The organism is Pseudomonas frederiksbergensis, assembly GCF_000802155.2.
In the GTDB taxonomy this organism is placed as follows: Bacteria; Pseudomonadota; Gammaproteobacteria; order Pseudomonadales; family Pseudomonadaceae; genus Aquipseudomonas; species Aquipseudomonas frederiksbergensis_A.
The window spans coordinates 57672-115342 of the sequence record NZ_JQGJ02000009.1 but is presented as its reverse complement, the minus strand read 5'-3'; the positions used below and the strand labels follow the sequence as shown (position 1 = coordinate 115342).

Annotated in this window: 45 protein-coding genes, 1 other RNA gene and 1 pseudogene (1 of these 47 only partly in view); 17 read left to right on the top strand and 30 right to left on the bottom strand. The window is 58.8% G+C overall.

Going from position 1 to position 57671, the window contains the following annotated elements:
- The 4 genes from glmM to rlmE all read right to left on the bottom strand — a co-directional run.
- On the bottom strand, positions 1-1059 hold the 5' portion of the coding sequence (glmM, locus tag JZ00_RS17830) for a phosphoglucosamine mutase (protein ID WP_039592316.1). 279 nt of this gene lie to the left of the window's left edge; the window shows 1059 of its 1338 coding nt (coding positions 1-1059); its start codon is at positions 1057-1059; its stop codon lies beyond the left edge, outside the window.
- Between the two features lie 16 nt (positions 1060-1075).
- On the bottom strand, positions 1076-1927 hold the full coding sequence (folP, locus tag JZ00_RS17825) for a dihydropteroate synthase (RefSeq protein WP_039592317.1): 852 nt from the start codon (positions 1925-1927) through the stop codon (positions 1076-1078).
- A gap of 8 nt (positions 1928-1935) precedes the next feature.
- Complete coding sequence (ftsH, locus tag JZ00_RS17820) at positions 1936-3846, bottom strand: ATP-dependent zinc metalloprotease FtsH (RefSeq protein ID WP_039592318.1); 1911 nt, start codon at positions 3844-3846, stop codon at positions 1936-1938.
- A gap of 192 nt (positions 3847-4038) precedes the next feature.
- Positions 4039-4689, bottom strand: coding sequence for a 23S rRNA (uridine(2552)-2'-O)-methyltransferase RlmE (rlmE, locus tag JZ00_RS17815; protein WP_039592319.1), 651 nt, complete (start codon positions 4687-4689; stop codon positions 4039-4041).
- 108 nt (positions 4690-4797) lie between these two features.
- On the opposite strand from rlmE, the gene JZ00_RS17810 reads away from it, so the two are divergent.
- Entirely contained in the window at positions 4798-5106 is a 309-nt protein-coding gene (locus JZ00_RS17810; protein WP_039592320.1) for a YhbY family RNA-binding protein, read from the top strand.
- 9 nt (positions 5107-5115) lie between these two features.
- Here the strand turns inward: JZ00_RS17810 and JZ00_RS17805 are convergent, their stop codons facing one another.
- From JZ00_RS17805 to grpE, 8 genes are all read right to left on the bottom strand, one after another.
- Positions 5116-5520: a hypothetical protein gene (locus JZ00_RS17805; protein WP_039592321.1), complete on the bottom strand. Its 405-nt coding sequence runs from the start codon at positions 5518-5520 to the stop codon at positions 5116-5118.
- Positions 5521-5548: 28 nt separating this feature from the next.
- Complete coding sequence (gene greA, locus JZ00_RS17800) at positions 5549-6025, bottom strand: transcription elongation factor GreA (RefSeq protein ID WP_030139783.1); 477 nt, start codon at positions 6023-6025, stop codon at positions 5549-5551.
- 2 nt (positions 6026-6027) lie between these two features.
- Positions 6028-9249 carry a carbamoyl-phosphate synthase large subunit gene (gene carB, locus JZ00_RS17795; protein ID WP_039592322.1) on the bottom strand — a complete coding sequence of 1074 codons (3222 nt, stop codon included), beginning with the start codon at positions 9247-9249 and terminating at the stop codon, positions 6028-6030.
- Between the two features lie 105 nt (positions 9250-9354).
- Positions 9355-10491, bottom strand: a complete 1137-nt coding sequence (gene carA, locus JZ00_RS17790) for a glutamine-hydrolyzing carbamoyl-phosphate synthase small subunit (protein WP_039592323.1) — start codon at positions 10489-10491, stop codon at positions 9355-9357.
- Positions 10492-10746: 255 nt separating this feature from the next.
- Positions 10747-11553: a 4-hydroxy-tetrahydrodipicolinate reductase gene (dapB, locus tag JZ00_RS17785; RefSeq protein WP_039592324.1), complete on the bottom strand. Its 807-nt coding sequence runs from the start codon at positions 11551-11553 to the stop codon at positions 10747-10749.
- Between the two features lie 9 nt (positions 11554-11562).
- Positions 11563-12687, bottom strand: coding sequence for a molecular chaperone DnaJ (gene dnaJ / locus JZ00_RS17780; RefSeq protein WP_039592325.1), 1125 nt, complete (start codon positions 12685-12687; stop codon positions 11563-11565).
- Positions 12688-12977: 290 nt separating this feature from the next.
- Positions 12978-14894, bottom strand: coding sequence for a molecular chaperone DnaK (dnaK, locus tag JZ00_RS17775; RefSeq protein ID WP_039592326.1), 1917 nt, complete (start codon positions 14892-14894; stop codon positions 12978-12980).
- A 102-nt stretch (positions 14895-14996) separates the two neighbouring features.
- Positions 14997-15563, bottom strand: a complete 567-nt coding sequence (grpE, locus tag JZ00_RS17770; protein ID WP_039592327.1) for a nucleotide exchange factor GrpE — start codon at positions 15561-15563, stop codon at positions 14997-14999.
- Positions 15564-15804: 241 nt separating this feature from the next.
- On the opposite strand from grpE, the gene recN reads away from it, so the two are divergent.
- Positions 15805-17478: a DNA repair protein RecN gene (recN, locus tag JZ00_RS17765; protein WP_039592328.1), complete on the top strand. Its 1674-nt coding sequence runs from the start codon at positions 15805-15807 to the stop codon at positions 17476-17478.
- 75 nt (positions 17479-17553) lie between these two features.
- On the opposite strand, the gene fur is transcribed toward recN, so the two are convergent.
- Positions 17554-17958: a ferric iron uptake transcriptional regulator gene (gene fur / locus JZ00_RS17760; protein ID WP_039592329.1), complete on the bottom strand. Its 405-nt coding sequence runs from the start codon at positions 17956-17958 to the stop codon at positions 17554-17556.
- Positions 17959-18055: 97 nt separating this feature from the next.
- On the opposite strand from fur, the gene bamE reads away from it, so the two are divergent.
- The gene (gene bamE / locus JZ00_RS17755; RefSeq protein WP_039592330.1) at positions 18056-18583 is read left to right on the top strand and encodes an outer membrane protein assembly factor BamE; all 528 of its coding nucleotides are present in this window, start codon (positions 18056-18058) and stop codon (positions 18581-18583) included.
- A 62-nt stretch (positions 18584-18645) separates the two neighbouring features.
- On the opposite strand, the gene JZ00_RS17750 is transcribed toward bamE, so the two are convergent.
- The 3 genes from JZ00_RS17750 to JZ00_RS17740 are packed head-to-tail and all read right to left on the bottom strand — an operon-like array spanning position 18646 to position 20796.
- Positions 18646-18945, bottom strand: coding sequence for an RnfH family protein (locus JZ00_RS17750; protein ID WP_039592331.1), 300 nt, complete (start codon positions 18943-18945; stop codon positions 18646-18648).
- Entirely contained in the window at positions 18942-19385 is a 444-nt protein-coding gene (locus JZ00_RS17745) for a type II toxin-antitoxin system RatA family toxin (protein ID WP_039592332.1), read from the bottom strand. Before JZ00_RS17745 ends, JZ00_RS17750 begins: the two co-directional genes overlap by 4 nt.
- Positions 19386-19392: 7 nt before the next feature.
- On the bottom strand, positions 19393-20796 hold the full coding sequence (locus JZ00_RS17740) for a sodium-dependent transporter (protein WP_039592398.1): 1404 nt from the start codon (positions 20794-20796) through the stop codon (positions 19393-19395).
- A gap of 118 nt (positions 20797-20914) precedes the next feature.
- On the opposite strand from JZ00_RS17740, the gene smpB reads away from it, so the two are divergent.
- The gene (gene smpB, locus JZ00_RS17735) at positions 20915-21397 is read left to right on the top strand and encodes an SsrA-binding protein SmpB (protein ID WP_030139770.1); all 483 of its coding nucleotides are present in this window, start codon (positions 20915-20917) and stop codon (positions 21395-21397) included.
- Positions 21398-21454: 57 nt separating this feature from the next.
- Here the strand turns inward: smpB and JZ00_RS17730 are convergent, their stop codons facing one another.
- Positions 21455-22222, bottom strand: coding sequence for an FCD domain-containing protein (locus tag JZ00_RS17730; protein WP_039592333.1), 768 nt, complete (start codon positions 22220-22222; stop codon positions 21455-21457).
- 263 nt (positions 22223-22485) lie between these two features.
- Between JZ00_RS17730 and JZ00_RS17725 the strand changes: the two genes are divergently transcribed.
- From JZ00_RS17725 to JZ00_RS17695, 8 genes are all read left to right on the top strand, one after another.
- Positions 22486-24180: a lactate permease LctP family transporter gene (locus tag JZ00_RS17725; protein WP_039592334.1), complete on the top strand. Its 1695-nt coding sequence runs from the start codon at positions 22486-22488 to the stop codon at positions 24178-24180.
- A 149-nt stretch (positions 24181-24329) separates the two neighbouring features.
- Entirely contained in the window at positions 24330-25154 is an 825-nt protein-coding gene (locus tag JZ00_RS17720) for a (Fe-S)-binding protein (RefSeq protein ID WP_039592335.1), read from the top strand.
- A complete protein-coding gene (locus tag JZ00_RS17715; RefSeq protein ID WP_039592336.1) occupies positions 25151-26608 on the top strand; it encodes a LutB/LldF family L-lactate oxidation iron-sulfur protein in 1458 nt (485 codons plus the stop codon). The genes JZ00_RS17720 and JZ00_RS17715 overlap by 4 nt, the downstream gene beginning before the upstream one ends.
- A complete protein-coding gene (locus tag JZ00_RS17710; RefSeq protein WP_039592337.1) occupies positions 26605-27276 on the top strand; it encodes a LutC/YkgG family protein in 672 nt (223 codons plus the stop codon). The genes JZ00_RS17715 and JZ00_RS17710 overlap by 4 nt, the downstream gene beginning before the upstream one ends.
- Entirely contained in the window at positions 27273-30107 is a 2835-nt protein-coding gene (locus JZ00_RS17705; protein WP_039592338.1) for an FAD-binding and (Fe-S)-binding domain-containing protein, read from the top strand. Before JZ00_RS17710 ends, JZ00_RS17705 begins: the two co-directional genes overlap by 4 nt.
- 130 nt (positions 30108-30237) lie before the next feature.
- Positions 30238-30525, top strand: coding sequence for a hypothetical protein (locus JZ00_RS17700; RefSeq protein WP_039592339.1), 288 nt, complete (start codon positions 30238-30240; stop codon positions 30523-30525).
- Between the two features lie 96 nt (positions 30526-30621).
- Positions 30622-31015: a transfer-messenger RNA gene (gene ssrA, locus JZ00_RS30275) on the top strand.
- A 187-nt stretch (positions 31016-31202) separates the two neighbouring features.
- Positions 31203-32468, top strand: coding sequence for an integrase domain-containing protein (locus tag JZ00_RS17695; protein WP_039592340.1), 1266 nt, complete (start codon positions 31203-31205; stop codon positions 32466-32468).
- A 164-nt stretch (positions 32469-32632) separates the two neighbouring features.
- On the opposite strand, the gene JZ00_RS31540 is transcribed toward JZ00_RS17695, so the two are convergent.
- From JZ00_RS31540 to JZ00_RS17655, 8 genes are all read right to left on the bottom strand, one after another.
- A complete protein-coding gene (locus JZ00_RS31540) occupies positions 32633-32902 on the bottom strand; it encodes a hypothetical protein (protein WP_039592341.1) in 270 nt (89 codons plus the stop codon).
- Positions 32899-33879 carry an integrase domain-containing protein gene (locus JZ00_RS17685; RefSeq protein WP_039592342.1) on the bottom strand — a complete coding sequence of 327 codons (981 nt, stop codon included), beginning with the start codon at positions 33877-33879 and terminating at the stop codon, positions 32899-32901. The genes JZ00_RS31540 and JZ00_RS17685 overlap by 4 nt, the downstream gene beginning before the upstream one ends.
- Positions 33863-34216, bottom strand: a complete 354-nt coding sequence (locus JZ00_RS17680; RefSeq protein WP_039592343.1) for a hypothetical protein — start codon at positions 34214-34216, stop codon at positions 33863-33865. The genes JZ00_RS17685 and JZ00_RS17680 overlap by 17 nt, the downstream gene beginning before the upstream one ends.
- Complete coding sequence (locus tag JZ00_RS17675; protein ID WP_039592344.1) at positions 34209-35609, bottom strand: YfjI family protein; 1401 nt, start codon at positions 35607-35609, stop codon at positions 34209-34211. The genes JZ00_RS17680 and JZ00_RS17675 overlap by 8 nt, the downstream gene beginning before the upstream one ends.
- A gap of 1069 nt (positions 35610-36678) precedes the next feature.
- The gene (locus tag JZ00_RS17670; RefSeq protein WP_039592345.1) at positions 36679-37215 is read right to left on the bottom strand and encodes a LasR-specific antiactivator QslA; all 537 of its coding nucleotides are present in this window, start codon (positions 37213-37215) and stop codon (positions 36679-36681) included.
- Positions 37216-37291: 76 nt separating this feature from the next.
- Entirely contained in the window at positions 37292-38176 is an 885-nt protein-coding gene (locus JZ00_RS17665) for a hypothetical protein (protein WP_152668447.1), read from the bottom strand.
- Entirely contained in the window at positions 38131-38646 is a 516-nt protein-coding gene (locus JZ00_RS17660) for a hypothetical protein (protein ID WP_039592347.1), read from the bottom strand. Before JZ00_RS17660 ends, JZ00_RS17665 begins: the two co-directional genes overlap by 46 nt.
- Positions 38643-39311, bottom strand: coding sequence for a GTPase domain-containing protein (locus JZ00_RS17655; protein WP_039592348.1), 669 nt, complete (start codon positions 39309-39311; stop codon positions 38643-38645). The genes JZ00_RS17660 and JZ00_RS17655 overlap by 4 nt, the downstream gene beginning before the upstream one ends.
- A gap of 461 nt (positions 39312-39772) precedes the next feature.
- Here JZ00_RS17655 and JZ00_RS17650 point away from each other — a divergent pair, with 461 nt between their 5' ends.
- The 4 genes from JZ00_RS17650 to JZ00_RS17635 all read left to right on the top strand — a co-directional run bounded on the left by JZ00_RS17650 (position 39773) and on the right by JZ00_RS17635 (position 49461).
- Complete coding sequence (locus JZ00_RS17650) at positions 39773-43477, top strand: patatin-like phospholipase family protein (RefSeq protein ID WP_039592349.1); 3705 nt, start codon at positions 39773-39775, stop codon at positions 43475-43477.
- A 130-nt stretch (positions 43478-43607) separates the two neighbouring features.
- Positions 43608-45551, top strand: a complete 1944-nt coding sequence (locus tag JZ00_RS29755) for a dynamin family protein (protein ID WP_235433100.1) — start codon at positions 43608-43610, stop codon at positions 45549-45551.
- Between the two features lie 71 nt (positions 45552-45622).
- The gene (locus tag JZ00_RS17640; RefSeq protein WP_235433099.1) at positions 45623-47791 is read left to right on the top strand and encodes a dynamin family protein; all 2169 of its coding nucleotides are present in this window, start codon (positions 45623-45625) and stop codon (positions 47789-47791) included.
- Between the two features lie 80 nt (positions 47792-47871).
- Positions 47872-49461 (top strand): dynamin family protein, encoded by a 1590-nt coding sequence (locus JZ00_RS17635; RefSeq protein WP_052742341.1) that lies wholly within the window; start codon positions 47872-47874, stop codon positions 49459-49461.
- Positions 49462-49795: 334 nt separating this feature from the next.
- Here JZ00_RS17635 and JZ00_RS17630 read toward each other — a convergent pair whose 3' ends face one another.
- Together JZ00_RS17630 and JZ00_RS17625 are read right to left on the bottom strand one after the other, a co-directional pair.
- Positions 49796-50848 (bottom strand): ADP-ribosylglycohydrolase family protein, encoded by a 1053-nt coding sequence (locus tag JZ00_RS17630; protein WP_039592351.1) that lies wholly within the window; start codon positions 50846-50848, stop codon positions 49796-49798.
- A 9-nt stretch (positions 50849-50857) separates the two neighbouring features.
- Positions 50858-51115: a hypothetical protein gene (locus JZ00_RS17625; RefSeq protein ID WP_039592352.1), complete on the bottom strand. Its 258-nt coding sequence runs from the start codon at positions 51113-51115 to the stop codon at positions 50858-50860.
- 120 nt (positions 51116-51235) lie between these two features.
- Between JZ00_RS17625 and JZ00_RS17620 the strand changes: the two are divergent.
- Positions 51236-52110: pseudogene (locus tag JZ00_RS17620) on the top strand (WYL domain-containing protein).
- On the opposite strand, the gene JZ00_RS17615 reads toward JZ00_RS17620, so the two are convergent.
- The 3 genes from JZ00_RS17615 to JZ00_RS17605 all read right to left on the bottom strand — a co-directional run bounded on the left by JZ00_RS17615 (position 52076) and on the right by JZ00_RS17605 (position 57566).
- The gene (locus JZ00_RS17615) at positions 52076-52681 is read right to left on the bottom strand and encodes an ankyrin repeat domain-containing protein (protein WP_039592353.1); all 606 of its coding nucleotides are present in this window, start codon (positions 52679-52681) and stop codon (positions 52076-52078) included. The pseudogene JZ00_RS17620 and the gene JZ00_RS17615 overlap by 35 nt on opposite strands.
- A complete protein-coding gene (locus tag JZ00_RS17610) occupies positions 52674-56042 on the bottom strand; it encodes a TM0106 family RecB-like putative nuclease (RefSeq protein WP_039592354.1) in 3369 nt (1122 codons plus the stop codon). Before JZ00_RS17610 ends, JZ00_RS17615 begins: the two co-directional genes overlap by 8 nt.
- 63 nt (positions 56043-56105) lie before the next feature.
- The gene (locus JZ00_RS17605) at positions 56106-57566 is read right to left on the bottom strand and encodes a hypothetical protein (protein ID WP_039592355.1); all 1461 of its coding nucleotides are present in this window, start codon (positions 57564-57566) and stop codon (positions 56106-56108) included.
- Positions 57567-57671: the final 105 nt, after the last annotated feature.

The following is a 57671-nucleotide window of genomic DNA, read 5'->3' as shown; positions in this document are numbered from 1 at the left end:
CGCCTTGAGCGCCATCAACACTTGCAAGGCGGCAATGATCGCATCGCCAGTGGTGGTGTGGTCGAAACAGACAATATGCCCCGAATTTTCGCCACCAATCACCCAGCTGCGCTCTAGCAACTCGGAAATCACGTAGCGGTCGCCCACATTGGCGCGCACAAAGGGAATATCCAGATCAGCCAGGGCCAGTTCAAGGCCGAGGTTGCTCATCAATGTTCCGACGACGCCGCCTTGCAGCTTGCCACGCCCGTGCAAATCGCGAGCGATGATGAACAGCAGCTCATCACCGTCGACAACCGTACCGGTGTGGTCGACCATCAGCACTCGATCGCCATCTCCGTCGAAGGCGATCCCGAGATCGGCATGCTCAGCCAATACGGCGGCCTGCAATGCCTCGGTATGGGTCGATCCACAGTTATGGTTGATGTTCAGCCCGTTCGGCTGGGCGGAAAGCACGACGACTTCTGCGCCCAACTCACGAAATACACTGGGTGCAACCTTGTAGGTTGCGCCATGGGCGCAATCGACCACGATCTTGAGCCCTGAGAAACTGGTACCGGTTGGAACGCTGCCTTTGCAGAACTCAATGTAGCGACCCGATGCATCATTGATCCGGGAGACCTTGCCGATCTTGCTTGACTCAACCACCGTCATCGGCGCATCCAGCAGCTCTTCAATCATCAGCTCGATTTCGTCAGGCAGCTTGGTACCCTTGCCGGAGAAGAACTTGATGCCGTTGTCGTCATGGGGATTATGCGACGCGCTGATCACGATGCCGGCCTGCGCCTGGAAAGTGCGGGTCAGGTAGGCGATAGCAGGCGTGGGCATTGGCCCGAGCAGCATGACATCGGCTCCCGCCGACGTCAGGCCGGCTTCAAGGGCCGACTCAAACATGTAACCGGATATCCGCGTGTCCTTACCGACGAGGACCCTGCAGGCACCCATTTTTCGGAACGCCATGCCGGCAGCCCAGCCAAGCTTGAGCATGAAATCAGGGGTAATGGGATATTCGCCGACCCGACCACGGATGCCGTCGGTGCCAAAATATTTTTTACTCATAAGTGCTCCATCATTCTTATTCGGCTGAATCCACGGCTGCGATCATCCGCACGACATCCATTGTTTCGACTACATCATGCACTCGCAATATACGCGCGCCTTTTGTAATGGCCAGGGCCGCCAGGGCGAGACCACCGTACAGACGGTCTCCCACCGGGCGACCCAAGGCATTGCCTATCATGCTCTTTCGCGAGACGCCGACCAATAGGGGCCGCCCCAGGGCATGCAAGGCTTCCATATGTTTGAACAGGCTCAGATTGTGCGCCAGCGTCTTCGCAAAACCGAATCCGGGATCAAGGATGATGCGCTCGGCAGGAATACCCGCAGCAGCACAAAGGCCCATGCGCTCCGCCAGGAATTCGCCCACTTCCCTGGTCACGTCGTGATAGCTCGGGTCGTCCTGCATGGTTCCTGGTTCGCCAAGCATATGCATCAGGCAAACCGGCAGGCCCGTGGCAGCGGCCGCATCCAGAGCGCCATCGCGGCGCAAGGCGCGAACATCATTGATCAGCCCCGCCCCCAGGCGCGCCGCCTCACGCATGACTGCCGGCGTGGACGTGTCGACCGAGATAACGACATCAAGCTCGCGATGGATGCGCTCGACAATCGGCGCCACTCGCTCCAGCTCTTCAGTCGGCGAAACCGCCCGAGCACCCGGACGGGTGGACTCGCCCCCCACATCGATCAGCGTCGCGCCAGCCGAGACCATGGCCTCCGCATGCCGCAACGCAGCGTCGAGCTGATTGAAGCGCCCACCATCGGAAAAGGAGTCTGGAGTGACGTTAAGGATACCCATGACATGCACATGGGCCAAATCAAGAACCCGGTTGCCGCAAGGCAACCGGGTCGAGGACTGGACAGAAGTCATTTCAAGCCTTAGACGTCGGCCGCCGGACCGCCGATAGGTGTTTCCGGACGCTCGCCCTGCACCGCCGGAGGCGTACCCGAGGTACCCGTGCCGCCCGTCCAATCACGAGGTTCGCGAGGCGTGCGGCCTGCCATGATGTCGTCGATCTGCTCGGCATCGATGGTTTCATACTTCATCAAGGCATCAGCCATCGCATCCAGCTTATCGCGATTATCCGTGAGGATCTGCTTGGCCGTTCCGTAGCAGAGGTCGATGATGCTGCGAACTTCAGTGTCGATAAGCTTGGCAGTCTCGCCCGAGAAGCTCGCATGCTGCCCACCACCACCGCGTCCAAGGAACACTTCGCCCTCTTCCTCTGCGTACATCAACGGTCCAAGCTTCTCGGACAAGCCCCACTTGGTCACCATGTTCCGAGCAATCTGGCTGGCACGCATGATGTCGTTCGACGCACCGGTCGTTACGCCATCGAAGCCCAACGTCATTTCCTCGGCGATACGACCGCCATACAGCGAACAGATCTGACTGATCAATGCACGCTTGGAAAGGCTGTAGCGGTCTTCTTCCGGAAGGAACATCGTAACGCCCAGCGCGCGACCGCGCGGGATGATCGATACCTTGTACACCGGATCATGCTCAGGCACTACGCGACCGACAATGGCGTGACCCGCCTCATGGTAAGCCGTGTTCTGCTTTTCTTTTTCCGACATGACCATCGATTTGCGCTCGGCGCCCATCATGATCTTGTCCTTGGCCAATTCGAACTCTTTCATTTCCACGACGCGCTTGCCGGAACGGGCCGCAAACAACGACGCCTCGTTTACAAGGTTTGCCAAGTCTGCGCCGGAGAAACCCGGCGTACCGCGGGCGATGACCGCTGGAGCGACATCATCACCCATCGGCACCTTGCGCATGTGGACCTTCAGGATCTGTTCGCGACCGCGAATGTCCGGCAGCCCCACGACGACCTGGCGGTCGAAACGACCTGGACGCAACAGCGCAGGGTCGAGCACATCAGGACGGTTGGTAGCGGCAATCACGATGATGCCGTCGTTCATTTCAAAACCGTCCATCTCGACCAGCAACTGGTTGAGAGTCTGTTCACGCTCGTCGTGACCACCACCCATGCCGGCGCCACGGTGACGACCGACAGCGTCGATCTCGTCGATGAAAATGATGCAAGGAGCGTGCTTCTTGGCTTGTTCGAACATGTCACGTACACGACTCGCGCCCACGCCGACGAACATCTCGACAAAATCGGAACCGGAAATCGTGAAGAACGGCACTTTCGCTTCGCCGGCGATCGCCTTGGCCAGCAACGTCTTACCAGTACCCGGTGGGCCGACCATCAGCACGCCACGTGGAATGCGGCCGCCCAGGCGTTGGAATTTGCCCGGATCGCGCAGGAATTCGACCAGCTCACCCACTTCCTCCTTGGCCTCATCGCAACCTGCGACGTCGGCAAGGGTGGTCTTGACCTGATCTTCGGACAACAGCCGGGCCTTGCTCTTGCCGAAACTCATCGGCCCGCCCTTGCCTCCGGCTCCGCCCTGCATCTGGCGCATGAAGAACATGAACACCGCAATGATCACGAGGATAGGGAAGCTTGCGACCAGGAGCTGCGTCCAGATGCTTTGCTGCTCGGGTTGCTTGCCTTCGATCACGACACGATTATCCACCAGGTCGCCGATCAGGCCGTTGTCCTGGATGGCCGGACGAATGGTCTTGAAATTGTCGCCATCGGTGCGCTTGCCGGTAATCACATAGCCATCAACCGCTACGCGCTCGACCTTGCCTTCCTTGACCTGCTGGAGGAAGTCGGAATAGTTGAGGGTCTGCGGCTCGTTAGGGCTGGAGAAGTTGTTCATCACGGTCACAAGGACTGCTGCGATGATCAACCACAGGATCAGATTCTTTGCCATATCGTTCAATTAACTACCCTCTGAAGCAAGCTCCGCTACTGGCGCGCGCTTCGCATGATATTCACCGGCCTAACTTACTACATTACCTGCGACTTGGCAGGCGCCGTCTGTAACCCTTTGTGAAACTTTGACTCGCGTAATTTTCGTTACGCGGCTTTTGCAAGGCGAGACAAAAAAAACTATCGCCCCTCATTAAAGACGCTCATCGCTGGCAGCGCCTTCAATCCCGCGGAACCCACGCGCCAGCAAGTACTGCTCGCGAGAACGGTCACGGGACGACAATGGCTTGCGCATCTGCACTTTGTCGAACAGCTTGCGGATGCCCTTGTGGTATTCGTCGAAGCCTTCGCCTTGGAAAACCTTGATCAGGAAATCACCACCCGGACGCAGAACCCGCCCCGCAAGATCTAGGGCCAGTTCGCTGAGGAACATCGCACGAGGCATGTCGACAGCCGCCAATCCACTCATATTGGGGGCCATATCGGAAATCACAAGGTCGACTTCGGTATTTCCGACGGCCTCGAGGATTTTCGCCAACACCGCGTCCTCCGTGAAATCGCCCTGGATGAAGGTGACGTCGGGGATGCCATCCATTTCCAGGATGTCGGAAGCGATCAGCCGCCCCTGCCCTCCAATCAGACGACTGGTCACTTGCGACCAGCCTCCCGGCGCTGCACCGAGGTCGATCACGGTCATGCCAGGGCGGATCAGGCGATCCTTCTCCTGGATTTCCAGCAATTTATAGCTGGCGCGCGAACGATAGCCGTCTTTCTGCGCCATTTTGACGTAGGGATCGTTGAAATGTTCTTTGAGCCAGTTCTGGCTTGTCTTGGAACGGGCCACGGGCCACCTCTAAAAAAATAAATCGCGTCGTGATTAACTGGGCGGTGCCGGACTTGCTCGGGTAAACTGGCCGCCGCTTTTTACAAGATCAGACGCAGGGGTCAGATTATGCCGCTCACTCAAGAGCAGAAGAAACAATACAAATCCATTGGCCACCATCTGAAACCGGTTTTGACTGTGGCTGACAACGGTTTGACTGAAGGTGTACTCGCCGAACTCGAGCGCGCCCTGGGTGACCATGAGCTGATCAAGATCAAGCTCAACATACTCGATCGCGAAGCCCGCCTGGCTGCCATCGCCGAGCTATGCAAAGCCGGAAAGGCAGACCTGGTACAGGTCATCGGCAAGATGGCGCTGATTTATCGCAAGAATTTCAGCGTCAACAAGCAACTGTCGAATGTGCACCGTTTCAAGTGATGCCAAGGGTCAAGGGTGCGCTTCGCGCACCCTGCCACTCCAGCCGGGCACCGGCTGCAACACCAGTATCAATCCGGAAAAGCCCAACACCAGGTAACTGAATACCTGCCATTGAATTGCTCCCGGCCAGCCGAGACGCACCGCCAGGAACATTGCGCACGCATACAACGCCATGAGCAGCAATTGCCCACGGATGTCGCGCCAAAGACTAGCAACACCTTCGATCTGGACCAGTACCAAAACCTGGAACATGACGCATGCGGCGGAAAATCCGACCAGCAGCGCCGTCAGCACGCTTGCGATTTCATCGATGAGCAGCGGCGCCAGGCCGATTTGCCCCAGCACCGGCAGTAGACCGACGTGCAGCAACCAGACGCCGCCCACCCACAACATCTGGGCGAGCTGCCAGATCATGGCGCCCGCGCGCAGCGGACGCCTTCGCTCAGATATGACGGACTTCGACAATCTCATACTCGATGACACCGCCAGGCGTCTTCACGGCAACCACATCACCCTCTTCCTTGGCGATCAAGGCGCGAGCGATAGGTGAACCCACTGAAATCTTGCCGAGCTTGATGTCTGCCTCGTCCTCGCCAACGATCTGGTAAGTAACGCTTTCATCCGTCTCGACGTTGGCGATTTCCACGGTGGTGCCGAAAATCACTTTGCCAGTGTGCGGGATCGTGGTGACGTCGATGATCACTGCATTCTGCATGCGGCCTTCGATGTCACGGACACGCGCCTCGACCATACCCTGCTCCTCTCGGGCAGCGTGGTATTCGGCGTTTTCCTTCAGGTCGCCCAGCTCACGCGCTTCGCCAATAGCCTGGCTCAAGCGCGGGCGCTCGACCTTGGTGAGGAAAGCGTGTTCTTCTTCCAGGGCCTTCGCGCCCTGAACTGTCATGGGGTACTTGGTTATGCTCATGCCTTCAATCCTGCATGTAGATCCTGCAAGCGACGCACGGTCTTCTCGGGACCGAACTTGAGTGCTTCGCAGATCGCTTCGCCTGCCGCAATGGTCGTGGTGCAGTAGATCTTGTGCTGCAGCGCGTTGCGACGAATGGAATAGGAATCGGCGATCGACTGGCGACCTTCGGTGGTGTTGATGATCAGCGTGACTTCGTCATTCTTGATCATGTCGACCACGTGCGGACGGCCCTCGGTCACCTTGTTCACGCGGCGAACTTTCAGGCCTGCTGCTTCGATCAGCTTGGCAGTACCGGCAGTTGCGACCACTTCGAAGCCCAAGTTGATCAGATCACGGGCCACGCCTGCAACCAGTGGCTTGTCGTCATCACGCACGCTGATGAACGCCGTGCCACCCGTCGGCAACACTTCACTGGCGCCCATCTGGGCCTTGGCGAAGGCTTCACCGAAGGTGTCGCCCACGCCCATCACTTCGCCAGTGGATTTCATTTCCGGGCCGAGGATCGGGTCGACACCTGGGAACTTGGCGAACGGGAACACCGCTTCCTTGACACTGTAGAAGTTCGGGATGATTTCCTTGGTAAAGCCGAGCTCTTGCAAGGTTTTGCCAGCCATTACGCGGGCCGCGATCATCGCCAGGGAAACACCGATGCACTTGGAAACGAACGGTACGGTCCGAGAAGCGCGCGGATTGACTTCAATGACGTAGATGTCTTCGCCCTGCAGGGCTAGCTGTACGTTCATCAGGCCGATGACACCCAGTTCCAGGGCCATTTTCTTGACCTGCTCGCGCATTTCGTCCTGGATGTGTGCAGGCAGCGAGTATGGCGGCAGCGAGCAAGCGGAGTCACCGGAGTGAACGCCGGCTTGCTCGATGTGCTGCATGATCGCGCCAATCACCACATCCTTGCCGTCGCTGACCGCATCCACGTCCATTTCGATGGCGCAGTTGAGGAAGTGGTCCAGCAGCACCGGGCTGTCGTTGGACACCTGGACCGCTTCGCGCAGGTAGCGCTTGAGTTCGTCTTCCTGGTAGACGATTTCCATCGCACGACCGCCCAGGACGTAGGACGGACGCACCACCAGCGGGTAACCGATCTTGGCGGCGGCACGAATCGCTTCGTCCTCGCTGCGCACGGTGGCGTTTGGCGGCTGACGCAGGTTCAGGCGCTCGACCATCTGCTGGAAGCGCTCGCGGTCTTCGGCACGGTCGATCGCATCCGGGCTGGTGCCGATGATCGGCACGCCAGCAGCTTCAAGGGCGCGAGCCAGTTTCAAAGGAGTCTGGCCGCCGTACTGGACGATCACGCCTTTTGGCTTCTCGACGCGGACGATTTCCAGCACGTCTTCCAGGGTCACTGGTTCGAAGTACAGGCGATCGGAGGTGTCGTAGTCGGTGGAGACGGTTTCGGGGTTGCAGTTGACCATGATGGTCTCGTAACCGTCGTCGCGCAGGGCCAGTGCCGCGTGTACGCAGCAGTAGTCGAACTCGATACCCTGGCCGATCCGGTTAGGACCGCCACCCAGGATCATGATCTTGTCGCGGGTCGAAGGCGCAGCTTCGCACTCTTCTTCGTATGTGGAGTACAGGTAAGCGGTGTCGGTGGCGAACTCGGCCGCGCAGGTGTCGACGCGCTTGTAGACCGGAAACACTTCCAGCTTGTGGCGATGGGCACGCAGGCTCTTCTCGGTCACACCCAGCAGCTTGGCCAGGCGCATGTCGGAGAAACCCTTGCGCTTGAGACGGAACATCGTGTTGCGGTCGATGCTGGACATGCCCAGGGTCTTGACCTTCTCTTCTTCCTTGATCAAATCTTCGATCTGTACCAGGAACCAAGGGTCGATCATGTTCATGCCGAAGATCTGCTCGACGGTCATGCCGGCGCGGAAGGCATCGGCCACGTACCAGATACGCTCGGCACCCGGCACGGTCAGCTCGCGCTTGAGCTCGCTCATGCTTTCCGGGTTGCTCAGGTCCAGCTTTGGATCGAGGCCGCAAACGCCCACTTCCAGGCCGCGAAGGGCTTTCTGCAGGGATTCCTGGAAGGTCCGGCCGATGGCCATGACTTCACCGACCGACTTCATTTGAGTGGTCAGGCGGGCGTCGGCCTTGGCGAACTTCTCGAAGGCGAAGCGTGGCAGCTTGGTCACGACGTAGTCGATGGACGGCTCGAAGGACGCCGGGGTCTTGCCGCCGGTGATGTCGTTCGACAGCTCATCCAGGGTATAGCCCACGGCCAGCTTGGCAGCGACCTTGGCGATCGGGAAGCCGGTGGCTTTCGACGCCAGCGCCGACGAACGGGATACCCGCGGGTTCATCTCGATGACCACCATGCGACCGGTGTTCGGGCAGATGCCGAACTGGACGTTGGAGCCGCCGGTTTCCACGCCGATCTCGCGCAGCACCGCCAGGGAGGCGTTACGCAGGATCTGGTATTCCTTGTCGGTCAGGGTCTGGGCCGGTGCGACGGTGATCGAGTCGCCGGTGTGCACGCCCATCGGGTCGAAGTTCTCGATGGAGCAGACGATGATGCAGTTGTCCTTTTTGTCGCGGACAACTTCCATCTCATATTCTTTCCAGCCGATCAGCGATTCGTCGATCAGCAGTTCCTTGGTCGGCGACAAGTCGAGACCACGGGCGCAGATTTCTTCGAACTCTTCACGGTTGTAGGCGATGCCACCACCGGTGCCGCCCATGGTGAAGGACGGACGGATGATGCACGGGAAGCCAAGGCGCTCCAGGACGGCGTTGGCCTCTTCCATGCTGTGGGCGATGCCCGAGCGTGGGCAGTCCAGGCCGATGGATTTCATCGCCTTGTCGAAGCGCGAGCGGTCTTCGGCCTTGTCGATGGTGTCGGCGTTGGCACCGATCATTTCCACACCGAATTTTTCCAGGACGCCTTCGCGCTCCAGGTCCAGGGCGCAGTTCAGCGCGGTCTGGCCGCCCATGGTCGGCAGCAGTGCGTCCGGGCGCTCCTTCTCAATGATTTTGGCGACAGTCTGCCACTTGATCGGCTCGATGTAGGTGGCATCGGCCATGGCCGGGTCGGTCATGATGGTGGCCGGGTTGGAGTTCACCAGGATGACGCGATAGCCCTCTTCGCGCAGGGCTTTACAGGCCTGGGCGCCGGAGTAGTCGAATTCGCAGGCCTGGCCGATCACGATCGGGCCGGCGCCGAGAATCAGGATGCTTTTTATGTCTGTACGTTTTGGCATGGGTTTGTCACTCAAATCCGCAGGTCAGTCGGCTAGGCCGTCGAACAATCTTTGAAGCGCCCGAGGGGGCCACCGCATTCGGGGCCGCCCTCGGGCTTCGCGCGGTCAGCGTCGCTTGGCCATCTCGTTGATGAAGCGATCGAACAGCGGCGCCACATCGTTCGGGCCCGGGCTCGCTTCAGGGTGGCCCTGGAAGCTGAACGCGCTCTTGTCGGTACGCTCGATACCTTGCAGCGTGCCGTCGAACAGCGATTTGTGGATCGCACGGACGTTGGCCGGCAGGGTCGCCTCATCCACGGCGAAACCATGGTTCTGGCTGGTGATCATCACCACGCCGGTGTCCAGGTCCTGGACCGGGTGGTTGGCACCGTGGTGGCCGTGGCCCATTTTCAGGGTCTTGGCGCCCGAAGCCAGGGCCAGCAACTGGTGGCCGAGGCAGATACCGAAGACCGGGATCTCGGTTTCCAGCACATCCTTGATCGCCTGGATTGCGTAGTCGCAAGGCTCCGGATCACCAGGACCGTTGGACAGGAATACGCCGTCGGGCTTGAGTGCCAGGACGTCGGCGGCCGGGGTTTGCGCAGGTACCACGGTGACGCGGCAACCACGCTCGACCAGCATGCGCAGGATGTTCAGTTTGACGCCGTAGTCGTAGGCAACCACGTGGTACGGCAGTTCGGAAGCCTCGATCGTCGCGTGACGGTCGGTCTTCAGGTCCCAGACCGTGGAGCGCCATTCGTACTGCTTCTGGGTGCTGACGACTTTTGCCAGGTCCATGCCCTTGAGGCCAGGGAACCCCTGGGCAGCGGCGATGGCGGCTTCTTCGGAAATATTGTCACCGGCCATGATGCAGCCGTTCTGCGCGCCTTTTTCCCGAAGGATGCGGGTCAGGCGGCGGGTGTCGATACCGGCGATCGCCACAACGTTGTTGGCTTTCAGGTAGTCGGAGAGGGACATCGTGTTACGCCAGTTGCTCGCTACCAGCGGCAAGTCACGGATGACGAGGCCAGCGGACCAGACACGATCAGACTCGGCGTCTTCCGGCGTGGTACCGGTGTTGCCAATGTGCGGGTAGGTCAAGGTAACGATTTGTTGGGCGTAGGAAGGATCGGTAAGAATTTCCTGATAGCCGGTCATTGCGGTGTTAAACACCACCTCACCAACGGTCTGACCGTCGGCTCCAATGGCTTCGCCGCGAAAAATGCTGCCATCAGCAAGGGCGAGTATGGCTGGCTTAGTCAAGAAGACCTCCCGTAAATAAAGCCTGAAAGGGCGATCGCAGGTTGTAAAAAAGCGGAGTGACGTATGGACACGTCACCCCGCTTGTTCACTGAATTATTCTGCGCGCTTTTAGTGGACACACTAAAGCTGTAGCTTACAGAAAAAGGCTTTTTTGGTCCACCGCTAATGAGCCTTAAAGGCAGGGGAATGCGACAGGCCGTCGCGAAGCGGTGTAAAACGGGGCCCAGTATAACCTGAACCCCGTCTTCAGGGACATCAACGCAGGTCGAGAACGTCTTGCATGTCGTACAAACCAGGCTCGCGGCCATCCAGCCACAGCGCGGCACGTACGGCACCCTTGGCGAAAGTCATCCGGCTCGACGCCTTGTGGGTGATCTCCAGGCGCTCGCCTTCAGTGGCGAACAGCACGGTGTGGTCGCCGACGACATCGCCACCGCGCACCGTGGCGAAACCGATGGTGTCGCGCTCACGGGCACCGGTATGCCCTTCACGCCCATACACGGCCACTTCCTGCAGATCACGCCCCAGCGCATCGGCAATCACTTCACCCATGCGCAACGCCGTTCCCGAAGGCGCGTCGATCTTGTGCCGATGATGCGCCTCGATGATCTCGATATCCGCGTCGTCACCCAGCACCCGAGCGGTCAAGTCCAGCAACTTCAGCGACAGGTTCACGCCGACACTGAAATTCGCCGCGAATACGATCGGGATGTCTTTGCCCGCGTCGGCCAGCAACTGCTTTTGCGCAGCGTCCAGCCCCGTGGTGCCGATGACCATGGCCTTGCCATGCTTGCGGCAAATCGCGAGGTTTTTCAGCATCACGTCCGGCAAGGTGAAGTCGATCAGGACATCAAACTCGTCAAGCACCTTTTCCAAGCCGCCGGACATCGGCACGCCGATACGCCCCAGCGAGGCCAGCTCGCCAGCATCGGCACCGACCAACGTACTGTCGGGCCGCACGATGGCAGCCGTCAGGCCCGAAAGCGGCGAGCGCTGCTGCACCGCCTCGACCAGCGCCTTGCCCATGCGCCCCGCAGCGCCCATCACAGCTATACGTCGCATGCGGACTCCTTACAGGTCGCCGAAGAAGCGCTTCACGCCTTCGAACCAACCAGTAGTCTTCGGGGAATGACTGTTGTCATCAGCCAGGGAGTTGCGGAACTCTTCCAACAGTTCACGCTGACGCCGCCCCAGGTTGACCGGGGTTTCCACCGCCACGCGGCACATCAGGTCGCCGGCGCCACCACCACGCACCGGCGCCACGCCCTTGCCGCGAATCCGGAACTGCTTGCCGGTCTGCGTACCCTCGGGAATTTTCAGTTTGACGCGGCCGTCGAGGGTCGGAATTTCCAGCTCGCCGCCCAAGGCTGCATCGACGAAGCTGATCGGCACTTCGCAGAACAGGTGCTTGCCGTCGCGCTGGAAAATCGCGTGCTCGCGCACGTTGATCACCACATACAGGTCGCCGGTCGGGCCACCCTGGGCACCCGCTTCACCTTCGCCGGACAAGCGAATGCGGTCGCCGGTGTCGACACCAGCCGGCACCTTGACCGACAGCGTCTTGTACTCTTCGACACGTCCTTCACCGTGGCAGGAGTCGCACGGATCGGAAATGATCTTGCCCTGGCCGTGACAGCGCGGGCAGGTCTGCTGGACCGAGAAGAAGCCCTGCTGCATGCGGACCTGGCCAATCCCGCCGCAAGTCGGGCAGGTCACGGGCGAGGAGCCCTTCTTGGCACCCGAGCCATCGCACGGTTTGCAATTGACCAACGTCGGCACGCGGATATTGACGGTAGTACCGCGCACCGCTTCTTCCAGGTTCAACTCCAGCGTATAGCGCAGGTCACTGCCACGCTGGGCACCCCCACGGGCACCGCCGCGGCCGCCACCAAAGAAATCGCTGAACACATCACCGAAAATATCGGAGAAGTTCTGTCCGCCGAAACCGGCACCGCCGCCACCCATGCTTGGGTCGACGCCGGCATGGCCGTACTGGTCGTAAGCCGCGCGCTTGCTGGAATCGGACAGGACTTCATAGGCCTCGTTGGCCTCCTTGAACATCTCTTCCGAAGCCTTGTCGCCGGGGTTACGGTCCGGGTGGTGCTTCATCGCCAGGCGACGATAGGCCTTTTTCAGCTCTGCCTCGCTGGCCCCCCGCTCAACACCCAATACTTCGTAAAAATCACGTTTTGCCATTAGTCTTTGCACTCTTATAGGACGTTCGGCCAACCTCTCCTGAGCCTCGCCAAACTCGTTGGGCCCCAATACAGGCCCGGACCCAACTCACGTCGATTCAACGATCCTGGTCTCGGCGCATATCGCCCGGAAAGCAGGAGCATTCCCGAACACACCGTCAGCACCCGAGCTTTGTCGCATGCTGTAAAAATTCGCTGCCTCCAGACACGCCAACGCGGGAGCAAGCTCCCGCGCGGCGACATCCTACCAGCCACCGCACAAACGCAGTCAACCGGCCGACCAACAAGCGATTACTTGTTGTCTTTCACTTCTTCGAACTCAGCGTCGACAACGTCGTCGGCTTTTTCAGCCGATTCGCCTTGCTGCGCAGCACCTTCGGCGGGCTGGGCCTGCTCGGCATACATCTTCTGAGCCACTGGCGCGGAGACTTTCGACAGCTCTTCGATCTTCGCTTCGATGGCCGCCTTGTCGTCGCCTTTGACGGCAGCTTCCAGGGCAACCACGGCCGCTTCGATAGCGGTTTTCTCTTCCGCAGTCACTTTCTCGCCAGCATCGGCAACCATCTTGCGAGTCGAGTGCACCAGCGCATCACCCTGGTTACGGGCGCTTGCCAGCTCCTCGAACTTGCGGTCTTCCTCGGCGTTGACTTCAGCATCGCGAACCATCTGCTGGATCTCTTCCTCGGACAGACCGGAGTTGGCCTTGATCACGATCGACTGGGTCTTGCCGGTGGCCTTGTCTTTCGCGCCGACGTGCAGGATGCCGTTGGCGTCAATGTCGAAGGTCACTTCGATTTGTGGCACGCCACGTGGCGCTGGTGGAATCTCGGCCAGGTCGAACTTGCCCAAGGACTTGTTCTGGGCAGCTTGCTTGCGCTCGCCTTGCAGCACGTGGATGGTCACGGCGCTCTGGTTGTCGTCAGCGGTCGAGAACACCTGGGATTTCTTGGTAGGAATCGTGGTGTTTTTCTCGATCAGCGCGGTCATCACGCCACCCATGGTTTCGATACCCAGGGTCAGCGGGCTGACGTCGAGCAGCAGAACGTCTTTAACGTCACCGGCCAGAACGGCGCCCTGGATGGCAGCACCCATGGCAACGGCTTCGTCAGGGTTCACATCCTTACGAGCTTCCTTGCCGAAGAAATCGGTTACCAGCTTCTGCACCAGCGGCATACGGGTCTGACCGCCGACCAGAATCACGTCGTTGATGGAGCCAACGTCGATGCCGGCGTCTTTCATCGCGATGCGGCAAGGTTCGATGGTGCGCTGAACCAGGTCTTCCACCAGCGCTTCAAGCTTGGCGCGGGAAATTTTCACGTTCAGGTGCTTAGGACCGGTGGCGTCTGCGGTAATGTACGGCAGGTTCACGTCGGTCGACTGGCTCGAAGACAGCTCGATCTTGGCTTTTTCAGCGGCTTCTTTCAGGCGCTGCATGGCCAGCGGGTCACCCTTGAGGTTCATGCCGCTTTCTTTCTTGAACTCATCGACGAGGTAGTCGATCAGGCGGATGTCGAAGTCTTCACCACCCAGGAACGTGTCGCCGTTGGTTGCCAGCACTTCGAACTGATGCTCGCCGTCGACTTCGGCGATTTCGATCACGGAAACGTCGAAGGTACCGCCACCCAGGTCATAAACGATCACGGTGTGATCGCCCTTGGCCTTGTCCATGCCGTAGGCCAGAGCAGCCGCGGTAGGTTCGTTGATGATGCGTTTTACGTCCAGGCCTGCGATGCGGCCGGCGTCTTTGGTTGCCTGGCGCTGGCTGTCGTTGAAGTAGGCCGGAACGGTGATGACCGCCTCAGTCACCGGCTCGCCGAGGTAATCTTCGGCGGTCTTCTTCATCTTCTTGAGGATTTCCGCAGAGATCTGTGGCGGCGCCATTTTTTGGCCGTTCACTTCAACCCATGCGTCGCCATTGTCAGCCTTGGCGACTTTGTAAGGCACCATCTTGATGTCTTTTTGAACGACTTCTTCGTCGAACTTGCGACCGATCAGACGCTTCACCGCGTAAAGGGTGTTATGCGGGTTGGTCACAGCCTGACGCTTGGCCGACTGGCCAACCAGAATTTCGCCATCGTTGGCGTAAGCGATGATCGACGGCGTGGTGCGCGCGCCTTCAGCGTTTTCAATAACCTTGGCCTTGCCGTTTTCCAGCACGGAGACGCACGAGTTGGTGGTCCCCAGGTCGATACCGATAATCTTGCCCATGTTAACTCTCCCGGAACTTGGATTTTGTTGCCGCAGCAGTGGTGGCTAACTGCGGTAGCACTTAAACGCTTGACTTCTTAATGGGGGCCGTTGCGCCCGATTTCAAGCCTGCTCATCAATTGAAGGCGAAACCGGCGCTGGCGCCTTGCTGACCACAACCATGGCCGGGCGCAGCAAGCGACCGTTGAGCAAGTAGCCCTTCTGGAAAACCTTCAACACACTGTTTGGCTCGACGTCGGCACTTTCCTGCATTGCCATCGCCTGGTGGTGTTCGGCATTGAACGGCTCGCCGTGCGGATCAATTGCTTCAAGCTGATAACGCTTGAGGGTGTCCTGGAACATTTTCAGCGTCAGCTCGATGCCTTCACGCATCGGGCGGATGTTTTCATCATCAGGATTGGACAACTCCAGCCCGCGCTCCAGGCTATCGATGATCGGCAGCAGGTCACCGGCAAAACGCTCCAAGGCGAATTTGTGGGCCTTTTCCACATCTTGCTCGGCGCGACGGCGGACGTTCTGCAGGTCGGCGGCTACACGCAGCGCCTGATCCTGCGCACCGGCCAGTTGCTCCTCGAGCACTTGTACACGTGCCGCCAGGTCTTCGCCCGAATCCTGGGGAGCCTGATTGGCGTCTAGATTTTGCGTATCCTGCGTCTGTTCGTCAGCCATAGTTTTCTCCTTTCAATTTCGTCCGCGAGCTCGACTCGCGCTTCTGCCCCGGTATATGGGGCCGGGTTTTCCAGCTTCAAGGGCGACCTGACGAATTAACCCTACAAAAGACAGCAGCATGATCATTCCCAGCAGCGCTAAGAATTCTATCGGACCAAGCAAAACGAGCTAAGCGCAGGCATTGTCAGCCTCAAACAAAACACTGTATAAATAACCAGACCTAACGCCTGGGAGCGGCCTTATGCTGGTGCACCTGTCCGTACATAACTACGCCATCGTCGAACACCTCGACCTCGAACTCGATCGAGGCATGAGCGTGATCACCGGGGAAACCGGCGCGGGCAAGTCGATCATGCTCGACGCTCTGGGCCTGACGCTGGGCGACCGCGCCGATAGCGGCGTGGTACGTCCCGGAGCGGACAAGGCCGACATCCTGGCGACGTTCGACCTGGTCGACATCCAGGAGGCCAGCACATGGCTGGCCGAGCGCGACCTGGACACCGACGGCCTGTGCATCCTGCGTCGGGTCATCACCGCCGAGGGCCGCTCCCGTGGCTATATCAACGGCACCCCTTGCCCCCTAGGCGACCTCAAGGCCCTCGGCGAGCTGCTGATCGATATCCACAGCCAGCATGAACACCAATCCCTGCTCAAGACCGATACCCATCGTCGCCTGCTCGACGAGTACGCTGGAGCTACCGACCTCGCCCGCCAGGTTCAATTGGCGGCCCAACGCTGGCGGCAGACCCGGCAGGAGCTGGATCGACTTTCCAACTCAGGCGATGAACAACGGGCCCGCCACCAATTGTTGAGTTATCAGCTCGAAGAGCTGGAGAACCTGGCCCTGGGTGAAAACGAACTGCAGGAACTGGAGCAGGAACATAAGAACCTGACCAATGCCGAGGCACTCCTGGGCGTATGCCGACAAGTGGTCGAGCAATGTAGCGAAAGCGATTCCGGAAACGTGCTCAGCGCACTGACCGCGAGCCTTAACCGACTTTCCAGCGTCAGCCATTCCGTAGGAGCCCTGGGCGAAGCGAGTAACCTGCTGACCAGCGCGCAGATCCAGGTCGAAGAAGCCGTCGGGGAGCTGAACCGCTTCCTCGACCATTTCGATGCCGACCCGGCACGCCTGCAATATCTGGAAGAGCGTCTGGACACTATCTATACACTGGCCCGTAAGCATCGCGTCCAGCCAACCGAAGTCGTCGAACTTCAGCAACGCCTGCTGGAAGAACTTGAAACCCTGAACGCCAATGACGAGTCCATCGAGCGGCTCGGGGATGAACTGGCATCCTATGCACGCCATTACCAGGAAAAGGCCAAGGAACTCAGCGAACTGCGCAGACAAGCCGCAACCGGCCTGGCGAGCGCGGTGGAACAGGAGATCCAGCGCCTGGGCATGCCAGGCGGCCGATTCACCATCGAACTGCACCCCAACGGTGGTGACGAGCTTCTGCCTAACGGGCTGGAGCAAGTGGAACTGCTGGTCAGCGCCAACCCCGGGCAACCGCTCAAGGCATTGGCAAAAGTGGCGTCCGGCGGCGAGCTGTCGCGCATCAGCCTGGCCATCCAGGTCATCACGGCGCAGACATCGCGAGTGCCGACGCTGGTATTCGACGAAGTGGACGTTGGCATTGGCGGCCCTACAGCAGAAATTGTCGGCCAGCTGCTGCGCCGACTGGGTGAGCGCGGACAGGTCCTGACGGTCACTCACCTGCCCCAAGTCGCCGCCCAGGGCCACCAACATTTATTCGTACACAAGGTTCGCGGTGAAGACGCTACCCGCACTGCCGTGTCCAAGCTCAACAAAAATGAGCGTGTGGAAGAGGTCGCTCGGATGTTGGGAGGAATAGACCTGACCAAGGAATCCTTGGCTCACGCAAAAAAAATGGTGGTGGCTGCAAAAATCTGAAAGATGCCGTAACGAAAGAAGGCGACCCGAGGGTCGCCTTCTTTCGTTTTGATGGCCTAGGCCCACGCTACAAGCTTATTTACGCTTACGTACGTGCAGGACGAGATGGTGATCGATCAGCTCGAAACCATGCTCCTCGGCAATCGCCTTTTGTAGCTTTTCGATTTCAGGACTGATGAATTCGATAACTTCACGGGTCTCTACATCCACCATATGGTCATGGTGCTCCCCGTCAGCCAATTCGAAGACCGCATGACCGCCATCAAAGTTATGGCGAGCAACCAACCCGGCAGCTTCGAATTGAGTCAAGACACGGTAGACCGTGGCCAGACCGACATCCTCGCCAGCTTCCATGAGCGCCTTGTAGACGTCTTCGGCACTCATGTGGCGTTGCTCAGCAGAATCGAGCATTTGCAGAATCTTGACCCGTGGCAGGGTCACTTTGAGGCCGGCTTTGCGTAGTTCGCTATTTTCAACCATGGTCAGCTTTCTCGCGATGCTGCTTCGCAGCTTCTCTTAATGCGGGTATGATCGGTGTTTACGTTGTCCCAGCCAAGATAGTGGAAGTCGCCCACCGATGCAAAACACCAAGCTCTTGCTAACCAGTTTCACCTTCGTGGGACTGCTCGCACTCGCCGGTTGTTCATTCCCCGGGGTTTACAAAATCGACATCCAGCAGGGCAATGTCGTCACGCAGGACATGATAGACCAGTTACGCCCGGGAATGACCCGCCGGCAAGTACGGTTTATCATGGGCAACCCCCTGTTGACCGACACGTTTCATGCCGATCGCTGGGATTACCTGTACAGCTTGCAGCCAGGTGGCGGCGAGCGGCAGCAGGAACGCATCAGCGTTATTTTCAACGCCAATGACCAACTCGTCAGCCTGTCGGGTGATTTCATGCCTGGCGTGAGCCGCGACGAAGCCATCATGGGCAAGGATAGCGGCACCACGGTCACCGACCCGACCCAGAACACCGAACAGCCAAAACCGGAAAAACCGGCCAAGCCAGGTTCGCTGCTGGACCAGATCCAGAAGGACGTCGACAACGTCGAGACTGTACCTGTCCCGACGCCAGAACCTCTGGATACCTCGCCGCAGTAAACCGCGACACAAAAAAACCCGGCATGCCGGGTTTTTTATTGCCTGGAATCCAAGCCGGCACCCTACTCCGCTTGACGAGCCTGAGCTGCCTTGGCGGCCCGCAGGCGACGAGTTTCCTTGGGGTCAGCCAACAACGGCCGGTAAATCTCAAGGCGATCGTCCGGCTGTACCAACTGACGATCCGGATCCGCCACCACCCGACCAAAAATCCCGACAGGACTCGTCGTTAAATCCAGCTCAGGAAACTCGGCAGCGATACCCGACGCCATTACCGCAGCACGAACAGATGTCCCATCCTCAACCGCGATTCGACGCAATACCTGGCGATTGACACCGGCATACACCACTTCGATCTCGATCAAGGTTTGAGCTCGGCATTCTGCTTGGCCCGCTGGCAAAAAGCGTCGACCAAGGTATTGGCCGCCTGATTGAACAGGGGGCCCAATGTCGCTCGCACCAGTGGCCCGGCGTAGTCGAACGACAGGTCCAGGCTGATCTTGCAGGCTTTATCACCCAGCGCCTTGAACACCCAGACGCCATGGAGCTGATTGAAAGGCCCTTCCTCAAGGTTCATCTCGATGGACTGACCCGGCACCAAGGTGTTGCGAGTGACAAAGTGCTGGCTCAACCCACCCTTGGCGACGTTGAGGCTGGCGCGCATATGGGTTTCGGAGCTTTCGAGCACCTCGGCGGATGAGCACCAGGGCAGGAATTGCGGGTAACTCGCCACGTCGTTGACCAAGTCGTACAGCGCCTGGGCCGGATAGGGCAGCAGGGCCGAGCGTTGAATATGTGTCGTCATGTAAGCGTCACTTCCACAGCTGGGCGGCAAACACTACAAGAATGCCAATGGGCGCTACATAGCGCATCAAGAACAGACTCAAGGCGAACAATACAGGGCTGCGTAGCGACAACTCATCACGCACGGCTTCACGCCCCATGACCCACCCTGCAAACACCACGAAACACAAACCGCCCAATGGCAACATGATCCGCGATGTGAAGAAATCAATCACCCCGAAGAAATCCAGCCCTCCGGTCGCTCCCCACTGGTAGAGGTGAAACTGGCCGCCTTCGTTCACGAAAAACTTCGCCTGCTTCCATATATTGAAGGAAAAAACCGTACCCAACCCCACGAACCAGCAAGTGAAGGCCAGCCAGAAAGTCACCCAGGCACGACTGAGGCGGGTTCGCTCCACCAGATAAGCCACCATCGGCTCAAGCAGGGAAATGGCCGAGCTCCAGGCGGCGATGGCCACCAGGACAAAAAACACCACGCCCATCACTTGGCCGAATGCCATGCTGCCGAAGGCAAATGGCAGGCTGACAAACATCAGCCCCGGCCCCTCGCTGGGGTTCAGGCCGGCAGCAAACACAATCGGAAACAATGCCACCCCAGCCAGCAGCGACACAAAGGTATCCAACAACGCAACGCCGACGACGGTCTTGGTGAGAGAGGCGCTCTTGGGCATGTAGGCGCCGTAGATCATGATCGAACCGACCCCCACGCTCAGGGAGAAAAATGCGTGTCCCATGGCCGGCAGCAATCCATCCATGACTTTTTCCGGCTGGAAATCGAACATGAAATGCACGCCCTCCATGAAGTGCCCGGTGGTCATGCTGTAGCCCAGCAGCACCAGGATCATCACGAACAGCAGCGGCATCATGATTCGCAGGCTGCGCTCAAGCCCCGCGACGACACCGCGGGCGATCACTACGGCGGATAGCACCATGAACAGTGTGTGCCAAAGCGTCAGCCTCCAGGGATCGGCAATCACATTGCCGAAATAGGCACCGACCTGATCGGGCGTCGCGTTCTGGAAATCCCCGCGCCCCATGTCGATGATGTAGTCCAGCGACCAGCCACCGACCACGCTGTAGAACGACAAGATCAACAGCGCCGTGATCATCCCGGCGAATGCGCCCCAGGACCACTTCGACGAGTGACCCGCCTCCACAGCCAGCACCTTCAAGGCGTTGGCCGGACTTTGCCGGGCGCGACGGCCGATCAACGTCTCAGCCAACATGACCGGCGCGCCGATAAGCGCGATGCACGCCAGGAACATCAGCACGAAGGCACCGCCGCCATAGACGCCGACCATGTACGGAAACTTCCAGATACTACCCAGCCCTACGGCCGAACCGGTCGCGGCGAATATGAAGACCCAGCGGCTAGCCCAACTGCCGTGGACAGAAACCTTGTCTGTCGACATCGTGATCACGCCCAAGCGTTCAAAAAAGAGGCCGCATTGTCCGGGATTCATGCAACCTGCTCAAGCACACAGCTTCACCGTAGCCGACACGCACGCAACTGCCTATAATGCCGCCCCTATGGCTAAACAGAAGAAACACCCCACAGGGACCATCGCGCAAAACAAAAAGGCGCGACACGATTACTTCATCGAACAACGTTTCGAGGCTGGCATGGTCCTGGCCGGCTGGGAAGTAAAGAGCTTGCGTGCCGGCAAGGCGCAACTGGTCGACAGTTATGTCTTGCTCAAGGACGGCGAAGCATGGCTGCTGGGCAGTCATATCACGCCGCTGACCACCGCCAGCACCCACGTCATCGCCGATCCTGTGCGCTCGCGCAAGCTGCTGCTCAACAAGCGCGAGCTGGAGAAGCTCTTCGCCTCCGTGCAGCAGAAGGGTTATGCCTGCGTCTGTACGTCGCTGTACTGGAGCAAGCACTTGATCAAGTGCGAGATCGCGCTGGGCAAGGGCAAGAAGGAATACGACAAGCGCGATACCGAACGCGAGCGCGATGCCGGTCGCGAGCTGCAGCGTGCGGTGCGCAACAAGGGCAAGGAAGACTAACGCCCTGGATCAAGGGTGGGAGCGAGCCTGGTCGCTCCCACAGATCCAGCAGGCATTTCAAATGCCCTTGCGCCGCTCGGCCCGCGCCACCCGTTGCACTTCCTGACGCACCTCCTCCAAGACTTCCTGCACGTACAAGATATGTCGGCTGGAGACTTCCCGCGCCAGCTCGGCGTGCCCGTCCATGATGGCTTGGTACAGCTCGCGATGCTGACTTATCAGCATGTCGCGCGTCTCGCTGCGTTGCTTGTACATGCCGCCGATGTTGGTCACCACATTGCGCTTGAGCAGGTCGAACAGTCCGCGAATCGTGTGGAGCAAGACAGCGTTGTGGCTGGCCTCGGCGATCGCCAGGTGAAAGCGGGCATCCGCGGCACCCTCCTCCGCCCGGCTCACCTCGTCGTGACGCGCGTAACAATCCTGCAATTCATCGAAGGCCGCCGTCAGCCGCTCGCGATCCACTTCCGTGGCCCGCATTGCTGCGTAATAGGCACAGGACGCTTCCAGGGTATGACGGAACTCCAATAAGTCGCGCTGTGCCTCGGGATTGCTTTCCAAGAGCTGCAGCAACGGATCACTGAAGGTCGAGCCCAGCGACTCCACCACGTAGTTGCCGCCGCCCTGGCGACTGATCAGCAAGCCTTTGGCCGTCAGCTTCTGGATCGCTTCGCGCAACGACGGACGTGACACGCCGAACTGCTCGGCCAGGGTCCGCTCGGCCGGCAATCGCTCGCCCGATTTCAACGTGCCCTCAAGGATCATGCCCTCAAGCCGCTCGACAATATCGTCAGACAAACGGCGCTGACGAATCTGATCAAACCCCATAACTCCATTCTCCACGATCCCGACGGCTCGCCGGGCTGTCTATTCTGGCCCATCCGGACCTTATCCACACCCACCAAAACCACCCATTCCGACCAGATCAGATGCCATCTGCACCGTTTATTCGACGAAAGTTTCAGGGCGGCAAATTGACACACGGCAACCAAGGCTTTTACCCTAGCCGACAGCGCTTGTAAATTGGTATTACCAATTATCCAAAACCGCTGACCAGTGCCTGACCAACAACAATTAGGGGCTCACCCACTATGCAAACCTGGCAACAGCTTTACAGTCCGCTCGGCAGCCTAGGCTTGTCCGCACTCGCGGCCGTCATTCCCATCGTTTTCTTCTTTCTTGCCCTGGCGGTGTTCCGCCTCAAGGGGCACGTGGCCGGCAGCATCACCTTGGCACTGGCGATCGCGGTTGCGATCTTCGCGTTCCAAATGCCTGCGGACATGGCGCTCGCAGCGGCGGGCTATGGCTTTGCGTATGGGCTGTGGCCTATCGCCTGGATCATCGTTGCCGCGGTATTCCTCTACAAACTGACCGTCAAGAGCGGCCAGTTCGAGGTGATTCGCAGCTCGGTGCTGTCGATTACCGACGACCAACGCCTGCAAGTGCTGCTGATCGGCTTCTGCTTCGGTGCCTTCCTGGAAGGTGCCGCCGGCTTCGGCGCGCCCGTCGCGATTACCGCCGCCTTGCTGGTGGGCCTGGGCTTCAACCCCCTCTATGCCGCCGGCCTGTGCCTGATCGCCAACACCGCCCCCGTGGCATTCGGCGCACTGGGAATCCCGATTATCGTGGCCGGCCAAGTCACCGGCATCGATGCGTTCAAGATCGGCGCCATGACCGGTCGACAGCTGCCACTGCTGTCACTGTTCGTGCCGTTCTGGCTGGTCTTTATGATGGATGGCCTGCGCGGCGTGCGAGAAACCTGGCCAGCCGCCCTGGTGGCGGGCTTGAGTTTTGCCATCACCCAATACTTCACGTCGAACTTCATTGGCCCGGAACTGCCGGACATCACCTCGGCCCTGGCCAGCCTGGTCTCCCTGACGCTGTTCCTGAAAGTCTGGCAGCCCAAGCGTACCGCCGGCGCCCAGATTGCCGGTGCAACCTCCAGCGCAGCCATCACCGCCAGCGCCGGCGGTTTCGGCCAGCCTCGCAGCACCGTGGCGTCGCCCTACAGCCTGGGAGAAATCATCAAGGCCTGGTCGCCGTTCCTGATCCTTACCGTACTGGTGACAATCTGGACGTTGAAGCCATTCAAGGCGATGTTCGCCGCGGGGGGCTCGATGTACGGCTGGGTGTTCAACTTCGCGATCCCGCACCTGGACCAACTGGTGATCAAGTCCGCGCCAATCGTGGTGAACCCGACCGCCATCCCGGCGGTGTTCAAGCTCGATCCGATTTCGGCCACCGGCACAGCGATTTTTTTCTCAGCGCTGATCTCGATGCTGGTGCTGAAGATCAACTTCAGAACTGGTCTTACCACTTTTAAAGAGACGCTTTTTGAATTGCGCTGGCCGATCCTGTCCATCGGCATGGTGCTGGCGTTCGCCTTCGTCACCAACTTCTCGGGCATGTCTTCCACCATGGCCCTGGTGTTGGCCGGAACTGGCGCAGCATTCCCATTCTTCTCGCCATTCCTCGGTTGGCTGGGCGTGTTCCTGACAGGCTCCGATACCTCATCCAACGCGCTGTTCGGTTCGCTGCAAGCGACCACCGCGCACCAGATCGGTGTCAACGACACCTTGCTGGTAGCGGCCAATACCAGCGGCGGCGTGACCGGCAAGATGATCTCGCCACAATCGATCGCCGTTGCTTGTGCGGCGACCGGGCTGGTGGGCAAAGAATCCGATCTGTTCCGTTTCACACTGAAACACAGCCTATTCTTTGCAACGATCGTTGGTCTGATCACGCTGGCCCAGGCCTACTGGTTCACCGGCATGCTGGTTCACTAAGTACTACACGAAATACTGAAAGAACCGACGCCGAACCGTGATCGGCGTCCGCTATTCACAACCGGGTCTGCAAGGCTGCTGAAAGATTTCCTCTCTATATTCAGCAGCCTCAGCAGACGGATAACCGGGACCACCCGGAGACACGCCTGATGAGCGAGCTTTTTTACAACGCCGTGCCGAACGCGACCCGTGTCGCTCCGCCATTACCCGAACCGCGACAATATCCCAGCGAGAAACCTAGCCGGGTCTATCTGTTCGGAACCTGCGTGGTCGACCTGTTCTACCCCGAAGCGGGTATGGATGCGATCCGCCTGCTCGAGCGCGAAGGGATCCAAGTGGAGTACCCACAAGGACAAACGTGCTGCGGGCAACCGGCGTATACCTCAGGCTACACCGAACAGGCGCGGACGGTAGCGCGGGCGCAGTTGGCATTGTTTGCCGGGGATTACCCGGTGGTCGTACCGTCGGGCTCCTGTGCCGGCATGCTGCGCGAGCATTATGCCGACCTGTTCAAGGACGAGCCGCAGACACTCAAACAGGTCCAGGCCCTGGCCGCCAGGACCTACGAGTTGGCCGAGTTCCTGCTGTTTGTCTGCAAGGTGCAATTGAACGACAGTGGCACGCCGGTGAAGGTCGCGCTGCATACGTCTTGCTCGGCACGACGGGAAATGAATACCCACCTGCATGGCCGTGCATTGTTGGCACAGCTAGGCAACGTGGAGCGGGTCGAACACAGCCATGAGAGTGAATGCTGTGGTTTTGGTGGGACGTTCAGCGTTCGCATGCCGGATATTTCCGGTGCGATGGTGGCCGACAAGACCCGAGCGTTGAAGGAATCCGGCGCGCACCAGGTCGTCAGCGCCGACTGCGGTTGCTTGATAAACATCAACGGCGCCTTGGAAAAACAGCGGGAAGCTTTGCGCGGCCAGCATCTGGCGAGTTTCCTCTGGCAGCGAACCGGAGGTGCCGCATGAGCGCACCGACGCTGATTCCGACCGTTGAAGTGCAGGAAGATTTTCGCGCCCGCGCCCACAAGGCACTGGACGACACGCAACTGCGAAATAACTTTCGCACTGCGATGGATTCACTGATGACAAAACGGGCAACGTCCTTCAGCGATGCCCACGAAAGAGAACATCTGCGAGTGCTCGGCAACGCTGTCCGTGCCCGCGCGTTATCCAAGCTGCCCGACCTGCTCGAGCAACTTGAAACCAACCTGACCCGCAACGGTGTGAAAGTGCACTGGGCGGAAACGGTGGACGAAGCCAACGGCATCGTCCTTTCGATCATCCGCGCTCACGAGGCGCGGCAAGTGATCAAGGGCAAATCGATGGTCAGTGAAGAGATGGAGATGAACCATTTCCTCGAGGCCCGGGACATTGAATGTCTCGAGTCCGACATGGGGGAATACATCGTCCAACTCGACCACGAGAAGCCTTCACACATCATTATGCCGGCGATCCACAAGAATGCCGGTCAGGTCGCGTCCTTGTTCCACGACAAACTTGGCGTGGAGTACACCAAGGACGTTGACCAACTCATCCAGATCGGTCGCAAGGTCTTGCGGCAGAAATTCTTCGAAGCCGACATAGGCGTTTCGGGCGTCAACTTCGCCGTCGCCGAAACCGGCACCTTGCTGCTGGTGGAAAACGAAGGCAACGGGCGTATGTCCACCACCGTGCCACCGGTGCACATTGCCGTCACCGGTATCGAAAAAGTCGTGGAGAATCTACGGGACGTCGTTCCGCTGCTCTCGCTGCTGACCCGTTCGGCCCTCGGCCAACCCATCACCACTTACGTCAATATGATCTCCGGGCCACGCAAGGCTGATGAATTGGACGGCCCCCAGGAAGTCCACCTGGTCCTGCTGGATAACGGCCGCAGCCAGGCATTTGCCGACAGCGAACTGCGTCAGACGCTGAACTGCATCCGCTGCGGCGCTTGTATGAATCATTGCCCGGTCTATACCCGAATTGGCGGCCATGCCTACGGTGAGGTTTACCCGGGGCCTATCGGAAAAATCATCACGCCGCATATGGTTGGCCTGGCGAAAGTGCCAGATCACCCGAGCGCCTCTTCGCTGTGCGGCGCCTGCGGTGAAGTGTGTCCGGTAAAAATCCCGATCCCCGCCCTGCTGCGGCGATTGCGAGAGGAAAACGTCAAGGCACCGGACAGCCCCAACCCGGTCATGCGCGGCCAGGGCAGCAAGTATTCGACCAAGGAGCGGTTCATCTGGAATACCTGGGCTCGACTCAACAGTTCGCCGCGGCTGTATCGGTTGTTTGCCTTCCTCGCCACGCGCCTGCGCGCCCTGGCGCCGCAAAATATCGGCCCATGGACGCAGAACCACAGCGCCCCGAAACCCGCCGCCCGTTCGCTGCATGACCTGGCCCGCGACCACCTGAACCCGCAGGGAGACCGCCGATGAGCGCCAAGGAAAATATCCTCGCCAAGCTGCGTAAAAGTCTCACAGGCACTACGCCGGTTGCCGACACCTATGACGTCGAACTGGTGACGCAAACCTATCGCTACGCGCCAGAGGACCGCATCTCGCAATTGCGCAAGCTGATGGAAGCGGTGCACACCGAAATCCACCTGACGTCCGACGAGGGCTGGCCGGCCCTGCTCGCGCAACTGCTGCGCGACCGTCAACTGCCAAGCTTGCTCATCGCACCGACCACCGTACACGGGGGAAGAATCACACAGTTCTGGGCGAATAATCCGGGCCTGCCAACTCTCAAGGCCTACGACCGACCGGTAGAAGAATGGAAAGCCGAGTTGTTCAACGACACCCCGGCCAGCCTGACCGGCACCCTCGGCGCCATCGCCGCGACAGGTAGCCTGATTCTCTGGCCAACCCGGGAAGAACCGCGCCTGATGAGCCTGGTCCCACCGGTGCATTTCGCCCTGCTCAAGGCCAGCGAGATCCGCGACAACTTCTATGAAGTGCAACAGGAATTCGCGTGGGCCCAGGGCATGCCCACCAATGCCCTGCTGGTGTCTGGCCCGTCGAAAACCGCCGACATCGAACAAGTCCTGGCCTACGGCGCCCACGGTCCGAAGGATCTGGTGGTTTTGATTCTGGAGGACCAATGACACTTCCGGCCCCTTTCCTGCTCGATGTACACCAACTGATCCCGCAAAAACGACGCTTCGACGATCCGTTGTCCACCCTGGCCTTCGGCACCGACGCCAGCTTCTACCGGTTGATCCCACAGCTGGTGGTGCGCGTGGAAACCGAAGATGAAGTTATCGCGCTGCTGCAACTGGCCCAGCGTGATCGAGTGCCGGTCACATTCCGCGCCGCCGGCACCAGTCTTTCCGGCCAGGCTATCAGCGACTCGGTACTGATTGTGCTGGGGGATAACTGGAACGGTCGCGAGATTCGTGGGCAAGGCACACAAATTCGTTTGCAACCCGGCGTGATCGGCGCACAGGCCAACGCCTGGCTCGCCCCCTTCGGGCGCAAGATCGGCCCGGATCCGGCCTCGATCAACGCCTGCAAGATAGGCGGTATCGTCGCCAACAACGCCAGCGGCATGTGCTGCGGTACGGCGCAGAACACCTATCACACCCTGGCTGGCATTCGCCTTGTCCTGGCTGACGGCACGCGCCTGGACACCGAAGACGCTGCCAGCGTGGCGGCATTTCGGGCAAGCCACGGTGAACTGCTGGAACGGCTGGCGACCCTCGGCCGCGAGACCCGCGACAACACCGAATTGGCCGCCCGAATCCGCCACAAATATCGTCTGAAAAATACTACCGGGTTGTCGCTCAACGCCTTGGTGGACTTCGACGAACCTGTGGATATCTTGAGCCATTTGCTGGTGGGCTCCGAAGGCACCCTCGGCTTCATTAGCGCGGTGACCTACAACACCGTCATCGATCATCCGAACAAGGCCTCGGCGCTGATCGTATTCCCAGACGTCGAAACCTGCTGCAACGCCGTCACCGTGCTGAAAAGCCAGCCGGTCTCCGCCGTCGAGCTGCTGGACCGCCGCAGCCTGCGCTCGGTACAGGACAAACCCGGCATGCCGGATTTCGTACAGCACTTGTCGAATAATGCCTGTGCCCTGCTGATTGAATCCCGCGCGGCTTCGTCATCGCTGCTGCAGGAACAGCTCGCGAGGATCATGACCTCGCTGGCGGTTTTCCCCGTGGAGAAACAGGTCGATTTCACCGAAGACCCACGGGAAAACGCGCGACTCTGGGCCATCCGCAAAGACACTTTTCCCGCCGTGGGCGCGGTTCGCAAGACCGGGACCACGGTCATCATCGAAGACGTGACCTTTCCGGTCGAACAACTGGCTATTGGCGTGAATCGCCTGATCGAGTTGTTCGACAAGCATCACTACGACGAAGCGATCCTTTTCGGACATGCGCTGGAAGGCAATCTTCACTTCGTCTTCACCCAAGGCTTCAACAGCACCGAAGAAGTCGCACGCTACCAGGCGTTCATGGATGACGTGGCGCAACTGGTGGCGGTGGAGTTTGGCGGTTCACTGAAAGCCGAACACGGCACTGGCCGCAACATGGCGCCGTTCGTCGAGCTGGAATGGGGCAGTGACGCCTATCAACTGATGTGGCAACTCAAACGCCTGCTCGACCCCAACGGCATTCTCAACCCGGATGTGGTGCTCAGTGAGGACCCGCAGATTCATCTCAAGCACCTCAAGCCCTTGCCGGCCGCCGATGAAATTGTGGATAAGTGCATCGAATGCGGTTTCTGCGAGCCGGTCTGCCCATCCAAGGACCTGACCTTGAGCCCGCGCCAGCGCATCGTGATCTGGCGGGACATCCAAGCGAAAAAGCGTGCTGGCATCGACACTTCGGAATTGGAAACGGCCTATCAATACCAAGGGATCGACACCTGCGCTGCCACCGGGCTGTGCGCCCAACGCTGCCCTGTAGGCATCAATACGGGCGAACTGGTGAAAAAGCTCCGCGGACGTAACGCGACACGTAAGAAAACCGCCGACTGGCTTGCGAGTAATTTCGCTACTGCATTGCAAGGGGCGCGCTTTACGCTGCACGTGGCCAATGGTGCCCGGATGCTCTTGGGGGCGCCGCGGCTGGCACGATTGTCAGAAGGGCTCACTCGGCTGTCCAAAGGACAGGTCCCGCAGTGGACCAACGCCATGCCACAGGCCGAAAGGGCCATTCGGTTAAGCCCGGCGGTACTGGATGAACGACCCCGGGTGGTTTATCTGGCCGCCTGTGTATCGCGGGTCATGGGTCCGGCGGCAGGGGACGCAGAACAGATGTCGCTGCATGACAAGACCCGAGGCCTGTTGGAGAAAGCCGGTTATCAGGTCGTGTTTCCAGACAACATAGACAGCCTTTGCTGCGGCCAGCCCTTCGCGTCCAAAGGGTACGCCGAGCAAGCCGAGCACAAGCGCCAGGAACTGATCGGCGCCTTGGTGCAGGCCAGTCGCGGCGGGCTCGACCCGATCTACTGCGATACCAGCCCTTGCACGCTGCGCCTGGTCCAGGATTTGGGCGAAGCGCGCCTGGATCTCTACGACCCGGTGCGTTTCATTCGCACGCACCTGATGGATCGCCTCGACTTCACACCCCAGGAGGCGCCCATTGCGGTGCACGTCACGTGCAGCACGCAACACCTCGGCGAAAGCCAGGCGTTGATTGATCTGGCGCGTAAATGCAGCAAGACCGTGGTCATCCCGGAAGGCATCCATTGCTGTGGTTTTGCCGGTGACAAGGGCTTCACCACGCCGGAGCTCAACGCCCACTCACTGCGAACCCTCAAGGACGCGGTTCAATACTGCACCGAGGGCGTTTCCACCAGCCGTACGTGTGAGATCGGCCTGACGCGTCACGGCGAAATCGACTACCACGGGTTGGTGTATCTGGTGGACCGCGTCACCCGTCCCAAACCCATCAGCGGGGGAGTCGCCATGGAGCTGTAAGATAAATCGAATTCCTGCGCTTCGCTGTAGTCAACTTGAATAGACCCGGCGCCGCTGGGTCCTCCCTTATGCTCGGCCCTGTCTGTGCCCCTACAGCCAGCACCGAGACCAGACGTTAAAGGAGATACACATGAAGCGCACCGCACTTGCTGGCTTGTTCATTTCCGCTGCGATGTTGGCCTCTCCGGTGTTTGCAGGAAGCCAGGATGACCTTTGCAAAATCAATTTACAAAAGATCAGCGACGCCAAAGTCAGCACCGAGCAAATGAGCGAAGGTCTGAAGACCGACATCGATGCCACGGTCGGACAAGCCAAGGCTGAACACGCCAAAGGCACCAAAGAAGGCACCGAAAATTGCATCTCCCTGACTAACCAGGCCATCCAGAAGCTGCAGAACAACGCGAAAGGCGATCAGTAGCATTGTCTGAGGCCAACCTTCGGGTTGGCCTCAGACACGGATTGGCGTACACTGCGCATGCCTGCCGCTCCTCAAGATTTATCGAGCGCCAGGTTCGGGGCCGTTTAGGATTCGACGCCGGTTGCGAAACTTTAGGTGCATGCCGAGTTGGTAACAGAACTCGTAAATCCACTGTTGCAACTTCCTATAGTTGCCAATGACGAAACCTACGGGGAATACGCTCTCGCTGCGTAAGCAGCCTTAGCCCTTCCCTTCTGGTACCTTCGGGTCCAGCAATCACCAGGGGATGTCCGTAAACCCAAAGTGATTGTCATATAGAACGGAATCGCCGTGCAGTACGTTGTGGACGAAGCGGCTAAAACTTACACAACTCGCCCAAAGCACCCTGCCCGTCGGGTCGCTGAGGGTTAACTCAATAGACACGGCTAAGCATGTAGTACCGACAGCGGAGTACTGGCGGACGGGGGTTCAAATCCCCCCGGCTCCACCATTTGATCATCTAAAGACGTCCACGGACGTCTTTTTTTGTGCCTTAAATCCAGTAAATACAAGGATTTAGCGGCTATTGAGGTCTTTGTAGATTCTTGGAGTTCCAGAAGTTTTAGTATTCCATACGGTATTCCAGCCCCTCCGGTGCTAACCTTTGGAATACCAAATCAGTGCCTGAGGGAAATCTCATGACTGCTCAAACCCTCCGCCTTTCCGATCGACAGCTCAAGGGAGTCAAACCCGCGTCCAAGGATTACGTCCTCACCGACGGGGACGGCTTGCAACTCCGTGTACGCAGCAACGGTTCTCTGCTGTGGAATTTCAACTACCGTGAACCGGTGACTAAAAACCGAATTAACATGGGCTTGGGTACCTACCCAGAGCTTTCATTGGCGAACGCCCGAAAGATGGCAGTGCAAGCACGGGAGCTGCTCGCTCTGGGCATCGATCCGAAAGTGCAGCGCGATACGCTAAATGAGGCCAAGCGCGCAGAAACGGAACACACTTTCGAGAACGTAGCCACTGCCTGGTTCGAGCTTAAGAAAGACTCGGTCACGCCGGCCTACGCCGAGGATATTTGGCGATCGCTCACGCTGCATGTGTTCCCCGAATTGAAGACGACTCCACTCGCGAAAATCACCGCGCCGATGGTGATCGAGCTGCTTCGTCCAATCGAAGCGAAAGGCAGCCTGGAGACGGTTAAGCGCCTTAGTCAGCGGCTTAACGAGATCATGACCTACGGCGTGAACTCCGGCCTGATCTTCGCCAACCCGCTGAGTGGCATCCGGGCGGTATTCAAGAAACCCAAGAAAGAAAACATGGCCGCGCTCCCGCCCGAAGAGCTACCCGAGCTCATGCTGGAACTCGCAAACGCCAGTATCAAACGCACGACACGCTGCCTTATCGAATGGCAGTTGCATACCATGACTCGCCCTGCTGAAGCGGCGACTACTCGCTGGGCAGACCTCGATTTCGAAAGGCGTGTCTGGACCATTCCTCCGGAGCGGATGAAAAAGCGACGCCCACACAGCATCCCGTTAAGCGATCAAGCCATGGCATTGCTGGAAATACTCAAATCCCATAGCGGTCATCGAGAGTATGTCTTCCCGGCAGACCGAAACCCACGTACTCACGCCAATAGCCAGACAGCCAACATGGCGTTGAAGCGCATGGGCTTTCAGGACCGCTTGGTCAGCCACGGCATGCGCTCAATGGCCAGCACAATCCTGAACGAGCATGGGTGGGATTCGGAACTAATCGAAGTCGCGTTGGCGCATGTCGATAAAGACGAGGTTCGAAGCGCCTACAACCGGGCGGATTATATTGAACGCCGGCGTCCGATGATGGCTTGGTGGAGTGAACATATCCAGAAGGCGGCTACCGGCAGCCTGTCGGTAGCCGCGATCAAACACAACAGAGACCTCAACGTCGTACCGATACGGGGAGTATCCTGAGGCCGGTAGCACCGGCGAAAAACCGTGTAACCGCGTAGTACAGCATGGCGCCAGACTTTACGACTATCCCCAAATTTCTCGTACGCCTGCGCTCCTTAGTCAAAGCCCCTGAGTATGGGAAGGCTCCGCATTCCCATACTCGGGGGCTCACGCTTAAAGGTCTATCAGGCAACCACGACTTTTGCCTTTCTACGGCGGATCAACCCCGCTGTTAACTCGTAGTAGTAGATGGTAGCTGGAGCTGAGCATCGCAAATAGTGCTCCAGAAACCATCTCACGTGTTTTTCCCTCCAGGACCAGGGAGTCGCGCAACCCCAGCGCTCACGAATCACCTCGTGCATCCTTTCTGCTTGCCTGATGTGCCGCTGCTGCGTGGCATGTGCACCTTTGAGCATGGGCTGTAGGAACAACGCTATGTCGAACTCGGTCGTCATCGCCGGCCTCCGATGTAGGCACTCACCACATCGATGCGGTTATGTCCCAATTCGTGGCTGATCTGCTTACGGGCTCGTTGATCGAGTGCTCGATCCTCTTGATGAACACGACCACCATTAGCGGGTGCAGGAAAGCCGACTAGTTGCTCATAGCGCTCACAGGCGTAAGCCGCCCGCAGCTCATGAAAACCTTTCAATCCATGCTCATGCAGGATGTCCCGTGCCGGTCGCACAACTGCCTGCATAAAGTCTTTGTAGCTTTCGTCGGGCGCCAACAAATTCCGGCTGCCATTGGGTGTGTTCGCGCTGGCCCAATCCAGGGCATCGCGAACTTGATCCGTTACCGTAATCCAGCGCGGTGCCGAGGCCCCTGATCGACCACCCTTAGTGCCGTCTTGGATATTGATCTTCCCCAGTCGCTGAGCCTCTCGTTGCAGCCGTGGCAGGTCCGCCAAGATCGCTTCGCGCAGGCGCATGCCGGTCTCTCGGGCAAGGAGCACAATGGCACTAACCCTGGACTGCTGTCGCTCTGACAGCGCTTGCGCAATCAGCCTGACCTTGGCACGGTCTTGGCCTTGCGGTGCCTCACTACGAACGCTTGAGCGCTGCAAGCCCAGCGCCTTGCTCGGACTGGGGATTTTGACGAACTGATCACCACGCAGCGCGGCCATCGTTCGGTTCACGCTGGACAGTCGGTTCTGCGCGGTGGCAATGCCGACGTTGCCCTGATCAACCTGCTCCCGCACGTGGACGGCGTACCGCATGAGTATCTCGCGGTCTATCTGGCGCGCGTCGTTGACTCTCGGTCCTTCATCGGATCGACACCAATGCACGAACGCCTGCCACCGATCGCTATGGGCTTTGACGGTAGCAAAATGGCCATCGCCAAATAGATCTTTCAAGGCTTGCGGTCCGGCATAGCTGAGCTGGCGACCGAAGCCGAAATTGCGCCCAGATCGCTTACCAACTCGAGCCATTTTTCTGTTCCTGATCGATTGCAGCGAGATCATGCAAAAGGGCTCGCCAGTGCGCGCTCACGATGGGGATCTGCGCCCAATCAGTCGGGCGAAAACACAGCGTGTTGCCGGTGACGTAAAGATGCGCACCCTCCTCTTTCAACCATTGAATAATGGCTGTGGTAGAGGCGATAGCTTTATGGGTGGTGGCGACACTGGCGACAGCGGCGACAACCCTTGTCCTGCCTGGTTTTGAGCATGGCGACAAAGTGGCGACAGTAGCGGCGACAAATCGCGCTTTGGGCTCCTTTTGACGCTGAGCTAGATGGTTGCGCAGCGCTTCATCAAGATTAAACATGGCGCACCTCGAAGGTGTGGCCATCGGTGATCAACCACTGATGATCAATCAACTCGACCAACAGCTTGGCGGCATGACGACTGCTCTTGCGGGCAAAGCGGGGACCGTTGCGATTCAATTCACGAATACTGAAACGCTTCCAATCTTTGACCTGCAGCCATCGCAGCAGCCGGTCTGCCTCCTCTTTTACTCGACACACTGGCTCCTGCTCAGTCAGGCGCTGGATCTCGGTGAGGTAGTAGCCGACTAAAGCGGAGGCCCGTTGGATATGGTCGACCTCCACGACGCTGCTCTCCTCCACAACTGCAAGATTGCCGGCGACGCGCAGCAGGTTATCGGCAGCCTTTGATCCGCTGGGCCGTACGCTGGCCAGCTCGCCAAACTCCCCCAGCTGAGCTTCGATAGCATCATGCAAATCAATCCAGCGACGGCGGGCTAAGGGACTTAGTGTCAGCGGTGATAGCCGCAAGGCCCCGTCAGCGAAAAGTGACCAAGGCTGATGAAACAGGGCCGAAAGACGGTGGTGATATCGCTTTAGGGCGGGGTCTTTGGACAAGTCGACAGACTGGTAACTGCGTTGTCCGGCCAGGCTGGTGGGCCAGGTGATGAGGCAGCGACCGAGAATGCCTTGCCCCTGCAGCAATGGGTCACTGAGTAACTGCATGGCTAGATACGGTTGCAGCATCAGGTGCAGGCTTAAGCGTCGATCGTAAGCTCGCAAGCTTTCACCCGCCATAGACCGCGCGCGATCTATCGGACTTCCGTCCCAGAGTGACGACAAGGTCGTAACCGCTTTCAAACGGTTGTCCCGACTCATGGTGCTGCTGCCGAGGAATTGTCCCCCTTCATCGCAGAACAACCCCATGCTCGGCAGGTCATGGCAAAGCCCTTTGATCAGCGCTTCAATAGTTGGGTCCGTGGTAATCAGCCTCGGTGCAGAGGGCTCCGCTTCGAGCGGTACACCGTTCGCGAAGTCGGGATCGGCAGGGTTGATACGCTGCATCTGGCGCTGTGCGGCGCGGTACCGGGCAAGCTGTTCGCGGTAGCGCTGCCACTGCTCACGCTCCCATTGGCGTGCTGGCAGCAATGCAGATCGGTCTGTCGCCGTTTTACGATCCCCCGAAGCTGCCACCGTGATCAGGTACAGCGAGAGGGGATAATTTCTCCCGTCGAGCTGTAAGCCGGCATGACCTTGGGTAGCCAGCGCCGAGGCAGCCAACACCGATTGTGCAGCCAATGCCTGGGGTACGCCGATGACCTCGGCCATGCGCTCCACCGCAGGTCCAAGAATCCCACCCAGCGCCTGCACCGGATAAGGCTGGGCCACGGGATTCGACTCAATCAACGGTCGAGGTGGTCGTGGTAGTTCAAGCTTCGGATCTAACTGCTGCATGGGCCCTCTCCTCGTTCATTGCTAGTTGTCCTCACGTCGTCCCGCCAAGGCTGCTGAGTGTTATCAGGGATCAAGGCCCCTGCGGCCTGTGAGGTGTTCACTGACGCGGAACGAACGGCTCCTTACGACCGGGAGCAAGGGCATGAACCCTTGAATCTGGCCTCCTTAGACGCATCCGAACATGCGGGCGGGTGGAGGCTGTGCCGACTGACGAGTTCGGCACCTGGAGATCCTGAGTAGGAGAAGGCAACGACATGGACACCTGGGGCATGCCTGACTGTCAGTCAGGTGCAGCCTTTCCATTGGCTGCGGCACCGGTGCCAGTGTCATTGCGGATGGCGACGAATCGGATTTGTCGGGTCGATTGTCACGAGGAGAGTTGCGGCAATGCCTTGTACTACGTGGCTTGCAGCACTGGTACGAGCGCCCGTCTCTTTCCAGGAGAAAGAGACGGGCGCGGTCTGGCGCAGCGATGTGTGCCGAAGGGTGAGGCAGCTGCAGTGCAGCTAGATAGGTCCATCGTCTGCCGCAGTGGACAGATTGGTAGAGAAGGCATCCGTCACTCTTGGGGAGTGACCGTGCGAGCCGCCGGACGCTAATCGCACTTAGGGAAGAACCACCACGCAAGTGGCGTAGCCTTAAAGGCTCTGGCTACCTGGGCAGGTGCTGTCAACGACAGCGATCCGTGCGCCAATTTTTATACCCACTCGAAAAGACGGTCAAGCGTCACGGGCAAAGCGCTCAGAAAGTGGCGACTGTCGCCACTTCTGTCGCCACGTTCCAGGTCACGTTCTACGCGGGCTGTCGCCGCTGTCGCCGCTGTCGCCACACTTACATCCATGCCCCCGAAAGATCCGCACACACACTGAATGGCGCTGCGCTCGATAGAAATCGCGGGGGAGTTACTGACGGGTAAAAATAATCGTGGCGTTAATTAAATGTGAAAATAGGAGGGTGGAACGCGGCGGCTTCGAGAAAAAGCGAATGAACCCTCCGATCGGCACGATCAAAGATCGCTTGATCGGAGGGTTTGGCGGGAAAAGCAAAGTCTCAAATTTCAATCGAAGACTCAGGCATCAAAGCGGGTTGATTGGGAAGTGGGGGCTTCGCGCCGCATGATCAGCGTCTGCTGCAACCGCAGCAGAAAGCCTACTTCAAATGCTTCCTGATAGTCCCCTGGACGATGACGCTTTCGGTTCTGAGACAGCGCCCACCATAACGGTAATGATGAACCCTCAAGCCAAGTCTCTGCGCAACGAACACCCTCCTTTATTACCGGAGCGAACTTATTACCCCACGGTGTTTGGATCGCGGGAGCCCCTTCAGCGGACGGGACAGAGACATGCTCATGGATCTGCTGATGAACGCTTTGAGCCGGAATGCCAGTTAAATTCCGGAATGCCTTGTCGTACAACACGGCGGCGTCATCCAACAGCTCTACTGCCAGTTCAACGTCTTGCGGAAAATGAAGCAGAATACTCTGGGCTCCGTTAAGCCGGAGAGTGGCAGCCTGCCGCAATTTAACCGCTGCATCTTCAGCGGTAAGCGATGAAGTATCGATGCTGCTGGGTTTGGGGAGGCCGATGAGAAGCGAGAATTCAAACATCGCGGAATCCAAACCCGCCCACCCGGTATCAAATATGATAGTCCAGGCTAGGCGATGGTAATCATGCGACGCACCGCTACAAACTATCGGTTTCAGGGCTGTCAAATTTTACCGTCAAGGTCAGAAGGTACTCTTCGATCGAATGAGCACTGTCCAGGTAATTTGCCGTTAGCCCTAGCCCCTTGGCTGGCAGGTTAAGCTTGGCCACTACGCCCAGGGAACGCTTCGATTCACTCGACAGGCTGATCACCACCTTCTGTTCAAGGATCTGGTTGTCTTCATCAGCGCACTGCTCGACCAGGCTACGCATTACCACATCGCCCCACAGCTGTTTGCCACGCAGGTATTTTTCAGCTGCCTCGGTGTTGGGTTTGCCTCCGCGAAACGAGGCATTGATGGAAAACTTTCTGGCCAGTGAATTGCCCACTTTGTTTTCGACTTTGACATCGAGCTTGGCAACAGGAGCTTTGCCGTGCAACTCGTACACTTGGGACGAGGAGTCCTTGCTGACTTCGACCTGCTCAACGGTTACGTCCCGAGCTCCCAGGTATTGGCAGAGCCGCGAAAAATGCCGAAGCTTCTCAATCGCGAACTGATCCGTGGCCTGGCTCAGGTCCACATAGGCGTTACGGTCATACGGGCTCTGTAAGAGCACCGCGCCCGGTCGAAGCAGGTCAGCATCGATAATATTCTGCAGCGCCTGGCTATCTGGCTCATCGACCGTAAGCGGGTACTGCAGGATGTGGGACTGGGGATCAAATAGAAACCCCTTGGCTTCGGGCTCGAGATCATAGAGACACTCATTGATCGTGTTCTCATCCAACACGAGCATCACTCTGCGTGCGCCATGGTCCAGCGGAATCTTGCCTGTTGCCACATTGCTCCCCTTTCGCGCGATGCGCGTACCCTGTTCGTTCATTTGCCGAAAGTTTTCAGCGCCGCCAGTGCGCGTCTGAGCCACGCTGCCCACTCGCGCTGTAAAAGTGTTATCGCCAGGGCTATGAAGCTCTGGCTCGGCTGCTTTTTTTCGAATTGCTCAAGCGCCTCCCGTGCAGCCAAGCGTTTAGGCTCTGAAAAGCTGCGCCCGATGGAGGTAGCGAATTGCTCGAGCGACGCCCACACCGCATCGACACCAGTCGCTCCTGGCCCCTGCCCGGTATTGTGCTCGATCCAGCAAACCACTGGCGCCAGCCGGCCCGCGCGGTCCCGCTCCTCCGCGACAACTTGCAAAACGGCTGCGTTGCCTTTGACGAACAGCTTCACGCCATCTTGTGCAAACAGAACAGTACCTCGCACGCTGATGCTGGTCAGTGCGGAATACGTTTGCTCTCGGGCCGGGCTGCTAAGTTCCGCTCCACACTCCGCCAGACGCAAATAGTCCGAGGACCTGTTGTCCAGTGCTTGAGCTTGGAAAACCTTGGCATGCATCATGCTGTTACCGTATTGATCAACGTCGCGACCAATCTCGCCGCCTGATCTCGACTCACCAGACTGCCGAGAATGATCGGCGGCCGTTGACTTAGTTTCGACAGGCCTGCATCAAGGTGGAGTTTGACGAAACGATCACGGAAATGCCCCTGACCGGACACGGGTGTGGCGACGTACGTAGGGTCGAGGTCCATATGCGTGACGATCACGACCAGCTTGGGCGATGGCGCCGGAGCCTTCTTCCAGCTTTCAATCTTTTCGAGATCGCGCTTGATACGTTGTTGATTGACCTCTTGAGCATTGACCAGATAAAGGACGATGTCCGCTTCATTGTGCAGTGTTTTCCAGTCCTCGATTGCATCAGGCGCACCGGGAACGTCGCGGGTTTCCTTGAGGTCCAGCTTCAGGTCACCCATTGCAAACCGTGTTCCTTGGACTTTCTCGGTCAGCGTGGTTTGCATGTACTCGTCGGAGACCTCACCACTGGCAAGGAACTTCAATAGAGCTGTCTTGCCGACATTGCGCTCTCCCAATATCGCCACGCGCTTACCTTTGAGGCTGATGATCATGCTGTCCCAGCCATCTTTGATTTCTTCACGTTTCCAGTAAGCGACGCCAGCCGCGACCACAGCTGCGGCTCCGGCAACGATTAGTCTCTCCCAACCCATACGAGCAGTCCCTGTCCTTCGTTTCTCGAATGGCCAGCATTGTGGCCCATTTGCTTATAACCGTGCGTCAGCATGGAGAGGCTATCGGCTACCCAGTGCCGCACTTAAGTTAGCGGCGTTTTTTTTTGCTGTGGGAGAGCCGGCTAGCCACTATGCGTCGACCTGAACTGCATAGCCCATGAAGTCAAACGACGCGTATGACCAATTGCAAAATCTTTCACACAAAGTCAGCATACTGGCCTTCAAGGGCAGAACGCCACTATGGAAATTGCTTCGGTCAAAAGGAACTTGGAAATGCCCCTGCCTCCGCGCCCGACAAAAGAGGTCGTCCGCCGTAAATTATCGGGCAGCGACGATTCCCCGAGCTTCCAAAAAATCGTACCGCCCCTCCCCCGCCACCTCTCATCTGGAGGACTCGGACGAGCCCTCTTAGAGACGCCGCCCCCCTCATGGAGCAGAGCATGAAATTCAGGAAACTCGGTCTTACCTTATCTGGCGGCGGCGGCAAGGGGGCCTATCAGATCGGCGTCTGGCAGGCTATGCGCGACCTGGGCCTGGACAGCCAACTGAGCGCCATCTCTGGCACCTCGGTAGGTGGGCTCAACGGCGCGATGTTTGCTCAAGACAAACTCGATCAGGCCAAGTCCATGTGGCTGAATATCGAAAGCCGCAACATGCTTTCCGTACAGGACGTGCCAGGGCTGGCGTCACGACTGGCGCTGCTGACAACAAGCGGCGTGATCTCGCCGATGCTCAGCCACCTGATCAGTACCAAAGGCTTTTTCAAGCAAAATGGCCTCAAGAGCATGATCGCCGAAGGCCTGGATGCAGGCAGGCTGGCTTCTTCGGCGCTGCCGCTGAGCGTGGCGCTGCACAACACTGCCGCCAACCGGGTCGACTACCTCTCGGTACGCGACACCCACACTGCAGCGGACATGCTGCTCGGTACCGCGGCCCTGCCCCTGATCTTCGATGAGGTCGCCATTGACGACGGCATTTATACCGATGGCGGCTTTTACTGGGGCTTGCCGCATAAACAGATTGATAACACCCCGATCCGGCCACTGATCGAGGCCGGCTGCGACACCATCGTGGTGGTGTATCTGTCGCCCGACGACCTGAGCATCGACCCGCGCCACTATCCAGGTGTGCGAATTTTGCCGATCGTTCCTGCCAATAGTCTGGGCGGCGTCAGTGCCACACTCGACTTTTCCAACGAAGGCGCCGCAAGGCGCATGGAACAGGGTTACGCCGACGGCCTGCAGATCTTTCGTCACCTGCAGTTGTTCCTCGACAACGAGGCACAGTATGAAGCCCTGTGGGAGCGCGCTCGCCTGGCAGCCGAAGAGGAGCGCAAGATCAGCGCCAAGCTGTACGAGGTGGACCGTCAACACAGCCGCGCCATCGGCGATATCCATGACTTCGACCGGCACATTCGCAACGACGATTTCAGCAAGAAACTCGAATTGGCCCAAGACGATATTCCCCTCGCGCTCGAGCACCTGGCTCTGGACAACACTGCGCTGCTGGCTGACATCGAGCGTCAGCAACTCGAAACGGCCGTCGACAGTTTTCTGGCTCAGAACAGCAACAACCGCCGGGCGGTCGAAACCTCGGTGCTGGACGCCCTCGCCACCCTTTCCCCCGTCAGCGGGCGGGCCACACACCTGCGTGAACAGGGAGTGCTGTCGCGTTTCATGAGCGCCATCACCGGCAAGAATCAGCACATTGCCGCCGAGAACGACCGGGATCTGGCCCAGGCGCAATTCGCCGCCCTGCGCCTGATTGCTGCGGTTCAGGAAAAAGGTGCAATCACCCTCGAGTTCGCCTGCACGTTGCAGAACCGCCTGAACGGCGCCTTCGCCGAGATCCAGCGACTGGGAGATCGTCATAATCAGGATCTGCGGCGCGTCTACCGCTCGCTCGCTGGCGTCTACTGCAAGCTACGCGACCGCCTGAGTGCGCACGAGAGCCGCCTCGATACCCTGGAACGCACCAGCCGCCTGCACGACTGGCTACTGCATCCCAACAGGCGTCATCTTGACGGCAAGGCGCTCAGCGAACTGCCTGCGGCCTTGCGTCTCAGCTGTCTGGCCAACGACTTCTTTCGCCTCACCGACGGCCAGTGGACAGTCCACGAGCTGAACAGCCTCAAAGAGATGTGCCTACTCGTTGGGCTGGATCATGCTCACCCCGTGCACATCGGCGAGTTCTGCACCCAGTTGAGCGAGCAACCGGCCTGTCTGCAGGCACTTACCCTGCAACTGGCCGCGCTGCCTCAGGCTGACCTTTTCAACCCGACCGCCCTCTGGTTGCTTGATTTGCGCGGCGGTACTGCGCCAACGGACCTCGACAGCGTATCGGCTCGCTGGGGGTATGGCGCGGCAACGGCGCTACCCGCCTGGGACTTTCTCGCCGAACTGCTCTACCACCTCCAGTGTGCCGGATTTTCGGTGGTACGCAGCAGCGACCTGAGTCGGTACAAGGAGCGCTGGCTGGGGCAACTGCAAGTGCTTGACGACCTGCTGGGTGAAAACATTCTGCCCAAGAGCTTCGCCGGGGAGATCAACGCCCTACGCCAGCAGATCACCGGCTTCCACCTCAAGGTGCCGCTGATCGGCAAGTTCAGTGTTGGCAAGTCAACCCTGCTCAACTGCTGGCTGGGCGAGCAGATCCAGAAAGACGACCTGGGTGCCTGTACCAGTCTGGCCACTGAATTTCACTATGCTGAACCGGGCACGGAAAAGCTGGTCATCCACTGGCTGGAGGACGCCGCGACCGGCCACGTAAGACGCGAAGAAAAACCGCTCACAGCCTACGCCGTACTGATCGACAACCCTGACACCAGCGCCTGGCCACCGCTGTTCGTCGAACTGCACCTGTGCCGCACTGCCCTCGCCCGCCACCCTGATCTGGTGCTGGTCGACACGCCGGGCCTGGGCTCCAATAACGGCCAACATGAACGTGCCCTGGAGCAATACATCGGTGAGGCGGTTTCGTGCATCCTCTGCGTCACCCGTATCAGCCAGGTCGGTATCGACGAGCTGGCTTTCATTGATCGCCAGCGCTCCCTGGGTCAGACGTTTTCCCTGCTGGTCTGCCAGGAGGCACTGAACAGTCGTCAGCAGCGCGAATCCTTGCGCCGCTCCCTTGCCGAACAGGCCGGCCTCGACCCAAGCCAGCCGACCCGGGGTTGCTCTGCGCGTGAGGGTGATCTGAGTGGTTTCGAGGATTTGCTTGCTGGCCTCGAAACACGCAAGGCGGATTTGTTCCAAGAGCGCTTCGCTGCGCAGGTCAAAGCGCTGTTGGTTCAGGCCGAACGCCTGATTCGTCAGCAACTGGCGATGGACACCAGTGCAGGGCAATTGCTGGAGCAGCAGAAGAACCTCGACAAGGGCATGGCCCGTCTCAAAGAAAATTACACCAATGAGCAAGACAACCTGCTACGCGACTGCCGCGGACCCATCAGCCACCAGGTGTTGGCCACCGTCAACAGCTACCTGCGCAGCCGTCGCCAGGCCTACAAACAGATGCTGCTGGCTGGCCAGGGCATTGGCCCGCTGCTCACCGCCGATGCGCGTAACGCTAGCCAGTTGGCCATTGAGCAGAACTTGACCACACGTCTCAAGGACGCCTGTCAACGCCTCGGCAGTCATATCGAGTTCAACGCCGTTGAGGGGCCTCAAATCTCCGGCGACGGCCCGGCCGGAATAGAGGCCGAGTACGGTTTGGGTGCCTCCGCAGCCGGTGCAGCTGCCGGGGCGGCCATAGGCACCATAGTGCCGGGAATTGGCACCCTGATCGGCGGCTTGGTCGGCGGTGCGGTCGGCCTGTTTGCTTCGCGCAGCAACAAGGAGAGTGAAGCCGAAGGCAAAGCCAATGACGCGATTGAATCAGTCATCAGCCAGTTGCAAGGCGTGATTCCCGATGCACTCGACAAGCATGCCCGTAAATTTATCTCCGATATGTGCGACAGGCTGGCCGCACAGTTGGCCACGCAACGGGAAAATCTCGAACGTATCGAACAACAACTGATGGCCGACCGTGAACGCAAGCAACAAATCCAGCACAAGGCCGAACAGGCGCTGAACAGCGTCGCCCGATTGCTCGACCACAGCAGCCAGCAACAACCGCGCCCAGTGGAGGCCTGCACCGATGTCGCTTGATTTCAACCTCTCCCTTGAAGACCTGGAAGCTGCGCAATCGGCCACCACCAACCCTTACCTGAGTGACCCCGGCAAAGGCTTGCAACTGATTGCCAGCCTGGTCGGCCAGCCACGCCCGGGCGTGGGCCAGGTGCAACGACAACAACTGCCCGCCACGCTGCATCGACTGATCCATGAGCGTTTCATCGACCTCACATCCAAAGGCAGCTATCCCGGCGAAGCCAAGGCGTTGCGGGAACTGCAGGCGCTGAAGTCGTCACTGGACAACCTTGCTCTGTTTCCCGACCTGGCCAACAAGACCGTGGTCGGTGTCGGTGGTGGCTTCAGTGCCGGCAAGTCGCGCCTGCTCAACACCCTGCTGGGCGTTGATCTGCTACCGGAGTCGCTGGAGCCGACCACGGCGATTCCCAGTTTCATCACCCGTGGCGAAGACGGTATCGTCGCGCTGAACACCTTCAACCAGCAGATTCGGCTGGACCGCGACGGTCTCCAGGCCATCACTCACGCCTTCACCATTCACTACCGCGACAACCTTGATGAGTCATTCGGTCTCGCCCATGTGCTCAAACTGCTAATGCTCCACTGCGCGAGCTTCGCCTGGAGCAACCTGGCCTTTCTTGATACGCCCGGTTACAGCAAGGCAGACGCCCTTGGCAGCCATGACAGCGACGAGAGCGTTGCCCTCAGACAACTGGCCGAAGCCGACCACGTGATGTGGCTGCTCAGTGCCAGGAACGGTTCGATTCGTCAGGACGATCTGGCTTTTTTACGCAGTCTCGATCATCCCAAACCGATTTTCTTCGTTGTCACTCAGGCTGATCTGGTCAGCCGCTCGTCTATCGACTCTATTCTGCAAGCCACAGCAGAGGCGATCGAGGCATCTGGCATTCCCTGCGCAGGACTGATGGCCTGGGCGGCTCCGTTGGAAGCCGAACAGGGGACGTTGACCGCTGGTGATGATATTCGCGTGTGGCTCCAAACACTGGACGAAGCGCCCAAGTTCACCCATCACAGGCGCACATGCGAACGTGTGCTGGACGGTTACATCCATCACAACCGGGAAAATCTGTCCAACAGCCGCAGAAAATTATCGCTGTTCAACACCCTGATGCCCCTTCGGGAAAAACTGCCTCAGAGTGAACAGGCAACGCTCCAGGAACTGCTCCAGGAGCAACGTGCCCAGCAGAATATCTTTGCTGAACTGGTTGACGAGTTCACCGCTTTAAAACACGAAATGCAGGAAATCATCGCGCAGATCATCGGTGACTTGGCCATTGATGCGTTTTCCATTGAAGAGCTATGCGCAGAGGGGTTGGCACTGCATGAGGAAGGTGATTACGACTCAGCGATCGCCTTCTTCCAGCAAGCTGCGGACCAGGGAAGCTCCGCGGCTCAGTTTCACCTGGGCATCTACCACGAGCTAGGCCAGGGCGTGTGTGTAAACGAACGCCTCGCAGCAGAGTGGTATCGCAAGGCCAAAAATCAGGGCCATATGGAGGCTCAGTTCTACCTGGGCGTCTGCTACGAGAACGGTGTAGGCCTGCAAGAAAATCTGCAAAGCGCTGTCGCTTGCTACCTTCAGGCTGCGGATCAAGGACACGTTGAGGCTCAATTCAACCTGGGTGTCTGCCTTGCCAATGGTGAAGGAACTGCGAAAGACAACCAGCAGGCGCAGCACTGGTTTGAAAAAGCGGCCAAACAAGGTCACCTGCAAGCCCGCTTTCACGCTGTCAGTCTCGCAGCCCAACAAGGAAGCCCCGCCGGGCATTACGCACTCGGGGTGCTCTACGAGAAAGGCCTGGGTGTTTCCCAGGACCTGGAAAAAGCCATTACGGCTTACCGTAAAGCGGCCGAGGACGGAAATGCCGATGCCCAATGTGAACTTGGCCGGCGCTATTTGAATGGGCTGGGACTGAGGAAAAACTCCGCTCACGCTATCAGTTGGCTGGAAAAGGCGGCTGCGCAAAACCATGCCAAGGCCACTTCATTGCTGAATCAACAGCGATTGAGTCGCCCCCCTCGGTCTGCAGGCTTTTTTTCTCAGACTCATATGTTAAGGAATAAAATCCAATGACATCCCCAGCGTTCTCCCTGGATTCGCTAACCCCGCATGCCGCCGCTATTGACGCAGAACAACTGAGCGGTTTGAAAGCCTTGCTCGACGGGCTGGAAGTTAACCTCAACGCTGTACGCAAAAAAGATCGCGACCTGCGCATCGCGGTTGTCGGTCAAATGAAGGCCGGCAAGTCCTCGTTCCTCAATGCTGCCTTCTTCGGCCGCGACTTGCTGCCCAAGGCCGACACGCCAATGACCGCTGCATTGACCAAGATTGTCTACGCCCCCAAGGCCAAGGCTGAAGTGGTGTTCTACAGCGCCGACGACTGGGAAGTCATCGAACAACGTGCCAACGAGTACCCCAAAGCGTATGCCGAAGCAGAGCGCAGGCTGAATGAGCCGCAGAAGTCCGACAGCCCTTTCGCCAAAGCTACCGCGACACCTCGCATGCATACTGCGCAGGAGATCGATCGCCACGTTCCCGAAGCCATCCGCTCCTCAAGGGAGCTGGTGGAAATGGCACGCAGGAGGGGCCTCGACGTCCGCGACTACCTGGGTAAAACCGAGGTACTGGACGTCGCCGGCGGCGCAGAGAGTCTCGCCCATGCACTGCACGAATATGTTGGCAGCGGCGGACGCTTCACGGCCATCACCAAGATGTCCGTGCTGCATGTCGACGACAAACGACTGCAGGGCCTGGAAATAATTGACACCCCCGGTTTCAACGACCCAGTGGTATCCCGTGGCCAAATCACCCGAAGCTTCCTTGGCCAGTGCGACGTGATCTTCCTGCTCTCCGCAGTCAGCCAGTTCCTCACCTCCTCCGACATGGCGGTGCTGCGCGAGCAGCTACCCGAAGCGGGTATCGACGAAAAGGCGGTGTTTCTGGTCGGATCGCAGCGCGATCTCGCTCTGCGCCAGGATCGTGGTATCGCCATCACAGCCAGCAAGCTCGCCGAACGGGCACCTGCCGAGAAACGTTCTGCGGTACGAACCGGTGCGATGCTGCAGTTGTTGGACAAAAAAATGTCTGATCAGGCCAGCCTGACACTGGAAGCGCAGATCAACCAGCCAGACCAGGATAACAAGACCCGGCGCATCCTCGGCGCTGTCAAAAAATCCGCACCACGCTTCATTTCCAGCTGGGCATGGCTGGTCGCCGAGCACTTCGATGCGCTGTCCGAAGAGGACCGGGAACAACTCGATCAGCTGTGCACCACCACGGGTTTTGCCTTTGAACCGATCAGCCTGCGGCAACTCTCCAACATTCCCGCACTACGCGACGAGATCCTCGCCCAGCGCGAACGCAAACAGCAGCTGATTGCCAGCAAGGAACAGCAGCTGATCGAAGGCGTGCACAACGGAGCGCGCGAACGCCTGCAACAGATTGAGCTTAGCCTGCAGGCGCGCAGCGAACGGGTTCGCAATGGCGACATCGGGAAGTTGGAGAGAGCCGAGCAGGATATGCTCAGGCGCATGCAAAGCGGCAAGGCGCGCCTGGAAGGAGTGTTTGACGAGCAGGTGGTCAAAGCCAGCCAGCAGTTCGCGCTGCTCAAGACAGATATTCGCGAGCAGGCACAGAAGCATTCGAGAGTGGATGTGGTCAAGGAAACCAGGACCGAGTCTTACTCCGTTTCGACGTCCAACTGGTACAACCCTTTCTCCTGGGGCAATCGAGAAACACGTTACCGCGACGTGGTCACCGCCTACGCCAGCGCCCAGGATGCCATCGAAAAGGTTCAGGTTTTCGCCTTAGAGACCACCAGGGCTCTGCAGACGGCAATCATCGGCTGCGTCGACCTCAATCAACTGCGCAGCAAAGTGAGTGTCGCTGCGATGTCGCTGTTCGACACCGGCAGTGCCGAGTTCGATGCCGAACTGATGCTGGCAGAGGTCAACAAGAGCCTGCGCCGCATCACCATTCCAAATGTCGGCTTCGGCAACAAGGACTACAGCATCAGCATCCTTAAATCGTTTGGCAGTGACCGCGTTTCAGAGAGCCAGATCAACGGCCTCAAGGACGCTCAACGTGAAGCCGTAGCCGCGATCATTCGCGATCTGGAAGGCGAAGTGAAGGGCAAGGTAGAGGCAATCGAAAACAGCCTGGGCAACACCGGCCAGACCTTTGTCGAAAGCATGAGCCGCGACATTCAGCAGAGCCTGACCAGCTTGCGCAATGACATAGCCAACAAGGAGCAGACCATCCAGCAGATCGCTGCCGCTCGCCAGGCGGTAGTAAAAGCACTGGCAGAGCTGTGACCGTAGAGTGCCAAGCGTCTGATACCGATATGAAATAGCGGCCAACACGAGTCAGTGGTTAGCAAACAGAAGAACTATTAATGTCCCTCGATTTCAGCTTCTCCCTCGAAGAACTGCAGGCCGCCGAAGCCGAAACTGCCAACCGTTATCTGGCAGATTCGGCGCTGGGCCTGCAGTTGATCACCCGACTGATCGCCCAGCCTCAAGGCGCGATCCGCAGCGAACATCGCCAGCAGTTGCACCGTTTGCACCAACTGATCCACCAGAGTTTCGTCAATCTTGCGGCACGCGACGACTACCCGGCCGAGGCACAAGCCTATCGCGAGCTGGTGGTACTGGAGCAGTCGCTGGAGGATCTGGTCGCTTTCCCCGACCTTGCCAACAAGACCGTGATCGGTGTCGGCGGCGGCTTCAGTGCGGGTAAATCACGCTTTCTCAACAGCCTGCTCTGCGTCAATGTGCTGCCCGAATCGCTTGAGCCCACCACCGCGATTCCCAGCTACATCGTGCAGGGTGAGCGTGAAGAAATCATCGCGCTGAACAGTTTCACCCAGGAGGTCGCGCTGGATCGCAGTGCTCTGCAGGCGATCACCCATGCCTTCCAGAAGCACTACCAGGAAACGCTCGGCGTGGAGGTCGGTTTCGCTCATGTCCTGCGCCTGCTGATGATCCATTTGCCAGGCCTATGGCAGCGCCTCGCCTTCCTCGATACGCCCGGCTACAGCAAGGCTGACCGCAACGACGCCGTGCACAGCGATGCACGGATCGCCCAGCGCCAGCTGGCCGACGCCGACCACGTGATCTGGCTGCTCAGTGCCAAGAATGGCTCCGTCCTCCGTAATGACCTGGAGTTTCTGCGGACTCTCAACCACCCAAAACCCATCTTCTTCGTCGTCACCCAAGCGGATCTGGTCGGTCGTTCACGCATCCAGAGGATTCTCAACAGCACAGCGCAGGCAATCGACGAGGCTGGCATCATCCGGGCCGGGCTGATGGCCTGGGCCGCCCCACTAGGTGATCTCACGGGTCAGCACGTTGCCGGCGATGACGTACGCGCCTGGCTGGATACGCTCAATAACCAGCCCAAGCGTACCCAGAAGCGTTTGGCCTGCGCACGAGTAATGGACGCCATCATCGCCCACAACAGTAATGCTGTGGCCAATAATCGTGAGCTGCTGGCTGCCTTGAACGAGCTCTTGCCCATCGCCGAAAATTTGGCCGAGAAACGGCGTGCAACGCTAAAGCAACAGATCGAACGCTTGCGCAATGACCAGCGCCGACTCAACGAAATAGTCGGCGCCTTCGGTGAACTCAAGCAGGAGATGCTTGAAACGATAACCCGCATCGTCGGTGGTGTAGCCGAAGACGAAGAGGTTCAACGCGGCCACGAACTGATCTACCGATTTCGCCGCTCATGGCTCAATCGCCCGCTAGTCATTGGCGAGCAGTTCGAGATTCAGGTGCTGGCGGTCAAGCTCGATGCGAAAAAAATCATCGTGGAGTTCGGCACCGCGATTGCCACCACTGGCCTGAGCTTCAGCATGATCCGCGCAGGCCTGCGCATCGACCCGCAGGTGCTGGTCAAGGGCAGTCTACTGCACGGTGAAGTTCGCCTTGTGGATGATGTGCATGTCACCCTGGCGATCCGCAATCCGCACGCAGCAACATGAGCGCTTCGCCAGCGACCTGAGAAGGTTGCTGGCAATGCACACTCGACTGCAGCGTATGCCTTTACTACGCGCCCCAATCAGCACTCAAAAGCGTCGCAGCCGCGCCAGCCATTCGGCCACGGCCCGATCGATTACGTCCGCTGGCCGATGGCTCAACGCCTCGCTACCGCATTTGGGGCAGCGAGCAAACCAGTCACCAGGCCCCAATGCATCGCTTCGGGGTGCTACCGTTTTTTTCCAACCACACTCATCACATACAAAAGTGAAAGGTTTGGGTTTGATTGGCATTGCGGCTCTCCTGAACATTTATCCATGGTCATTTCCTTCAGCACTTTCAGCATGCGGGATACGCCTGCTCGATCTGCAGATCAAACTCTCCGCCATAACCACAGTATTCCCGCGGAATACGCTCTATATCCTCGGCAACTTGCACAATGACTTCACGTAACTCCAATGGCTCCAACCACCGAGCAGGAATAGCCGCAGCACCATACTGAGCACCCAACAAATGCCCGGCGATGAGCCCGGTACTGTCGCTATCGCCACTATGATTCACTGCCATGATCACGCCTTCTTCGAACGAAGGTGCTGCCAGGGCGCACCACAATCCAATAGCCAGCGTCTCTTCTGCCACCCACCCACCACCGAGTTCGCCTATCCGCTGAGGAGTCGGTTGGTAGCCCTCGTAAAAGAAGAAAAGTACACGCTCAATGAGTCTGCGTGTTTCCTCCATACCCAGCGTTTGTCCGTATTTGGCCAGGCTCTGAGTCGCCGCATGCTCGAGGCTGTCTTGCCGATCGACAGCGCGCTGCAGAATATCGGCAAACAACCCGGCTGCCAGATACCCCGTAGGATGCCCGTGAGTCAGGCGTCCAGACTGAGCCGCGTAGTCAAAGGCGTTTGCAAAAAAGGCGCAGGGTGCAACGCGCATCAAGGCGCCACAGCCTTTGCTGTTGTTCTCGGCAACTGCGCCGAGCCTCGGACTGGCCTTGAGGGCACTCAGGCAAGTCATGCCAGGGGCGCGCCGAGACCAGAGCTGCGATTGCTGGATCAACCAGCCGTCCACGTCGATCGGCATTGCCGCAGGGTAGTCCTGGGTTATCAGCCAGCGCAGCAACGCATGATGAATGATGCTCGGGACGTGGCAAGCGCCTCGAGAGCTGCCGCATACGTAGGCTCGCAGCAAGCCTTCTGCGGTGAAAAGCATCATCTGCGTGTCGTCAGTGATGGCGCCGAGGGTATCGAACGCCGGAGCAAAATCAACGATACCTTGTGGACCGAACCTGGCTTCAATTGCAGACCACTCAAGAAACTCCACCGGGGCGCCCAGCGCATCACCGACAGCGCCGCCGAGCAGGCAACCCTTGATCCGTTCAAGTCTGTTCATGTCCTTTCCTCACCCCTCAGCCGGGATCAATTCCTGCAAAATCACCAGCTTTCTTTGCAACTGCTGAACGTGTTCTTTCTCGGCTCGCAACGCCGAACGCAGTTCGCGGTTTTCCACTTCCGAGATCCGCGCTGTGCGTGCATTTTTTTGGCAGCCCAGAGCCATATGCCAGAGTTCACGCAATCTCAGGCACTGATGCAGTAACACCAGCAGGATTGCCACCATCATCACAAACGCCCCTGTCGAAACCATTTCCGACATACTCATGTCCACTTCCTTCCGTGACTTCAATTCATCTCGAATGCCAGACACACGATATGTAGTGCAACGCGACAGGTCTAGAATGTAGACTTATACAGGTAAAGTATTCGCGCACATGGAGAGGGTATGAAACGCAAGCAATCCATCGAGCAGGTTCGCTGGGATCTGGCACTTCGCTATCGTTTGATTGAGACCGTTGCCTGGTGGGAGGGCCGGTTGACCACGGGACACCTGATCCAGAGCTTCGGCATCAGCCGCCAGCAGGCGTCCAAGGACATCAACACGTACATCAAGGAACATGCGCCTAAAAACCTTACATATGACAAAAAATAAAAGGCTACGTCCCCAACAAGACATTCTCTCCGCTGTTTATCGACGACAGCGCCAGCGCCTATTTGCATCTGCTTTACCAGAACAACGAGCGTGCTTTGCACATTGATGGGCTCGCCTTGGCTTACGCCCACACCAAGGTCCTGGAAGTCCCGGACCGTCCGATTCGGCCGGAGGTTCTGCGCCCATTGCTGAAGGCTTGCCGCGATGGCCTACGCCTGGAAACCGAATACGTGTCGCTCAACACGCCAAACGTGGAAATCCGCCTGATTGCCCCTCACACGCTGGTCTACACCGGCATGCGCTGGCATGTGCGCGCGTATTGCGAGAAGAACCGCCAGTACCGCGACTTTGTACTCAGCCGCCTGCGTGGCGAACCGGATCTACTCGACGAGTCGCAGGACACCCGCGAGCTGGATGAAGAGTGGAACACCGAAGTGCCGATCATCTTCACCCCCGATGGCCGCCTGAACGCCGCGCAGCAGGCCATCATCGAAACCGACTTCGGCATGACGGATGGCCAACTGGTAGTCCCCAGTCGCAAGGCATTGGTGAAGTACGTATTGCGCCGTTATCAGGTCGATCCGAGAAACCAGGCCACCAACCCCGAGGCCCAGCAGATCGTAGTCAGCAATATCAAGGAGCTGCGTCCGTGGCTCTTGCATGATTAAGCCCCATCTCTCGCCAGACACGCAGCGCACGCACACTGTTGTCGACCTCAGCGTCGAGTAGCGCTTGCGCCAGCGCGTGTTCACCTTTGAGCTGGGCAACATTTCGTTGGGTATTGCCCTCGCTGTTCTTCGCGTACAGATCAAGGCCATATCTGGCGTAGTGGGTGATGAAGTACCGGGCGGCCTTCCAGTGCCCATGGGTCAGCAGCAAATGCAGCGGCGTATTGCCCAGCACGTCCCGGTCGTTGAGGCTGCCGCCGAGCTGGTGACGCGCCCGCAAGATGTTGACATTGCCGAATCGGGCCGGTTGGTGAATGTACTTGTCGTGGGGCATGAAAGTGCCCGAACCGGGCCAATCGCGGAACTGCAGATCGCCAATCGCACCCAGTGACTCGAGCGTGTCTATCTGTTCCCGACGGCTTAGACGGTAGGCCATGTCCAGCGGCGTATCACCTGCCAGATCACGCTGATTCATGCCCAGTGGATCGAGCGGCAGACCAACATCGAGCAATACACACAGGTGCCAGTCGTTCAGTCCAAGCTCGGCTCTGTCTTCCATGTGCTCAAGCATGGCTTTCTACCGCGCCGTGCCTGACGGCCATGCACAAACCGTTTACCAGGCTCATCTCGTGGGTTGTCCCGCAACGGACAGCGGTGAGGTCCGGGCTGGCGACGATGCAGGCCAGGGATTTGGCGCGACTGACCGCCACGTTCAGGCGGTTCTTCGAGTACAGAAAACCGATGTCACGCGGCAGGTAGTTTTCGTTGGAAGTCGCCATCGACACGATGACAATCTCCGCTTCCTGCCCCTGAAATTTATCCACGGTACCCACACGGGCAGCTGCGGGAAGTGCCTGTTTGAGCACTTGAACCTGCAAGTTGTACGGCGCCACGACCAGGATGTTTTCGATACCGATCACGTGCTCCTGACCTTCGCTGTCGATAAATCGTTGCTCTAAAAAGTAGGCGTAAAGCGCTTTGACCTGCGCGGCCTCCTCGCTCGAACTCTGGCTATTGCCATCGTGCTGAACAGGGCAAAACATCAGACCGCTGGCAGGTATCTGCGGACGTTCGCCGTCCAGCAGCAGGACCTGTCGCTCAGTGCCGGGCGCCGAACACAGCTGTCCTTCGTAAACCGCCTGGGAAATGAACGAGCACACATCCGGGTGCATTCGCCAGGTGGTCGCCAGGAACACGCCACGATCCGCCGCAATGGTCGGCGTGCCGTCCAGCAGGTAGTCGAGTATGGAGTCCCCGGAGCGTCCCGGGTGCACACCCTGCACCGGCTGCGACAATTGCATCTGATCCCCCATCAACACGATGTTGCGCGCCGCCATCCCCATGGCGACCAGGTTGGCGACACTCACCTGCCCGGCTTCGTCGATGAACAGGTAGTCCAGTTGCTCGGTAAACGCCTCGTTCGCCAGTAGCCAGACCGTGCCGGCGGTCAAGCCAATCGAAGGCCCGCAGGCTGCGAGAAATGCCTTTTTGTTTTCGATGGAGCGAATGCAGCGGCCTTCGAATTCATTGCCCTCCCCGTCCGAGGACTTTTTCAAGCCGCTGAACGTGACGCCCTCTTCCAGCGCTCGCGCTTCCACCGCTGCCAGCAGGTTGTTGATGGCGTGGTGCGAGTTGGACGTGACGCCGATGCGCTTGCCCGCCTTGAGCAGATCGACAATGACGTGCGAGCCGGTGTAAGTCTTGCCGGTGCCCGGTGGGCCCTGGATAAACAGCACGCTCTGGTCGAGATTGCGCACCACTTGCTTGATGGCATCCAACGGTGGCAGGCCTGGGTCGAGCAGCGGTGCTCCCGGCTCCACGCCGTTCACCTGTGGAGCGCGTCGATGCAGGAAGTCGGTAACGGCCTGGAAACGCTTGCCGCCGGCCAGCACGCTGTCGGCATACCGAAACAACGCGTCACGCAGCGAATCCGTCGGGATTGGACCGTTGGGGATCATGTCGAAATATTCGGGTGGCGCTTTCTGCTCGGTAGCCTTGAAGGTCGCCAGCCCCAGGTCGAAATCCAGCTGATGCAATTCGATGCTGGTCTGGGTTCCGGCGATACGGCCTTTTGAGCCTGTACGCAGCTTGGTCTCTTGCGGCTCAAAACGGTATTCGTACAGGAACGACTTCATGATCGGTTCACGCGGTGTCGACGTGCGCTGCAAACCCGCAAGGCTTTCGATATCTTCCAGCAACTCCTCGGAAGTCATATCGCGGCGACTGAACATCTGCCACCAGGTCGGCTTGTCGGCGCGACGATAAAAGTCGAGTAGCTGGAAGGTCAGCACACGTACAGGGTCTTCGGCGTGCGGTCCATCGAGCAGGCGCTGGCGATATTGTTCCAGCCGAATCTCCACATCGGTGGGCTCGGTGCTGGAGGTCACGCTGATAGGCTCTGGTAGCAAAAGCTCACCCGCATCCGCCGGTTTGATGTCCAGCAACCAGTTACGAAGAAGATACGTGGATTTCACGTCGTCTTCGTTGTAGCGCTCGATCTGCTCAAGCAACGCCAAGTCGCCGGTTTCTTTCCACTGCTCATAAAACACAATACTGGCGCCGGCATTGGTCACATCGCCCTCGCGCTGAGCCATGTAAAAGTGCTCGATGTTCTTGATCGAATAACTGGGCTCCGACACCCGGATCGCTTCACGCACTACCTTGTAAAGGTCAATCAGTTTGCCGTTGCGTAGCAGGCCGTCCACCTGTGCCTCGCGAGTACCGTGCTGGCTCATCAGACGCTTGATCGCCGTCTCTTCGTAGCTGGCGTAGTGGTAGATGTGCGCGTCGGGGTAACGCTTGAGATGGGCGGTCACCCAGTCGATAAATTGCTCGAAAGCGATTCGCTCCTCAGCGCGGCTATGCGCCCAGAAGGCTTTGAACGTTTGCTTGCCGCCCTCGTTGATGTACAGCCCGAACAGGTACTCAAGGCCGCCCTCTTCCAGCGGATTGCCTTCCATGTCAAAGAACAGATCTCCTTCGACCGCTGGCGGCATGCGGTTGAAACCACGGTGCGCACTGGCGGGTGGCAGCAGCTCGAACAGCGGGCGATCGCTGCTGCGTCCCTCGAACTGCAAACGCGCCTGGTGACGCAACTTGCTCAACGACTCCCCCTGCAAGTTGGCGATGCGCAGGGTGTCTGGGCTTTGGGCTAATTGGCGCAGCGTCGTAACGCCAGCGTTGTGCAATTTGTTGATCTGCGAGCGGCTGATACCCGCCACCGCCGAGAGGTAATCGTCTTGCCGGCGTTGCTCGTCACAGCGCTCGCGCCAACTACAAAACCCGCAATGCCCGCAGGGGTCTGGGTAAGTGGCAGGCGGCTCGGCAAGACTTGTGAAGGCGTTGAAACGCTGTAGCACATGTTCCAGATAGTCGGCGTAGTCCGCCACGCGAAAGGCCTGCTCCGTACGCTCCGCATCGCCGAGCACTATGTACATGTACTGCGGCCGCACGCCCTGAATTGGCACCAACAGGCGCGAATACAGTGCAGTCTGCACCAGGAACTTGACCTTGGCGGTTTTCGCCAGCTTGGTGTCGATCACTTCATAGCTGTGCTCACCCAGCGCCGATGGCACCGGCACCTTGCGCAGAAAGTCGGCATGGCCAATCAAGGCGCAGTCCTGCAGCGATGCCTGGAAAATGATGTCTGCACCCGCCTGCATGGCCAGAATCGTCAGCTCGACGCGGCGGGCGAAACTCGGATCACCTTCGGCGATATCGACCACATTGGCGTACTGGCTCTTGAGGCGATCGAAATAAGCCGCCTCGTGGGCCAGGCCCTTGTCCTGAATCAGGCGGTTCTGGTCACTCGATGGCACTTTTTCCATCGGGTTGACCAGGTGCGCAAGGTCCAGCGCCGTGAGGTGCTGGCATTCAAGAAACCCGCAGAGGTCCGAGGCGGAATAAAGACATGTGCCATTGCGCATTTGCATGGTCGTGACTAATCCTGTGATGTGCCCGAGACCGCTGCACGCTAAGCGAAGTGGATGTGAGGCTCACGCCTCCAGCGAGCACTCACCGAAGAACTGCTCGAAGAGCGGCGTAGGCAGATGCTCGGCGTCGAGCAGTCCAAAGTGCTTGCCGACGTTGCGCCCCAACGCCATCAGCGTATTGGCGGAATTGGCGGTGCCTGCGTAGCCGGCGGCCAGAATTGATTCGACACGCGCCTCGCCCGTCGTCTCTCGCTGGTACGCCCGCCCCGTGATCAGTACATCCACCAGGCACACGTTGACCCGCTCGTCCCCCAGGATGAAGGGCTCCAGCATCTCGCTGGACAGGGCCGCACGCAACCCGTCTTCGCCACCGGCGACGATCCGCTCCAGCTCTGCGAGTGAACGGTTGAACAGGTCGAACTCCTGCATGGAAAACGCAAAACAGTTGCCATGCGCGGTCGAGCGGGACACTGCACGGTTCGCGACCTGCCAGTCGACGAATGAGGGTTTATCCGGCTGCCCACCGTCGCGACGGAACTCCAGATAATCCGCGATCACCCGATTGAACGTATTCCCCGTCGGCACCCAGCCAGTGCTCTCACGGTCGGGCTTATCCTCCTCATCCTCCAGGAGCGCAGCAGTTTTCAGTGCCCCGCCAAAGCAGCGCAGGTCGTAGCCAAGCATGAACAGGCTGGCTTCGAACGCATGGCACCGCGCGGGCAGCGTGCCTTGGTTGGCAAACCACTCGGTACGCTCAAGCAAGGCACGAATGATCCACCCCAGGCGCACCTGGCAGCGAGCCCATGTCTCGTAGCGAATCGAAGAAAATTGCGGCGCCGCCAAACCGTTCAAAAACGCTCCGGGATTGCGGATCTGGCTGCCACGAGCACCACCGGACGGAAACGACAACAGCGGCTTACCGCGCCCCGCCCACTGCTCACGAAACAACGAATAGAGCATGCCCATGGCCGCACCGACGCGGCTGTCATAAATCGGCGAACCGGACCCATCCAGCAGCGCATGAATCTTGGTCAGGCCCGCGTCGAAGCGTTCAACGCTGTTCGCATCGAGCTCATCCAGGTCATTGTCGCCATCGAGCGCCATGAGCCCGGCCATCTTTTGCAGATAAGCCGACAACTCACCCTTGGCGGCCAGGCGATGCAAAAACGGAATGGCACCGCGCACGCCGCCCCAACGAAGAATCTGCAAACACGCCTGCAACGCTTGCGGCTCATCGCCCTGCTCAACCGCACTCTTGAGCCACTCGCGAAGCTGGCCGAGAGAACGTTGCGTCTGCGCCCAGGTTTGCGAGTCCACCGATGCCTGGCTGCTATCCAGCCAGCTGGCCTTCCAGCGATAGTGCGCCAGCACCTGCTCGAAACCGCGAACATCCTCCTGCAAACCACCCGGTACAAATTTGCTGGATTTGAAACGAAGCTTGAAGGTCAGGGTTGGCAAATTCGTCGCCAGCCATTCAACAAAAGCCTCGACTTCAGGTTGGAGCAAAAACTGTTCACGCTTCATGCCGGCTGCCTTGCAGGTAGTATCGAATGGCCATACCCTAAGCAAAAGCGCCGGGCCCGTCCATGTTGGCTGTTCATACAGGTAAACAATTGGAGCAGGTTCCAA

Excerpts from the sequence above, each read along its gene's own strand:
- folP (WP_039592317.1), bottom strand. The coding sequence starts at position 1,927 with ATGACTTCTGTCCAGTCCTCGACCCGGTTGCCTTGCGGCAACCGGGTT.
- ftsH (WP_039592318.1), bottom strand. The coding sequence starts at position 3,846 with ATGGCAAAGAATCTGATCCTGTGGTTGATCATCGCAGCAGTCCTTGTG.
- JZ00_RS17810 (WP_039592320.1), top strand. The coding sequence starts at position 4,798 with ATGCCGCTCACTCAAGAGCAGAAGAAACAATACAAATCCATTGGCCAC.
- JZ00_RS17805 (WP_039592321.1), bottom strand. The coding sequence starts at position 5,520 with ATGATCTGGCAGCTCGCCCAGATGTTGTGGGTGGGCGGCGTCTGGTTG.
- carB (WP_039592322.1), bottom strand. The coding sequence starts at position 9,249 with ATGCCAAAACGTACAGACATAAAAAGCATCCTGATTCTCGGCGCCGGC.
- dapB (WP_039592324.1), bottom strand. The coding sequence starts at position 11,553 with ATGCGACGTATAGCTGTGATGGGCGCTGCGGGGCGCATGGGCAAGGCG.
- dnaJ (WP_039592325.1), bottom strand. The coding sequence starts at position 12,687 with ATGGCAAAACGTGATTTTTACGAAGTATTGGGTGTTGAGCGGGGGGCC.
- dnaK (WP_039592326.1), bottom strand. The coding sequence starts at position 14,894 with ATGGGCAAGATTATCGGTATCGACCTGGGGACCACCAACTCGTGCGTC.
- grpE (WP_039592327.1), bottom strand. The coding sequence starts at position 15,563 with ATGGCTGACGAACAGACGCAGGATACGCAAAATCTAGACGCCAATCAG.
- recN (WP_039592328.1), top strand. The coding sequence starts at position 15,805 with ATGCTGGTGCACCTGTCCGTACATAACTACGCCATCGTCGAACACCTC.
- fur (WP_039592329.1), bottom strand. The coding sequence starts at position 17,958 with ATGGTTGAAAATAGCGAACTACGCAAAGCCGGCCTCAAAGTGACCCTG.
- bamE (WP_039592330.1), top strand. The coding sequence starts at position 18,056 with ATGCAAAACACCAAGCTCTTGCTAACCAGTTTCACCTTCGTGGGACTG.
- JZ00_RS17745 (WP_039592332.1), bottom strand. The coding sequence starts at position 19,385 with ATGACGACACATATTCAACGCTCGGCCCTGCTGCCCTATCCGGCCCAG.
- JZ00_RS17740 (WP_039592398.1), bottom strand. The coding sequence starts at position 20,796 with ATGTCGACAGACAAGGTTTCTGTCCACGGCAGTTGGGCTAGCCGCTGG.
- smpB (WP_030139770.1), top strand. The coding sequence starts at position 20,915 with ATGGCTAAACAGAAGAAACACCCCACAGGGACCATCGCGCAAAACAAA.
- JZ00_RS17730 (WP_039592333.1), bottom strand. The coding sequence starts at position 22,222 with ATGGGGTTTGATCAGATTCGTCAGCGCCGTTTGTCTGACGATATTGTC.
- JZ00_RS17725 (WP_039592334.1), top strand. The coding sequence starts at position 22,486 with ATGCAAACCTGGCAACAGCTTTACAGTCCGCTCGGCAGCCTAGGCTTG.
- JZ00_RS17720 (WP_039592335.1), top strand. The coding sequence starts at position 24,330 with ATGAGCGAGCTTTTTTACAACGCCGTGCCGAACGCGACCCGTGTCGCT.
- JZ00_RS17715 (WP_039592336.1), top strand. The coding sequence starts at position 25,151 with ATGAGCGCACCGACGCTGATTCCGACCGTTGAAGTGCAGGAAGATTTT.
- JZ00_RS17710 (WP_039592337.1), top strand. The coding sequence starts at position 26,605 with ATGAGCGCCAAGGAAAATATCCTCGCCAAGCTGCGTAAAAGTCTCACA.
- JZ00_RS17705 (WP_039592338.1), top strand. The coding sequence starts at position 27,273 with ATGACACTTCCGGCCCCTTTCCTGCTCGATGTACACCAACTGATCCCG.
- JZ00_RS17700 (WP_039592339.1), top strand. The coding sequence starts at position 30,238 with ATGAAGCGCACCGCACTTGCTGGCTTGTTCATTTCCGCTGCGATGTTG.
- JZ00_RS17695 (WP_039592340.1), top strand. The coding sequence starts at position 31,203 with ATGACTGCTCAAACCCTCCGCCTTTCCGATCGACAGCTCAAGGGAGTC.
- JZ00_RS31540 (WP_039592341.1), bottom strand. The coding sequence starts at position 32,902 with ATGACGACCGAGTTCGACATAGCGTTGTTCCTACAGCCCATGCTCAAA.
- JZ00_RS17685 (WP_039592342.1), bottom strand. The coding sequence starts at position 33,879 with ATGGCTCGAGTTGGTAAGCGATCTGGGCGCAATTTCGGCTTCGGTCGC.
- JZ00_RS17680 (WP_039592343.1), bottom strand. The coding sequence starts at position 34,216 with ATGTTTAATCTTGATGAAGCGCTGCGCAACCATCTAGCTCAGCGTCAA.
- JZ00_RS17675 (WP_039592344.1), bottom strand. The coding sequence starts at position 35,609 with ATGCAGCAGTTAGATCCGAAGCTTGAACTACCACGACCACCTCGACCG.
- JZ00_RS17670 (WP_039592345.1), bottom strand. The coding sequence starts at position 37,215 with ATGTTTGAATTCTCGCTTCTCATCGGCCTCCCCAAACCCAGCAGCATC.
- JZ00_RS17660 (WP_039592347.1), bottom strand. The coding sequence starts at position 38,646 with ATGATGCATGCCAAGGTTTTCCAAGCTCAAGCACTGGACAACAGGTCC.
- JZ00_RS17655 (WP_039592348.1), bottom strand. The coding sequence starts at position 39,311 with ATGGGTTGGGAGAGACTAATCGTTGCCGGAGCCGCAGCTGTGGTCGCG.
- JZ00_RS17650 (WP_039592349.1), top strand. The coding sequence starts at position 39,773 with ATGAAATTCAGGAAACTCGGTCTTACCTTATCTGGCGGCGGCGGCAAG.
- JZ00_RS17635 (WP_052742341.1), top strand. The coding sequence starts at position 47,872 with ATGTCCCTCGATTTCAGCTTCTCCCTCGAAGAACTGCAGGCCGCCGAA.
- JZ00_RS17630 (WP_039592351.1), bottom strand. The coding sequence starts at position 50,848 with ATGAACAGACTTGAACGGATCAAGGGTTGCCTGCTCGGCGGCGCTGTC.
- JZ00_RS17625 (WP_039592352.1), bottom strand. The coding sequence starts at position 51,115 with ATGAGTATGTCGGAAATGGTTTCGACAGGGGCGTTTGTGATGATGGTG.
- JZ00_RS17615 (WP_039592353.1), bottom strand. The coding sequence starts at position 52,681 with ATGCTTGAGCACATGGAAGACAGAGCCGAGCTTGGACTGAACGACTGG.
- JZ00_RS17610 (WP_039592354.1), bottom strand. The coding sequence starts at position 56,042 with ATGCAAATGCGCAATGGCACATGTCTTTATTCCGCCTCGGACCTCTGC.
- JZ00_RS17605 (WP_039592355.1), bottom strand. The coding sequence starts at position 57,566 with ATGAAGCGTGAACAGTTTTTGCTCCAACCTGAAGTCGAGGCTTTTGTT.